Below are 51,912 nucleotides of genomic sequence, written 5' to 3'. Positions count from 1 at the left end.
TGGCATCAGGTCAAACTCAGTGACAGTTTACCCGTCTGTTGACGGGTAACTGAAGTGACTTTAAACATACAAGGGCATCAGGCCGCACAGGCCTCACCCGTTCACAATCGCCAGCGTAAACCCATCCCACCCCTTAACTCCCACCGTTTGCAGCGCGGTGGCGGTTAAGCGCGGGTTATCCCCAGTCATCTCGATAAACCGACGCACGCCCTGCACCCGCGCGTCGTCGCTTTGCCCGTTAATCACTTCGCCCTCGCGCACCACGTTATCGCCGATGATCAACGTACCCGGACGGGAGTAGTGCAGCGCCCATTCCAGATAGCCGGGATTGTTTGGCTTATCGGCATCAATAAAGATCAGGTCGAACGGCGGAATGTCACCGAACTTTTCAAGAGTGTTCAGGGCCGGGCCTTCAATCAATTCAATGCGTTCGTTCAGCCCCGCGAGGTTGATATTCTGGCGCGCAACGTCGGCATGCGTAGGATCGGCCTCAAGCGTAATCAGCCTTCCGTCCGGCGGCAGCGCGCGTGCCATCCAGATGGAGCTGTAAGCCCCCAGTGTACCGATCTCCAGAACACGCCGCGCCTGCGTCATGCGCACGAACAGCGCCAGCAGTTGACCCTGATTGGCCGCTACATCATGTTCGGGGAGTCCGGCGCGTTTGTTATTTTCCAGGACCTGATTAAGGATGTCATCTTCAGGAATAAGCGACGAAATCATGAAATTATCGACTGCAGACCACTGTTGTTGCATACATTGACTCCTTGCGGGTAATCGCCGGGTGGCGGCTGCGCCTTACCCGGCCTACGGGACGAGATCCAGGCCCGGTAAGCGCAGCGCCACCGGGCAGGTCTTCAGGCACTGACCCAGCCGCCGCCCAGCGCTCTGTACAAATCAATCTGCGCCAGCAGCAGGTTATTTTTCACCTGCACAACGCTGGTCTGGACCGAGAACAGCGTGCGCTGCGCATCCAGCACGTCGAGATAGGATGAATAGCCGTTGCGATAGCGGTTCTGCGCAATGCGCAGGGTCTCCCGGGCCACATCCTGCTGGGCAAGCAGCTCCGTCAGCTGTTCCTGATAGCGCGTAATGGCATCAAGGCTGTTGTTCACTTCGGCAAACGCGTTTCGCACGGTTTTTTCATAGGTGTACAACGCCTGGTTACGCTGGGACTGAGAAATATCCACCTGCGCATTCAGCGCCTGGCGGTTCAGGAGCGGGGCGAGAATGCTTCCCCCTGCGCTCCAGAGCTGCAGCGGGTTATCCAGCAGGCCGGAGAGCGTGCGATCCTGTATCGATCCGCTTGCGGTGAGATTGATCGACGGCAGCAGGCTGGCGCGCGACGCGGCAAGCGAGGCATCCGCTGCCACCAGCTGTCGTTCGGCCTGGACGATATCCGGGCGGCGGTTCAGCAGCGCAGAAGGCAGCTGTGACGGCAATTTCAGCGGTGTCAGCGCCGCAAAGCTTTCGCTGCGCGCCACGTCACCCGGGTTACTTCCCAGCAGCAGGCTCAGGGCATTTTCCTGCTGTGCAATCTGATGCTGCAGCACCGGAACCTGCGCCCGGGTTGAACGGAGTTCGGAATCCGATTGCATCAGCTCCAGGCGCGAGCTGTAGCCCGTTTCAAACTGACGCTTCGCGAGGTTAAATGCCTCTTCGCGAGATTTCAGCGTGGACTCGGTCACCCGCAGCTGTTCGTCAAGGGCGAGTAGGGTGACATAACCGGATGCCACGGATGAGGCGACGGTTAAATCTGCGGCGGCAGCGGCGGCTTTTTGCGCCTCCAGCGAGGCTTCGGCAGCACGAGACGTGCTGCGGTTGACGCCCCAGATATCCACGTCATAGCTCGCCGTCAGGCTCCCTCTGTACAGCGTGCCGTAAACCGGCAGCCCGGTCGCGGCGGACTGCGAACGGGCACGCGTCCCGGTTATGCCCGCATCGAGTGAGGGAAACAGGCTGCCGTCGGCAGCATAGACCCGCGCCTGATACTCGTTTATCCGTTCGCGGGCGATCAGAACATCGCTGTTATGCCCAAGCGCCTGGTCCACATAGCGGTTCAGGTGGTTATCATGAAAATTGCGCCACCAGAGCTGCTCCGTCGGGCTGGCAGGGCCGGAGACAGTGCGCCACTGGGTGGGGATGTGCAGCGTCGGCTGAGCCGGTTTGACATCAACGGACTGGCATCCGGCCAGCATGACCGCCACCACCAGTGCGGTTATCGGGCGAAGGATCATTACTGCGCCTCCCGCGTATCAATGGTCACCTGTACCGACATGCCCGGACGCAGCAGCGCGGAATCTTCTGGCTTACCGAGCACCTCAATGCGCACCGGAATACGCTGGGCAATTTTGACAAAGTTCCCGGTGGCGTTATCCGGCGTGATGGCGCTGAATTCCACGCCGGTTGCCGGAGAGATACTCTCCACGCGGCCCTGATAGGCTTTGTTATTGAGGGCATCGACGGTGAATTTCACCGGCTGACCGACGCGCAGCTCCGCGAGCTGGGTCTCTTTAATATTGGCGATGACCCAGTGCTGCGGCGGCACCAGGGTGGTGAGGTGGGTCCCGGCGGTCACATACGCCCCGAGACGCACGGCGATCTGACCGAGCTGGCCGTCGCGCGGGGCCACAATACGCGTGTTTTGCAGATCAATCTGCGCCAGCTCAAGCGCCGCTTTCGCGTTTTCAACATCCGCTTCCAGCGCACCGCGGTTCACAATCACCGTCTGCAGATCCTGACGCGACATCTCAAGTGCGGCTTTCGCCTGGTCGATATCCGCGCTCCCCTGGGCGGCGCTGGCCAGCGCCGCGTCGCGTTCACGAATGGAAAGCGAACCGTCAGCCGTCAGCTCTTTCACCCGCTTTAAATCCGCCTGGGTTTTCAGGCTCTGGGCGCGGGCATTTTTCAGCGCAGCGTCATTTTTGGCGATGACGGCCTCAGCGCTTTTACGCTGCTGCAGATTGTTATTCAGGGCGGCAATTTTCATCGCCAGCTGGGCCTCGGCCTGATGCACCCGCTGACGATAAATACGGTCATCAATCTGCAACAGCAGATCGCCTTTTTTGACCTGCACAAAGTCCTGAACGTGCACCTCAGTGATATAACCGTTCACCTGCGGGCTGATAAACGTCGTCTGGCCGCGCACGTAAGCGTTGTCGGTAAACTGGGCATGGCGGGTGAATGGCGGAAGCTGCCACGCGTAAAGGATCACCAGCACGCCGACGATACCGATGGCGGCGGCAGTGAAAACGGAAACAATGCGCACATTTTTGCGGGTGTTGGCCTGCTCTTTGGCGGCATCCTGCTGACTCATAAACTCTCCAGAAATATTTCAATTATTTGTTGCCGGTGGCGTTCTTAAGCGCCATACGGGCAGTGATGCGCAGGCGCAGCAAGCGCCATAAAATCCAGACCAGCGTGGCGGCAGCGATACTGGCGGTCAGAAGATAAGTATCGTTATAAGCCAGAATATTCGCCTCCAGGCTGGTGACCGTTTGCAGCTGCGTTATCGCCTGGGTGCCCAGCAGCGCGCTGTCGCCAATCAGGCTTTTGTACATCTGGGTATAAAGCTGGATCCGCTCGTTGACCAGCGGGTTGAGCGTGGTGAGCTGGTCCGCCAGCAGGCTGGAGTGGTACTTCTCACGCCAGGTCTGGAAGGTGCCGAGAATAGCGGAGCCCAGCAGGCCGCCGAGGTTCTGGCTCATGCCAAACATGACCGAGAAGCTGACCAGGTTGCGCGGGTCGGCGATCACGCCGCCGATCGCGGCCAGCATCGCCGGAGCCAGGAAGAAAGCGCTGCCAAAGCCCAGCAGGAACTGGCTCAGCATCAGCTGATCCGGTCGGGTCAGATTGTTGGACTGGCTGTCCAGCAGCGAGGCAACAATCATCAGCGCCAGCGAGGTAATGATTGGCCACGCCAGTTTCGTCGGCTTGATGGTGAGACAGCTGGTGACGATCCCGCAGACGATACCGGCGAAAATGGACCACGCCAGATGCGTCATCTGCTCGTTCTGTAAGCCCACGTACTGCAGCCAGCCGATGACGCCGGTATTTTGCTCGGCCAGCACGATACGGATCAGCAGCATGATCAGCCCCAGACGAACGATGCTGCCGCTCGATAGCCAGCGGGTGTTGAGCAGCGGGTTGCTGCGGTTATGTTCAAAGACGATAGCCGCCACAATGAGCACCAGCGATAGAGCCAGCGACCAGCCGATCCACGGCGCCTCGAACCACCAGTCAAGACGGCCTAAAGAGAGTACGGCGCAGAGCAGGGCCATTCCAGGGGCCATTAAAAAGAAGGTGATAAAGTCTTTTTTCTCAAAAACCTTTCGTCGGTCACCCGGAGGCAGCTTTAAGGCTATCACGCAGGCGAGGGAGATCAGCGCCAGCCCCAGCTCGAAGAAATAGAGCCCGCGCCACTCGTCCAGCTGCAGCAGCTCGGTCGAAAACAGGCGGGCGAGAGGGATGGCGAGTGACGAACCGGTGATGCCGATGGTCAGCGCTTTCAGGCGATGTTTCGCCGGCCAGGCCTGGATCTGGTAGTAAATCCCCAGCGAGCTGAGCGCGGCGGCCACCATGCCGTGCGCGGCGCGGACCATCAGCGCCGAGCTGAGATCGTTAACAAAGAGGTGGAAAAAGGTGACCAGTACATACAGCACCAGAAAACCTTCCGTAAAGGCGCGCAAACCGTACTGCTGGCGGAACTTCACCAGCAGCAGGTTAATGGAAATGTTGGTCATCACATAGACCGCCGGTAACCAGGCGATTTCCGTAGACCAGGCGCCGAAGGTCCCCTGCAGATTTTGCAGGTTGGCGGTGACCACCGCATTGCCCAGAGCTCCCGTCAGGCAGACCAGCAGGCCAACGACGCCGTAGGCAATCCGTTTGGGCGTGCTGTGGTTCGGCGTGGAGGGGGACCCCAGCAGCGCCGGTTTCTCGTGTGGCTGCCACTCGCGAGGAGCATAAGGGTCGCGTTCGGGCAGGCGCATAACGTTGTTTACCTTTGAAAAAATTGAAAAATTAACGGGCTCGCGATTCTACGTCTGCCTTAAATCATAATTCAAGTGAATATGATTTACGCATGTTAATCAAATGTTGAAGAGGAAGTTTAAGAAAAAAGAGCGGCCTGACCAGACGAACTTTAATAATGAAAGCCTGTTTTGCGGCGCTAAGTGCGGTACGCTAACCGCAGATGCTGTAAGGAGATGACGATGATTCCGACTTTTTTCCCCTGCGTGCCCGCTGGCACGCTAAGTGCCATTAACACCGTAGGACACTGGCTGGCACAGGATGACCTGCAGCCGGGGCAGCCCGTTGATATGGTTATTCTGGCGGGAAATGCTGTCATTCCTGCTATTGATGCCGCCTGTCGCCAGGCGGCCGAGCAGGGTGTGCCCTTGATGATTAGCGGGGGGATAGGACATTCCACCTCCTTCCTCTATGCCGCAGTTGCCAGACACCCGCACTATCGCATCGTCCCCACGGCAGGCCGTGCGGAGGCGGCCATTCTGGCCGATATCGCCCGTCAGTTCTGGCATGTCCCGGCGGAGCGAATTTATGTTGAGGATCAGTCAACCAATTGCGGTGAGAACGCACGGTTTAGCAGGGCGTTGATGAAACATCTTCATCTTGCTCCTGAAAGCGTGCTGGTGGTGCAGGACCCCACCATGCAGCGGCGCACAATGGCAACGTTTGCCCGCGTATGCCGGGATGAACCTGCCGCACCAGAATGGATAAGCCATCCCGGATTGACGCCCGTGTTACGTAACACCAACGATGGACTGGTCTTAAGCGGGTCAGAGGAAGGGCTGTGGCCGGTTGAACGCTATTTGTCACTGGTACTGGGTGAACTGCCGCGTCTGCGCGACGATGTTAACGGTTACGGACCGGCCGGGCGTGATTTTATCGCCCACGTGACGATACCCGCGCAGGTGGAAACCGCATGGCAAATCTTACGTAACGATGCGATTCTGACAGAGGCGCTGGCGAGCCGCGCCCTGCTGTAAATCACGGCCCGTTTGCATCACCTTTACTGCAAACGGGCAGGTTTCCGGTTACAGCGCAGCAAACTTGTCCAGCGTACGCACCAGCTGCGTGACAAAGCCATACTCGTTGTCATACCAGGCAACCGCTTTCACCAGCTGCAGATCGCCAGCCTCGCTGACTTCCGTCTGCGTGGCGTCAAATACCGAGCCATAATGCGAGCCGATGACATCTGACGACACAATCTCTTCATCGGTATAGCCAAAGGATTTGTTGCCCTGGGTTGCTTTTTTCAGTGCGGCGTTAATCTCCTCAACCGTCACTTTTTTCCCCAGAACAGCGACCAGCTCGGTGACCGAACCGGTTTTCACCGGCACGCGTTGGGCGTGGCCTTTCAGTTTACCGCTCAGGGCCGGGATCACCAGGCCAATGGCTTTTGCGGCCCCGGTGGTGTGTGGAATGATGTTCTCTGCCGCCGCGCGCGAGGCGCGCAGATCTTTCCCGCGCGGACCATCCACCAGCGCCTGCGTACCGGTATAGGCGTGAATGGTGGTCATGGTACCGACTTTAATTTCAAAGGCGTCGTGCAGGGCTTTTGCCAGCGGGGCGAGGCAGTTTGTGGTGCAGGAGGCGACAGAGATGATGGTGTCACTGGCGTCGAGGGTATCGTCGTTCACGTTATAGACGATGGTTTTCATCTCACCCGCAGGGGCGGAGATCAGCACCTTTTGGGCACCCGCATCCAGATGCGCCCGGGATTTCTCTTCAGAGGTATAAAAACCGGTGCATTCCACGACAATATCCACTCCGGCGGCTTTCCACGGAATATGCCTGGCCTCTTTTTCGGCGTACACCGCGATCGTTTTGCCATCCACAATCAGCGCATCTTCGGTGAAATCCACGCTCCACGGGAAACCGCCGTAGTTAGAGTCATGCCTGAGCAGATAGGCCAGCACTTTGGGCGAGGTAAGATCGTTGATGGCGACGACAGTGTTGCTGTCCTGGGTTTCAAGCAGGCGACGCAGGACAAGACGTCCGATGCGCCCGAATCCGTTAATGCCAATTTTACTCATGGTGTTCTCCTGTAAACGTGTCGGTACGACAGTTTGAACTCATCCAGGCTTAGACCATGACGGGCAGGGCGGCAATTGAAGATGCTTCATGCGCGGGGAAGTATTTGAAAAACCATACAGTAAAGTTAATGAATTTTTAAGGAAAGGAGATTATGTTGGCGCGGTGACTGTTTTTTTTCAGGAAATCCCCATGCGTACTAAATATACAAGCCTGCAGATTGCGATTCACTGGCTGGTGTTTCTGTTAATCATCGTCGCCTACTGCGCGATGGAGTTTAAAGGCTTCTTCCCACGAACCGCACGCCCGACGATTAATATGATCCACGTGTCATGCGGTATCAGTATCCTGGTGCTGATGGTGGCACGTCTGCTGGTGCGTCTGAAATTCCGCGCGCCACCGATTCAGCCGAAGCCAAAAGCGATGGTGACGGGCCTGTCCCATCTTGGGCATCTGGTGGTGTATCTGCTGTTTATTGCGCTGCCGCTGATTGGCATTGTGATGATGTACAACCGGGGAAGCGACTGGTTTGCTTTTGGCATGACGATGCCGCATGCGGCGGAGTCCAATTTTGACCTGGTGGATACGCTGAAAGAGTGGCACGAGACGCTGGCAAATCTGGGCTATTTTGTGATTGGCCTGCATGCCGCTGCAGCGCTGATGCATCACTACTTCTGGAAGGACAATACGCTTCTTCGCATGATGCCGAAAAAGCGTCAGTAGTGTTTAACGCTTGCCGGGTAAGCGCAGCGCCACCCGGCTTGTTTTTTAACGCAGCAGAGCCCGCTCTTCAGCCGTTAACGCCAGCGGCTGCGTTGACCCCGTCTCCGACGATTTCACTGCCGCTTCCAGCACCGCCATCACCGCTAATGCCTCAACCGGATGCACCGGGTTGGCGATCTTCCCGAGCAGGGCATCACGCACGTTGATGTAATACTGGCGCTGATCGCCTTTCGGTGTGGTAATGGTCTGCGATGCGCCATCAGCCCCATAGAACACCATACTGTCACTATCTTCCCCCCAGGCTTCGCTGCCTGGAATGACGCCAGACAGCAGTTGCGCCTCCTGCTGGTCGATTCGGGCTTTCACTACGCTGCCTTTATCCCCGTGGACGGTAAAGCGTGCTGTTCCGCCAGCCACCAGCATGCTGGCGTGCAGAATGACCTTGTGCTCCGGGTAGTTCAGGACCACGTGCGCCCAGTCGTTAACTTCTGCGCCGTCGCGCAGCGTCGCAATATTCCCCTGCACCGTCTGCGGCAGGCCAAAGAGCTGCAGCGTCTGGTCGATCAGGTGCGGACCCAGGTCAAACCACAGACCGCTCCCTGGGACATTCTGCTCGCGCCAGCGCACGCGCACTTCCGGGCGGAAGCGGTCGATATGTGACTCCAGATGTTTAACCTTGCCGAGCGTGCCTTGCTCAATAATCTGCTTAATGCCGAGGAAATCGCTGTCCCAGCGGCGGTTGTGGAAGACGGAGAGCAGTAGCTGCTTTTCATCCGCCAGGGCGATCAGATCCCGGGCTTCCTGCATATCAAGCGTGAAGGGCTTATCGACGACCACATGTTTCCCTGAATTCAGGGCCAGGGTTGCCAGCGGGGCATGCGTGGCGTTGGGGGAGGCGATCACCACCAGATCGACGTCCGGGTGCTGAATCGCCTCTTCCGGCGTGGCCACCACCTGCACGTCAGGCAGATCGCGTTTCACCTTCTCTTCATCCCGGGAAGAGACCACGGCCAGCCTGATGCCATCCACAGACTGGATCAGCGGAGCATGGAACGTTTTACCGACGAAACCATACCCGATCAGCGCAATGTTGATTGTTTTAACTGTACTCATGACCTTCTCCACGTTATTACGCGCACACCGTTACCTGCAATGCGCCAGGGTCCCCAAGCTCAGGCCAGGGACGATCTAAAAAGAGTTGTTGAATGCCGGATAGCCCGGAGACCAGATACGGTTCACAGCGGTTAACTTTCAGATGGTCGGCGACAATCCAGTGCGCATGGCTTGCGGCAAGCATCGCGCGTTTAACCTCGGCGTCCGCTTCTTTACCGGCACTCAGGCCGAGTTCGGCATGAATGGCGCACGCGCCGAGAATGGCGATATCTGCCCGATACCGGGACAGCAGCGACAACGTTGCGCTTCCGGCGAACAATCGTTGTTTTGGGTCCCATTTCCCGCCGAGCAGGATCAGTTCAATGTCTTCCCGCTCGCTAAAATGCTGGGCGATATCAAGCGACGTGGTAATGACGGTAAGCGGTCCCTGAAGAAAAGTGGCGACTGCCATCACCGTGCTTCCGGCATCCAGAAACAGGGTGGAACCCGGGGGAACCTGCTGCGCGACCTGTTTACCCAGGCGCTGTTTCGTTTCCGGCAGCAGCGTGTTGCGGCCCTGACGATTCATGGCGGAGAGATTCAGGGCGATGGCCCCGCCGTGGTTTTTCTGCGCCAGTCCCTGGTTTTCCAGGTCGGTCAAATCCCGACGGATGGTGTCTGCTGAAACCTGCAGCTTCTCTGCCAGTTCGGTGATGCTGGCCTGGCCCTGCTCACTGAGGAGATCGAGGACGTAGCGTTGACGAGCGGTTTTGTGCATAGGCTGCAATCCTGCAAAATGTCGCAATAGTTTGCATAATACAGCATTTTGACGCAGAGGGAAGGAGGATGTCGGGGGCAAACAGGAGAAAGGGGGAGCGACAGGCAGAGGGCGAAAAAAAAGCCCCGAAGGGCCTTTGATTATTTGCGACCCAGCAACAGGCCGAGCACAATACCCACCGCTCCCGCGGCGATAAGGCCGGTGAGGGGGTTATTTCTGACAGCTTCAGTGACATCCGAGACGGCATCGCTGGCCTGTGCGGCATATTTTTTAGCGGCACCTTTTACCTGATGCTTTGGTGAATCCACGAATTCACCAAACTGCTGCTGTGCTGAACCTGTCAGTTCATCAAGCTTATTTTTTGCTTTGTCTTCAGCAAACTGGGTGTTTTTATCAGTACCGAAATCAGACATTGTGCCTCCTTTTGTTAACAGGTAAAGGATAGCCTCTCTTAACCGATGTGAAGCCCGCGGGGCTAAATTCGGCCCGCAATGCGGCTGTTTTCGGATATCTCTGTGCCTGAAACGCCACAACACGCGACGCCGCTATTCGGCAAATTTCAGCAGCGCTTCGCCATCCAGACGATAACGCACCCACTCAGACTGCGGCAGTGCACCAATGCTCAGATAAAAGTCGATGGCGGGCTGGTTCCAGTCCAGCACGCTCCATTCAAGGCGACCGCACTGCCGTTGTACGGCGAGTTGCGCGATATGTTTCAGCAGTGCTTTTCCCGCACCCAGGCCGCGATACGTCGGGGAAACATACAGATCTTCCATATAAATCCCGTTGCGGCCAAGCCAGGTTGAATAGCTGGTGAAGAACACGGCATAGCCAGCAATTTGTCCTTCACACTCAGCGATCAACGCTTCGGTTTTACTGCCTTCGCCAAAGAGTGTTTCCCGGATCTCCTCCGGGGTGGTGACGACGGCTTCCGGCGCTTTCTCATACACTGCCAGCTCATAGATCATGGCGTAAATGGCCGCTGCATCGTCGGGACGGGCCTGGCGAAGGGTGATATTCATGGTTTTCCTGCTTTTTTGCCTGTGTGTTGATTGATGGCGTTAAGCATACGGAGTATTGTCCGAAGAATTAAGTGCAATGAAATCAACAAATGATGAATATTATGCATCCGGCCCTGAGACGTCTTGATTTAAACCTGCTGCCTGTTTTTGATGCGATATATCGCCACCGCTCCGTTCGTCTGTCCGCTGACGAGCTGGCGATGAGCTCGTCCGCACTCAGCCATGCGCTGTCTCGTTTACGTACGACCCTGAACGATCCGCTCTTTTTTCGCGAAGGGCACCGCATGTCCCCCAGCGTGTATGCCTCTCAACTCGCACCTTCCATTGCTTCCGCCTTATCGTTCCTCAACCACGAGTTAACGCCGCAGCCGCCGTTTGACCCGGCCAGCAGTACTGAGACCTTACAGATTGCGATTACCGATTTTACCGCGCTGTGCATTTTCCCGGCCCTGATGCACACCCTGCAGCTGTCTGCCCCGGGATTACGTTTTGAATTGCGCTACCTGCCGCACAGCCCGGCGCTGACGGAACTGCTGGCGGGCGAGGTGGATCTGGCCCTGGGATTTAGTACGCCGGAGGATATCCGACATCCGGAACTGGAAGAGATTGGCTGGTTTGAAGATGAGTATGTCGTCATTAGCAACGTGAACCGGACGCAGCTGACGCTGGAGGATTATCTCGCGGCCCGACATCTGGTGGTCACGCCATGGAATGAGAAACAGGGCGTTCTGGATGTGCGGCTCGAGCAGTTAGGCTATACCCGACACATTGCGATCAAAACGCCGTCGATGCTCAGCGCGCCATTTATCGTGGCGGAAAGCGATCTGCTGATGGCCATTCCACGGTATGCAGCCGAGAAGCTGATGGCGGCAGTGGATATTAAAATTTTTGACTTACCGTTCTCAATACGAAGATTTGAGGTGAAAATTTACTCCCATAAACGCAGCGGTCAGCGGGGCGCGACACGCTGGCTTAAGGAAGAACTGCAAACGCTGGCGCAGGCTTGCAGGGGAGAGTAGGTCAGGCAAGCGCAGCGCCAACCGGCAAGCAAGGGTATCGCAATATACCAGCTGTGGAGACTGTTAATTTTTGGGAGGGGAAATGAAATCAAATATCAAGGTTTTACTCAATAAAATCATTGAGTTGCTAATTTCATGTAATGAGAGTGTTTGGTCAAAGAAACTCATGTATTTTCGCGAGCACCTGGACTCTGATTATGATCATGCATTGTCAGGTATCAGGTCTATTTTTGGAGGGGCAGGTTCCTTTAACGACTTAATATTGCAGAACAACGGCAAAATGCTGCGTGAAGAAAACAACGCGCTTAATAAATTACAAGATGAGTTATACAGTTTAGCAAAAGCAGAGAACTCAACTCGTAATATTTAATGTTCAGTAAAAGGTGCGACGCAAGAATTCAATCCCCCAGATACACCACAAGCTAAATGATACCGAATTGGTTTTTTTTTAATTTATCGCTTCCGTGTTCGGTTATGGCGAGCCGTTAACGTTTAGTTAGTGGGGCAGGCCTGTATAATTTTAGCAGGCCTTATATCATTATCTTTTAAAGAGTTTAGGAAGTAAGAGCAAAACTAAAGAAACTACGGTCGAAATACCAAACTTAATAAGTATTGCGGTAAATTCATAGGTGTTCATTGCCTCTTCACCATCACCTGATATCTGGATGTGCTGCATAATAATATTATTAATCCAGGCATCCGGGATTATGACAAAACAGACGATCAGTAACGCAAGGAATATTATTACTTTCATCTTACACCACATTTACTGAAATCAGGGATACCACGTACATCAACACGACCATATGCCATTAACCCTTTGCCACCAGGCACCAATACCTTTTTTCGATTGAGTAAAGCATTACGTAGAACCTGGAAGTCGGCGGCACTGTAAAGAGTGATACAACCCCATGAAACACCAGAGCCATCAGTGTTTAGAGGATGAAGCCTGAAACTCCCACGTCGCGCACCATTGACGTATACGTGATCGCTCATGGTTTGCGCACTGTACAAACCGAACCATTCAGAATGGTGGTTTTTATACATATGTACGAAATCGATAAATTCAGCTCTGATCTGGTTTGCGACACTGCCTGTCGGGCGGTCGACAATCCAGTAGGTTCCAGGTGGAATAGCTGCTTTTTCGATATCAGAACAGTTTGGGTTGTTTATATAACGTTCGACACCTGAGAGAACATCAAACGAGCCAACGCCGTAACAATTCAGCTTGAGGGTTTTACCATCAGACGACAGCCGTCCATAGTCCATCATACAAATCTGCAATCCCTTACTCCCTTATGAATGCTTGTTGACGTAATGATAATAGATAAGGGAAGACTGGTTAAACTATCAATTTTAATTATGTGACAAATCAGCAACGATGCGTTCTGAACGTAGCAATGTGTAGCATAAAAATGTTGATGACGGGAATTTGGGCGTGATTTTTCACGTGGTGAATGACATACGAACAATGGAATTTGACGATATTCACGTGATGTGAAGGGCTGAAAGGGGGCAAATTTGGGGGCAAAATACCGTTTGGGGGCATTTTGCGGGCGTTAAAAAGTCCTTTTTGTCCGATAGTACCTTTTGTGTAAACCGCGTAAATGTCTGATAACCATATAAAACTTAATGTTTACATAGGGTTTCCTTAGAAGATACAATACCCCCCTATAGTATCAGGAGGGCGCATGCCGCATTCACCCGAAGATAAAAAACGTATTCTTACCCGCGTCCGTCGCATTCGGGGCCAGGTTGAGGCCCTTGAACGCGCGCTGGAGTCGGGCGATCCCTGTCTGGCCATTTTGCAGCAAATTGCCGCCGTGCGCGGGGCTGCCAATGGCCTGATGGGCGAAATGGTCGAAATTCACCTCAAAGATGAGCTGGTGACGGGAGAAACCACGCCGGATCAGCGAGCCGTACGCATGGCGGAAGTCGGCCATTTGCTGCGCGCTTATCTAAAATAAACCCACACACCTCACAATAAGGGAAGACAATATGAAATCTCGCGCTGCAGTTGCATTTGGACCCGGCCAGCCGCTCAAAATCGTTGAAATCGACGTCGCGCCGCCAAAAAAAGGCGAAGTGCTGATCAAAATCACCCATACCGGCGTATGCCATACCGATGCGTTTACGCTGTCCGGTGACGATCCGGAAGGTGTATTCCCGGCGGTGCTCGGCCATGAAGGGGGCGGGATTGTGGTGGAAGTGGGCGAGGGCGTGACCAGCCTGAAACCAGGCGATCACGTGATCCCGCTGTACACGGCAGAATGCGGCGAATGTAAGTTCTGTAAATCCGGTAAAACCAACCTCTGCCAGGCAGTTCGCGCCACCCAGGGGAAAGGGCTGATGCCGGACGGTACCACTCGTTTCTCGTACAATGGCGAGCCTGTTTATCACTACATGGGCACCAGCACCTTCAGCGAATACACCGTTTGCGCGGAGATCTCGCTGGCGAAGGTGAATCCGCAGGCGCCGCTGGATAAAGTCTGCCTGCTGGGCTGCGGTGTCACCACCGGCATTGGCGCGGTGCATAACACGGCAAAAGTGAAAGAAGGCGACACCGTGGCGGTGTTCGGGCTTGGCGGCATCGGTCTGGCGGTGATTCAGGGCGCGGTTCAGGCGAAAGCCGGTCGCATCATCGCGGTCGACACCAATCCGGAGAAATTTAAACTGGCGGGTGAAATGGGTGCGACTGATTTTGTGAACCCGAAAGATCACGACAAGCCGATTCAGGACGTCATCGTCGAGATGACCGACGGCGGCGTTGACTTCAGCTTCGAATGTATCGGCAACGTTAACGTCATGCGCTCCGCGCTTGAGTGCTGCCACAAAGGCTGGGGCGAGAGCATCATCATTGGCGTGGCCGGTGCAGGCCAGGAGATCAAAACCCGTCCCTTCCAGCTGGTCACCGGGCGCGTGTGGCGCGGTTCCGCCTTTGGCGGCGTGAAGGGCCGTACCCAGCTTCCGGGGATGGTTGAAAACGCCATGGTCGGCAAGATCCAGCTCGACCCGTTCATTACCCACCGTTTACCGCTGGAGCAGATCAACGAAGCGTTCGATCTGATGCATGAAGGAAAATCTATCCGTACCGTGATTCATTTCGGCGACAAGTAACTCTTCTGCCAGCGGTTTTCCGCCGCTGGCGTTGCTTTAATATTCTTCTCTAAAGTGTGACCAGTGCGGCGTTTTTAGCCGTAATCTAAATCTCTGCCGTGCCGATGACTATCTGACAGGCGTGTTTTTACGCATCTTACCTACAAGAGAGTCGACGGTCATGGACAACACTACTTCGATGCCGGCGCAGCGTAAGCTGAGCTTCTTGCATCACATCAGGCTGGTTCCGCTGTTTTCCTCCATTCTCGGTGGCATTATTCTGCTTTTTGCCTTGAGCTCGGGTCTGGCAGGGTATTTCCTGTTACAGGCCGATAACGATCAGCAGGATGTTACATCCGAAATTCAGGTGCGTATGGGGCTGTCGAACAGCTCAAACCATCTGCGAACGGCGCGCATCAACATGATCCACGCCGGTGCGGCCAGCCGTATCGCAGAGATGGATGCCATGAAGCAGAACATCCGCGAGGCGGAAACGCGGATTAAGCAGTCCCAGGATAGCTTTACCGCCTACATGAACCGTTCCGTGCGTACCTCTGCCGACGAAGCGCTGGATGCTGACCTGAAAGCGCGCTACGACGCCTATATCGCGGGCCTGCAGCCGATGGTCAAATTTGCCAAAAACGGCATGTTCGAGGCGATCATCAACCACGAAAACGAAACGGCGCGTCCGCTGGATGACGCCTACAACGCCGTGTTGCTGAAGGCGATTAAGATCCGTACCGATCGCGCCAATGCGCTAACGGCACAGGCGCACAGCCGCACGCAGCTGGGGCTGATGTTTATGGTCGGCGCGTTTGCGCTGGCGCTGGTTCTGACGGCGATGACCTTTGTTGTGCTGCGCCGTACGGTGATCAACCCGCTGCAGCGCGCCGCAAAACGCATCGAAAATATCGCCAAAGGCGACCTGACGATGCCGGATGACGTGGCCGGACGCAGCGAAATTGGCCGCCTGACGCGCGATCTGCAAACCATGCAGCACTCCCTTGAAAACACCGTCGGCACCGTCCGTCAGGGGGCGGAAGAGATCTACCGCGGCACCAGCGAGATTTCAGCTGGCAATACCGATCTCTCTTCCCGTACCGAGCAGCAGGCGGCGGCCATTGAGCAGACCGCCGCCAGTATGGAACAGCTGACCGCGACGGTGAAACAGAACGCCGATAACGCCCACCATGCCAGCAAGCTGGCGGAAGATGCCTCCGGGAAAGCCAGCCGCGGCGGTCAGATGGTCTCCGGGGTGGTCAAAACCATGGGCAATATCTCCAGCAGTTCGAAGAAGATTTCCGAGATTACCGCGGTCATTAACAGCATTGCGTTCCAGACCAATATCCTGGCGCTGAACGCGGCGGTAGAAGCCGCGCGTGCGGGCGAGCAGGGGCGCGGTTTTGCCGTGGTGGCAAGCGAAGTCCGAACGCTTGCAAGCCGCAGTGCGAATGCCGCAAAAGAGATCGAAAGCCTGATCAACGAATCGGTTTCGCTGATTGACCAGGGCTCCGGTGAAGTGGTTGCCGCCGGTAATACCATGAATGAAATTGTCGAAGCGGTGAAACGCGTTACCGACATCATGCTGGAGATCGCCGCCGCGTCCGATGAGCAGAGCCGCGGTATCGTGCAGGTCAGCCAGGCGATTTCTGAGATGGATAAAGTGACCCAGCAGAACGCCTCGCTGGTGGAAGAAGCCTCTGCTGCGGCGACGTCTCTGGAAGAACAGGGCGCACGTCTGACCGAGGCGGTCGGCGCGTTTCGTCTGAGCGGCGCGAAGCCGGGCCGCGCGGCAACCTCTGCGCCGGTGGCGAAGAGTGCGCCGTTGCGCCCTGCGGCAGCGGTTTCCGGAGATAACTGGGAGACGTTCTGAGTCGCCAGCAGTGTCGGGTGGCGCTTCGCTTACCCGACCTACGTATGGCCTACAAAAAGGGACCTTTCGGTCCCTTTTTTATCTGTTACTGCTTATCGGGTAACGCATACGCGATAACGTAATCACCGCGATCCGGCGACTGGCGTGCGCCACCGGCGTTAATGATAACGTACTGTTTACCCGTTTTCGGCGACACGTAGGTCATCGGGCCGGACTGGCTGCCGACCGGCAGGCGGTCTTTCCAGATCTCTTTCCCGGTGGCGGTATCAAACGCGCGCAGGTAGAAATCTTGCGTGCCGGCAAAGAACAGCAGGCCGGACTGCGTTGACAGCGACGCACCCAGCGTCGGCATCCCGATCGGGATGGGCATGTGCATGCGAATGCCGAGCGGGCCGGTATCTTCCACCGTGCCGACAGGAACCTGCCACACCAGCTTGCCAGATTTCAGGTCAACCGCCGACATGGTGCCAAACGGCGGTTTCTGACACGGAATGCCCAGCGGTGACAGGAAGCGCTCGCGCATCGCACCGAACGGTGTGCCGTCCATCGGGACAATCCCCATCTCAATGCCGCTGGCGTTTTTCGCCACCTTAGCGCGCGGCACCATGTAGTTTGCCAGACCCAGGCGCATGTCGTTGACGAACATCAGGCTGTTGTTCGGGTCAATGGAGACGCTGCCCCAGTTCATCCCACCGAGAGAGCCGGGGAACTGCAGGGAACGGTCGAGGCCTGGCGGGGTGAAGACACCCTGATGACGCATCTCCTTAAACTGAATGCGGCACAGCAGCAGGTCAACAGGCGTCGCCCCCCACATATCAGACTCGGTGAGCGTCTGGTTGCCTATCATTGGCATACCAACGGAGTACGGCTGAGTCGGAGAGTAGCGTTCACCTTCAACGTTGCCCGTCGGAACGGGACGTTCCTCAACCTTCGCCACTGGCTTACCGGTTTCGCGGTTAAGCATGAAAATCATGCCCTGCTTGCTGGTCTGCACCAGCACAGGCGTGGTGCCGCCTTTACCGTCTGGCAGATCGTACAGCAGCGGCTGGGAAGGCAGGTCAAAGTCCCACAGGTCGTGGTGAGTGGTCTGGAAATGCCAGCGGACCTGACCGGTGGCCGCATCGACGGCAACGATAGACGAGCTGTACTTGTCGTCCAGCGCGGTGCGTTCACCTGCCCAGAAGTCTGGCGTGGCGTTGCCGGTTGGCAGGTAGATCAGGTTCAGTTTGGCGTCGTAGGACATCGCTGACCAGACGTTCGGCGTACCGCGGGTGTAGGTCTGGCCTTCCGGCGGCAGGCCGGTCAGGTTCGGATTACCCGGATCCCACGCCCAGGCCAGTTTACCGGTGTGAACGTCATACGCGCGCACCACGCCCGGCGGTTCGCCGGTGGAGTAGTTATCCGCGACGCGACCGCCGACCACGACGACATTCCCGGCAACCAGCGGCGTGGAGGTCTGCTGATAATAGCCCGGCTTGATCTCGCCCATGCCGACGCTCAGGTCAACGGTGCCATGGTCGCCAAAGTCTTCACAGACCTTGCCGGTATCCGCATTGATGGCAATCAGGCGGGCATCGGTGGTCGGCAGGAACAGGCGGCGAGAGCAGGCCACTGGCTGTATCTCTGTCTGTGACGTTGTCACGTTTGAGCGATCTTCAAAATAGCCCAGACCGCGGCAGCGCTGCCAGTTTGGCGCCGTGGCTTTGGGATCGTAGCGCCATTTTTCTTTTCCGGAATCCACGTCCAGGGCCAGCACTTTGCTGTACGGGGTACAGACATAGAGCGTGTCGCCAACCTGCAATGGCGTGTTCTGATCTTCCGCGCCGGAGCCGTTGCTCTGCGGAATATCGCCGGTGTGCGCAACCCAGGCGACCTTCAGGTCGTTGACGTTTTGCTTGTTAATCTGGTCCAGCGCGGCGAAGCGGTCGCCGTGCGTGGTGTTGCCCCAGTGCTCCCAGTTTTTTTGCTGCTCGCCGGGTGCGACGGGTTTAACCGGAACGGGCTCGTTTGCCGCCACGAGGGTCTGCGGCTTGAACATCCAGCCCAGGCTGACCAGCATAGCCACCGCGAGCAGCGCCGCAACGCCAAACGCAGGCGCCTTATTCGCCGTGCGGTGGTTGGCTGTACGCAGGAAAGGCCAGACGACGGCGCAGAGGAACGCCAGCACTGCAAAGGTAAACAAGCGGGAGAAGAGCGGCCAGAAATCCCAGCCTGCATCGCTTACTGCCCAGAACAGCGAGGCGATAAACGCGATGGCGTAAAGCACGATCCCACTGCTGCGGTTGAGGAAAATCAGGACTGCGGCAATCACCATCGCCACACCCATCATCAGGAAGTAACCACTTCCGCCCACGGTGGCGAGCTTAAAGCCCAGACCGCCGACGGCCAGACCGATGAGCATCATCAGTCCGGCAAGAAGCCACTGCAGAATACGCGGTATTCCACGTGGCGCGCTGCCAAATGCCATTTCTCTCTCCTTTAGATCCCCCGCTGTGTCGGGTGTGTACCAGTTGGGTAATAAATGCGGTGGGATTGATGATTGATACAGGTGAATTCGTTTTTATCAAACCGTTTGTGAACCATTTGGTGAATTCGCGGCTATGATAAAACTGTTAAATTGTTTTACGCAATTGTTAATGATTTATTCCGCATTATTTGATTAGCGCAGAGGACTGTTCCCTCTCCCCTTAGGGGAGAGGGTCAGGGTGAGGGGGGTATTAAACCGGCATCGATTTACGAATCGCGCTCAGCAGCGTCTGCGCGCCGGTGGAAAGCGGGGTATCCACCCGGGTTAAAATGCCGATAGGTTCACCGGCGCCGGGAGAGGTTATCGGCAGGGCGGTCAATGTTCCCTGCCGCAAATCATCTTTCACCGCCCCGGAGGGGACGAACCAGACGTAGTCATAGTCCAGCGTGAGCTGGCGCGACAGCGAGGCCGAGAGCGTTTCGATACACCCTGAAGGGAGCGTACACCCCTGCATCTGCAGCAAGGTTTCGGCGGCCTGGCGCGGGACGGTCCCTTTCGGGCAAACCACCACCGGCCACTCCATGACGCGGCTTAAGGTGACGGTGTCCTGCAGCAGGGGATGATCGGGACGTACCACCAGCTTCAGCGATTCCAGGAACAACAATTCGTAGTTAAGACCGACCATCAGTTCGGGGTCGGACATCCGACCGATGCCAAGATCCAGTTCGCCCGATTTCAACCCGGCGAGCAACATGGTGTTATTCATGGTGGCAACCTGAAGCGTGGTATGCCGCTGTTGCTTGTGGAACTGGCCAATAACCGGAGGGAGAATGCCCAGCGCGGCGGTTGGCAGGGCACCCACGCGCACGACCTCGTGGGTTTGCTCTTCTTTTCGGTGCAGGGACTGGCCTGCGGTATTGAGCGCATCCAGGACTTTCACCGCGTGCGTCAGGAACTGTTCGCCCACGAGAGTAAGCTGTGCCCCTAACCGACCGCGGTCAAAAAGACGGGCACCGGTCAGCTGTTCCAGTTCATTAAGGGTTTTGGAGAGCGCGGGCTGGCTCAGGTTAAGGGTTTCAGCCGCACGCCCCAGTGTTCCCTGTTGAGCGACGGCCACAAATGTATGCAAATGGCGCAAGCGTATGCGCTGACTGAACAGACCATTTTTTTCCATAGGCGATGTTAAAAACAGAGCGATGCGGGTGACAAGTTAAGTTGTTTAATTTTGATAACTTGATAGCAAAATATTTTTAACATTTGATCTGTTTGAGTTACAACATGTTTTTCGGCAGGATCAGATAAGCGAACGTCCTTGTTCATTGATTGCTCATTGCTGGGTGGGAAAGGGAAACAGGTTTAGATCACGCCATCACCGCCGTCAGAACACCATACCTGACCGGAGGTAAATGAACATTCGTCCGAGGCCAGCGTGACGTACAGCGGGGCAATCTCGACGGGCTGACCCGGACGCCCCAGCGGCGTATCTCCCCCAAACTCCTTCACTTTTTCCATCGGCTGGCCGCCGCTGGACTGCAGTACCGTCCAGTAAGGGCCGGGGGCGACCGCGTTGACGCGAATGCCTTTCGGGCCGAGCTGTTTGGCTAAGGATTTGGTAAATACCGCCAGACAGGCTTTGGTCTGGGCATAATCCAGCAGCACCGGGCTGGGTTTCACCGCCTGCACGGAGGAGGTATTAATGATGACGGACGACGCTCTCAGATGGCGCAGCGCCGCCTTGGTGATCCAGAAAGGCGCGTAAACGTTGGTTTTGAACGTCGCGTCAAAGTCTTCGGTAGTCAGCTCCTCAAGGGATTCCCGGAACTGCTGACGACCAGCGTTGTTCACCAGAATGTCCAGACCGCCCAGTTTCGCAACGGCTTCCTCAACCAGGTTCTGGCAGAAGGTCTCATCCCGCACGTCACCCGGCAGCGCCACGGCGGTGCGGCCCTCCGCTTTAATCAGGTCGATGACCTCAGCGGCATCTTTTTCTTCTTCAGGCAGGTAGTTGATGGCCACGTCAGCGCCTTCACGGGCATAGGCGATCGCCACTGCGCGACCGATACCGGAATCCCCACCGGTTATCAGCGCTTTTTTACCGGCAAGGCGACCATGCCCTTTGTAGCTTTTCTCCCCGTGGTCGGGTACAGGTTGCATTTCAGATGCCAGTCCCGGCGGCGTTTGCGGCTGTTCCGGGAACGGGGGTTGCGGGTAAGCGTTCGTACGTTGTGTATCACTCATAGCTGACTCCTTAAGCCAAGGGGTGAGATTTGATGGATAGATGCAGCGTTAACGCTTCGCTGAATTATTTCTGCAAACGATCAACACGGACGACGGCAGGGGATGATTTTTTATCAAGCGAACCGTTGATACTGATCATCTGGTCGGGTTTTACCGTTCTGCCGTCGAAGACTGCCTGGGGAATAATAACGTCGATTTTTCCGGTTTTATCCTGAAATACAAACTTATCGCCGCTACCATCAATAAGATTACCGCGCAAGGAAATGGTTGCACCATCGTGGAGCTGTTTTGCCTGATCGATGGTCATAATTCGCGCGTCATCGGTTCCGCGATATCCACTATCGAGTGCGTGCGGCGGCGGTGGTGCTTCACCTTTTTGTAACCCGCCGTTATTATCTGCCCATGCGGCCGGAACCAGAAATATTAAAAAAGCGGAAATAAGCGATAATTTCATCGGATATCCTTCATTTTAGGTGTCTTGACTTATTAAGTATTGTTGCTATTCCTTTAGGTGGCAAATGTGATAAGTCCTAAAAACATTCGCGTTAGAAATCAAAATTATCGGATAATAAGCGAAACGGTGACGATGGCCATGAAGCGTGAAAATGAAAAGTTACCCGGGATAGATGAAAGTTATCGCTTGCTGACGTTTGAATACGCGTTTCGTCAGGTAGGGTTTATTGTTCTTTTAGGTATTATCGTCGCGGCCATTGCCGGTCTGTTTTCAAGCGGAGTGGTCAGCGATACGGCGAAGACGAATGCCGATAAATCCCTGACCATCAATTATGAGCGCTTTGGCCGACGGGAGACGGAGACACGGATGCAGCTCGCGTTTCCGGTGAAAACGGAGGGGACCTATACCCTCAGCATCACCAGCGAGAGCAGCGATGCGTACGAGCCTGGCAGCGTCTGGCCTCAGCCGGACAGCATGTTCAGCCACGGCAACAGCCTCTATTTTGTTTATCACAACCTGAAAAAGACAGACACCTTTTCGGTATTACTCTTCACCACACCGTCCCGGGCCGGCAAATGGAACTCGGTCATCCGCGTAAACAACGGGCCGGAGATTAACATCTGGCAATTTATTTACCCGTAGGAGGCTGATATGGATATGGTCTTTCGTGCGCTGGCGATTTATCTGTTCCTCGTGGTGGTATTTAAAGTGGCCGGGCGACGCGCGCTGTTGCAGATGACCAGCTTTGATCTCATCCTGCTTCTGATAATTAGTGAAGCCACACAGCAGGCGCTTCTTGGCGAGGATTTTTCGGTCACCGGTGCGATGATTACGATTACTACCCTGGTGGTAGTGGATATTATTTTCGGGTTAATGAAGAAATATTTTTCGCCTGTAGAAAATATCCTTGATGGTACCCCCGTGATTCTGGTGGAAAACGGCATCCCCTTAGCGGATAAACTTAAAAAAGTCGATGTCTCCTGCGATGATATTCTGGTATCAGCGCGTCAGAATAATGGCATTACTGAAATGAGCGAAATTAAATATGCCATACTTGAACGCAATGGACATATTTCAATCATTCCTTTCGAGAAATAAGAGGCGGCAAGATGAGCAATCTTTTGCACGATAACCATTACACGGTAGGTGAACTGACAAAAAGGGTGGCGAGCAAATTAACCGATCTCGGGCTTCGCTTAACCACGGCGGAATCCTGCACCGGGGGAAAGCTCTCGGTGGCGCTTTGCGCAGAAGAGAACACCGCCGATTTTTATGATGTCGGTCTGGTGGTGTTCAGCGATGGCGCAAAAGAGCGGATCCTCGGCGTAAGCCCGCAGACGCTTGAGCGGTATACCGCCGTCAGTGAACAGACGGTCACCGAGATGGCTGCCAGTATCCGCGACATCGCCCAGGCGGATATTAGCATTGCCATCAGCGGCTACGCAGGCCCTGAAGGGGGCGACGATGGCACGGCGGCGGGAACGGTCTGTTTCGGCTGGAATATCCGTGGCCAGACGCACACCCGCACCGTGCTGTTCTCCGGCGACTGTCAGGACGTGGTGGAAAAGGCGGTGCAATTTTCACTGGCTGAACTGGTGAGCCTGTTATCCGACGGCAATAAAGGCTGAACGCAGGGGGAGGTTTTATGGCAGTCATCGTGATTACCGGCGGAACCGCGGGCGTGGGAAAAGCCACGGCGCTGCACTTTGCCAGGGCAGGTTACGACGTCGGGCTTATCGCCCGCGATGAAGCCAGCCTGCACTCCACGCAGGAGGAGTTGCGGCGGTTTGGCGTCAATGCCCACGCCGTGCAGGCGGACGTCGCCGACAGTCAGGCGGTGGTGGATGCCGCCAACGAGATTGAGTATCGCCTCGGCGCGATTGATGTCTGGGTGAATAATGCCATGGGCGCGGTGCTGGCACCGTTTCGCACCCTGACACCGGATGAGTTTCGTCGCGTGACGGAGGTGACGTACCTCGGCTTTGTCAACGGCACGCGGGCCGCCCTTGAGCTGATGGTTCCCCGTGACAGGGGCGTGATTATCCAGGTCGGCTCGGCGCTGGCGTACCGATCCATTCCGCTGCAGTCAGCCTACTGCGGGGCCAAAGCGGCGATCCGCGGCTTTACCGACGCGGTGCGTACCGAGCTGATGCATGAGAACAGCCGGGTACAGCTTTCGATGGTGCAGATGCCGGGGCTCAATACGCCGCAGTTCGAATGGGCGCGCAATAAGTTCGCCTGGGCGATGCGCCCGGTGCCGCCGGTGTTTGAGCCTGAAGTGGCCGCCAGCGCCATTTTCCGGGTCGCACAAAAACCGGTTCGGGAGCTGTGGGTCGGCGGCAGTACCATCCAGTCGATTGTCGGGCAGTTCTTCTTCCCCGGTTTTCTTGACCGGCTGATGGTGAAAAAAGCCTGGGAAGGGCAGATGACCGACAACCTGAACGCACCGGATCGCCAGGACTATCTCGATCAACCGGTTAACGATCTGCACAAAATTCATGGTCGTTTTACTGACGAGGCGAAAACCCGCGCGTCGTCCGTGACCTCCGGTATGCCGGGCAAAGTGGCGTTAGGCGCCCTCGCGGTGGCGGGGATTGTGGTCACACGTCTGCTCACCCGCCGGAAGCGGTAATCAGCGCAGCGCGCTGCGGTGCGTCCAGAACCAGCGATAACCGTAGCCGCCAAGCATGAGCTCAACGGTTTTACCGCAAATCAGGGCGTCATCGTAGCGCTTGTCCGCGAGGCAGGCGGTCCAGGTGGCGTTGCGGATCCCCTTCGCAGTAAACTGCACCGGCCGATCGCTAAAGTTAACGAAGGTGAGGATGCTGCGCTCGTCGGTCTCATAATAGAGACCCAGTACCGCGTCATGATCGAGGGTGATAAGCCGAAACGGCGCCACGGCAATTTCAGGAAACTCCGAGCGGGTATTGGCAATATCAATGATCCGGTGCAGCAGCGAATTGCGGTGAAGCAGCGAATCGGCGACGTTCACCTTTTGATAGCGGTACGGACCGTGGTCGATGATTGGGGCAATAAAACGCTGCGGATCCGCCGCAGAAAAACCGCCCCCCTGCGATCCGGCCCACTGCATCGGGGTGCGGACAGCGTAGCGCTCCTCCAGCTCCAGATCGTCACCCATGCCTATCTCATCGCCATAACGCATCACCGGGACGCCCGGCAGGGAAAAGAGCACGGCGTGACAGAACGCCAGCCGCTTCCGATCGCCATTGAGCATCGGTGCCAGGCGGCGGCGGATCCCGCGCTGGTAGACGTTCATCTCTTCGTCAGGGGCGAAGGTGTCGAGAACAAACTGTTTATCTTTCTGACTAATGCCTTCCAGATCCAGCTCGTCATGATTGCGCAGCCAGTTGGCGAAACAGCAGGAATCCGGCGGGACGATCATTTTCTTCACCGCGTTGCGCAGCGGGCGAGCGCTTTTCCGGGCCAGGCTGACGTAGAAATACTTGTTAAGCCAGAAATTGAGGACCAGATTCAGCCGGTCATTGTTGCCGAAATAGTCCCGATAGGCTTCCACCTCGACATCAACTTCCCCCAGCAGGATTGCGTCCGGATTGTGCTGCTCAATCAGACGGCGCATATGCTCGAGGATCCAGAGCCCCTTTTTCTCATCACCGTTTCCTGCCTGAGTGGTGAGATGGGACGCGGCATCCAGGCGGAATCCCGACACCCCCAGCTTGAGCCAGAAGAGAATGATGTTCTCAATCTCTTTTAGTACCGCGGGAGAGGTCAGATTCAGATCCGGCTCGTGGCGATAGAACATGTGCCGATAGTATTGTCCCGCCTCGTCATCCCAGCTCCAGATGCTCTTTTCCACGCCGGGGAACATCGGGGGCGTATCGTCGTCGTCATTATCCGACCAGAGATAGTAATCACGATACGGTGACGCCGGGTTGCGACGGGCCTGCTGGAACCAGGGATGGGCGTCCGAGGTATGCTGGATCAGCAGCTCAATAATGACCTGCATGCCCAGCTCCCGGGCCTGCTCGATAAAGGCGATGATGTCGGCCAGCTTTCCGAAGCGGGGATCCACCTGGAGATGGTCGCTGACGTCGTAACCTTCATCAAGAAAGGGGGTAAGATAAAACGGGGTGATCCAGATAACCGTCGCGCCCATGCGGCGAATATAACGCAGCTTGGCCGTGATCCCGGCGATGTCCCCGCAGCCATCGCCGTTTAAATCATAAAAGAGCGCGGTATCAATCTGGTAAATAATGGCCCGTGTATGCCAGCCTGCCATCCTGCACCTCAGTGGTAACCTTCTGTATCAGAAACCTTGCCCCGAAAGACGTAATAGCTCCAGGCGGTGTACACCAGAATCACCGGAATAATGAGCAACGTCCCGACCAGCATAAACAGCTGGCTGGCGGGCGGCGCCGCGGCTTCCCACAGGGTGATGCGCGGCGGAATAATATTGGGCCACAGGCTGATACCGAGCCCGCTAAACCCGAGGAAGATCAGCCCCAGCGTCAGCAGGAAGGGGCGCGAGTGGCTGTCCGGGTTGCGGGTCAGGCGCCAGATCAGCACGCTGAAGAGCCCCACCAGCAGCGGCACCGGCAGGAACCAGAAGAAGTTGGGCAGGGTAAACCAGCGTTCGGCCACGTACTGCCAGCCGAGCGGCGTCCAGATGCTGACCACCGCGATAACCACCACCAGCGCCAGCAGCACGTGGCGGGTTAACTCGCGCATGCGGGCCTGCAGGGCGCCTTCGCTTTTCATAATCAGCCACGTGGTGCCCAGCAGGGTGTAGGCGACAACCAGCCCGATACCGCAGAAGAGGTTGAACGGTGTAAGCCAGTCCAGCGCCGAGCCAACAAACCGCCGACCCTCCACGTCGAAGCCGTTAATCACCGCGCCCACGACCACCCCCTGACTGAAGGTGGCGAGCAGGGAGCCGCCGGCAAAAGAGTAGTCCCAGAATTTGCGGTGGGAGGGCGTGGCTTTGAAGCGGAACTCAAAGGCGACGCCGCGAAAGATAAGGCCGATCAGCATGGCGGTGAGGGGAATGGTCAGCGCATCAATAATCACCGCATAGGCCAGCGGAAACGCGCCGAAGAGGCCCGCGCCGCCGAGAACCAGCCAGGTTTCGTTGCCGTCCCAGACGGGCGCTACGCTGTTAACCATCACGTCGCGCTCTCTGGCGTCGCCGACGAAGTTAAACAGCAGGCCAATCCCCAAATCAAAGCCATCCATGATGATGTACATCAGTGTGGCGAACACGATGATGGCAAACCAGATCACTGAGATATCGACGCCCATCAGATCCTCTCCTCTTCCGGAACAGACTCCGCGGCAGACAGCGGACGGGCAGGCGTGCCCGACGTGTTTGACGTCAGCGTGGCAACAGGCTGAGGGCCTTTCTTAATCAGCCGGATGAGATAAACATAGCCCACGCCAAACACCGACGAGTAGACGACGATGAACGCCAGAAGGCTGATGCTCATCTGCAGGGTGCTGTGCAGCGATACCGCATCGACCGTGCGCAGATAGCCGTAGACGACCCACGGCTGACGGCCCACTTCGGTGGTTACCCAGCCGGCGAGCAGCGCCAGCAGACCGGCAGGCCCCATACAGAGCGCAAACCAGTGGAACGGGCGGGAGTGAAACAGTCGATGACGATAGCGCAGCCAGAGGCTGATAAGACCCAGCGTGATCATCAACAGGCCCATCCCGACCATGATGCGGAACGACCAGAAGACGATGGTGGAGTTAGGACGATCCTCTTTCGGGAAATCTTTCAGGGCCGGAACCTGTTTATCCAGGCTGTGGGTCAGGATTAGGCTGCCGAGGGCGGGGATCTCCAGACCGTATTTGGTACGCTCCTCTTCCATATCCGGCAGGCCGAACAGCAGCAGCGGGGTGGCTTCGCCAGGTGGGTTTTCCCAGTGCCCCTCAATGGCCGCGATTTTTGCCGGCTGGTGCTCCAGCGTGTTCAGACCGTGCATGTCGCCGACGACGGCCTGGATGGGCGCGACCAGCAGCGCCATCCACATCGCCATGGAAAACATGGTGCGGATGGCGGGGGTATCGTTACCGCGCAGCAGATGCCACGCGCCCGATGCGCCGACAAACAGGGCGCTGCTCAGGAAGGCGGCGATAGCCATATGGATCAGACGGTACGGGAAGGAGGGGTTAAACACGATCGCCAGCCAGTCTTCAGGAATAACCTGGCCGTTCTGAATGGTGAAGCCCTGCGGTGTGTGCATCCAGCTGTTGGAGGCGAGGATCCAGAAGGTCGACATCAGCGTGCCGAGTGCGACCATGCAGGTTGAGAAGAAATGCAGCCCCGGGCCAACCTTATTCCAGCCAAACATCATGACGCCGAGGAAACCGGCTTCCAGGAAGAAGGCGGTTAACACCTCATAGGTCAGCAATGGGCCGGTAATACTGCCCGCGAACTGGGAAAATCCGCTCCAGTTGGTGCCAAACTGGTACGCCATGACCAGCCCGGAGACGACGCCCATACCGAAGTTAACGGCAAAGATCTTGAGCCAGAAATGATAAAGCGATCGCCAGACGTCGTTTCTGGTGCGCAACCACATCCCTTCCAGCACCACCAGATAGCTGGCGAGCCCGATGGTGATGGCGGGGAAAAGGATATGGAACGAGACGGTAAAAGCGAACTGAATTCTGGCCAGATGAAATGCATCGAGTTCGAACATGGTCCGTACCTCTGAAACGATGGGGCACGAGAATTGCCAGGCAGTTCAGGCTGCCTGGCAAAACCGATTACGGTTTTTTCTTACCTGCGCCCAGCTCGGCGCCGGTCAAAGGGTCGGCGTGTGGATCGGACTTCGTGCGGGCAGACATCGCCTTAACCAGGGTTGCCTGTTCGGTCGTGAGCGTCACGCTTGCGCTGCCATCTCCGCCGTCAACCGCAGGCTGGGGGGACTCAACGTAATCGAAATGCTTATCGCTGTTCCAGCTTCCGCGAACCTCTCCACCTTCAGACATATTGTAGTACTTGTTGGTGAATTCCTCGATTGGCGGCAGTTTTCCCGGTGGGAAGTTATTACGGATGGACTGCAGCGCCTTCTCAAAGGAGAGCTGATGCGCCGCCTCACGGGTCATCAGGAATGCCAGCGCATCCTTGACGCCGGGATCGTCAGTCACGTTGATCAGCCGCTCGTAGATAATCTTCGCCCGGGCTTCTGCTGCCACGTTTGAACGCAGGTCCGCCGTTGGCTCGCCAATGGTGTCGACGTAGGCCGCCGTCCAGGGGACGCCCCCGGAGTTGGTCAGCGGGGTGCCGCCGCCATAAAGCAGGGAGGTGATGTGGCTGTCGTTACCGTTTTCGGTCATCGACCGGTACAGCTCAGCCTCGTTTTCCACTCCTTCCGCCAGGGCGCCTTTCGCGCCCTTATTCAGCATTCCCACCAGGGTACCGATGATTTCGAGGTGGCTTAACTCCTCGGTAGCGATATCCATCAGCATATCTTTACGGCCCGGATCGTCATCGCTCAGGCCTTGCGTAAAGTAGCGGCAGGCGGCGGCCAGCTCGCCCTGCGGCCCGCCAAACTGCTCCAGTAAAAGATTGGCCAGGCCTGGGTTAGGTTCAGCAACGCGAACCGTGTATTGCAACTGTTTAACGTGTCGAAACATGCGCACTCTCCTGTGGGTTATTTTTTCGCTTCGACACCCGACGCGTCTGAACGCAGCAGGAACTGTTCCGTCGTTTGCGGGATATGGCGAATCAGCCAGTCGGCCATTTCGCGCTCTTCGGCGAGGATGGTCTCAATCGCGGGGATTGAGGCGGTATCGCCCGCTTTTTTAGCGGCCGCCAGCAGGGAGGTATAACAGGCGATTTCAAACTGCTCGAAGACATAGCCGCTGATGGAGCCTTTCACGATTTCATCAGACGGGAACATGCCGCCAATGGACTGACCCAGCGCCGCCATTTTGCTCATTGAGTCTTTTAAAACCAAACGAGAAATATCATTACGGTCGAGGATTTCTTCCAGCAATGTGATTTGCCGTTTTGTCTCATTAATATGTTGCTCAATTCGGGCGCGAACATCAGGATAATTTTCGATACGGCTGGCCATGGATTCCAGCATAGATTCTGCTTGCTTTTCCATCGCATGGGCATCGCGTAGCCAGTCGTGGTAGTGTTCTACGTGATTCATCATTGTATCCTCATAATGGGTTCGCTTATTTGGTCTCACTTTCAGCAGCCTGATCGGCACGCGCAGCACTGTAGCCAGATAAATGGCCAACAATATTGGCGTAAATGCTGATGATAATGACCCATAGCACGCTGTTCTTCCACCATATTACGGAAGGAATAGCGAGAATGAACCATATTATAGCTGCCGTTAAATGGCACCGTTTAATAGTCCTGGGACTGATGCTCATTTTATTTAACCTGTGTTATCGCGTTATTTCTGCGCTTTTTGGTTAATATTTCCAACGGCCAGGTCGGTGAGTTTAAGGTCGGTCTCTTTTTCTTCTTCCAGTGTTTCGGCAAGAAGCTTAACGGCTTTTTTATAGCCCAGTTGTTCAGCGAGAGTAGCAAGGGTACCGTAACTGGCGATTTCGTAATGCTCCACTTTTTGCGCAGCGGCAATTAATGCGGCATCACGGACTTCATTTTTTTCCGTACTTTCGATAACTTCATTGGCTTCTTCAATTAAGCCTTCCATCGCGACGCATTTCATACGCTTGAGCTTGATACCGTCTTCCTGTTCGACGATCTGGTCGATACGCTCAATCTGACCCTGCGTCTCTTCAAGGTGGGCGGTGAAAGCAGCGCTCAGTTTCTCACTGGACGCGGCACGGGCGAGCTTACTCAGCGCTCGGGTAAGCTGTTTTTCTGCGCTGTAGGTATCGGATAGAAGATGAATAAAGACATCCTCAACACTTTTCATATTCATAATAATTACGCTCCGGTAAAATAATGAAAGGGTACTGCGAGCTTTTCAGCCCGCAGCATGCTCTCTGGTTTTATTAAAAGAGTATTAAATAAGATCAGGAGTTATCAGATTTACGGCCTCCGCCGTGACTGTTCTGTCCCACTTTCTTACCCGCTTCAGATGCGCGTTGCGGATCGTTTTTAAAATTACCACCGCTATGCTGGCCACCTTTACGTCCAGCTTCTGATGCTTTTTCACGGTCTTCAGCGAAATTACCGGAACCACCACGATGCTCTGCCATATTAAACCTCATAGTCATATATTGGTTATGTCAGTACGATACGAAAATATTCCGTATCACTCGTCGTTCGAGTAATAACTTTAGTCGCTGTGGGCGATCCGTCAAATGCGTTTTGCTATTTGCGGTTACGTTATTTTTAAATATTTGTAAATTTGCGCTTCGCTTAAGCAGGAAATATGGATAGGCAGGAAGGACTTGTAAACAACCATTAAGATTATTCCTAACTTCGGGCTAAAAATTTGAAAGGTGAGGATAAAAATAATGGCGCGCGCAAATTGGTTAATTTGCAGTCAGAAGAAAATCAAAAAGTACTCCTTTATAGCTAGTCAGCGAAACCATAAATAATTATAAGGAAAATCCTGGATAAAAGCGCCAGCCGTGAAAGGGCGGTTTCGTTGAGGCGTGTTCAGAGGCCAGTAGCACACGGTTTGACCACTGTCGTCTTAAGATCACAAATCAGAAATTCTTCCCCCCGGAAGGAACGGGTTTCTCTACACTCCAGGTAATATTCACTGGAGGCATGACATCATGGCGAACACCATCACGGCTGATGACATTCGGGAACACTTTTCGCAGGCTATGTCGGCGATGTACCAGCAGGAAGTTCCGCAGTACGGCACCTTGCTTGAACTGGTTGCGGACGTAAACCTGGCGGTTCTGGAAAATAACCCACTACTACATGAACAACTGGCAAACGCCGATGAGCTTGCGCGCCTGAACGTGGAGCGTCACGGGGCCATCCGCGTTGGCACGGCGCAAGAACTTTCTACCCTGCGCCGTATGTTTGCCATCATGGGCATGTACCCGGTCAGCTATTACGATCTCTCTCAGGCGGGGGTGCCCGTTCACTCCACAGCGTTTCGCCCGATTGATGATGCGGCGCTGTGCCGTAATCCGTTCCGTATCTTTACCTCGCTGCTGCGTCTTGAGTTGATTGAAAACGTCGCGCTGCGCGAACGTGCGGCGGAAATCCTGTCTCGCCGGAACATCTTTACCCCGCGCTGTCTGGCGCTTCTCGATCTGTACGAATCAGAAGGGCAGTTTACGCAGGCGCAGGCGCACGAGTTTGTGCAGGAGGCGCTGGAAACCTTCCGCTGGCACCGCCATGCAACGGTCGACCAGGAAACCTATCTGGCGCTGCATAACGAGCACCGGCTGATTGCTGATGTGGTCTGCTTCCCGGGGTGTCACATTAACCACCTGACGCCGCGCACGCTGGATATTGACCGGGTGCAGGAGCTGATGCCGAAGTACGGCATTGAACCCAAAATTCTGATTGAAGGGCCGCCTCGTCGCGAGGTGCCTGTCTTACTGCGTCAAACCAGCTTTAAAGCCCTGGAGGAGCCGGTGCTGTTTGCCGGGGAACATAAAGGCACCCACACCGCACGTTTCGGTGAGATTGAGCAGCGCGGCGTGGCGCTGACCCCGAAAGGCCGTGAACTGTACGACAGCCTGCTTGCCCAGGCCGGTACCGGCAAAGATAACCTGACGCATCAGCTGCATCTGCAGGAGATTTTTAGCGCCTTCCCGGACAGCGAGCTGTTAATGCGCCGTCAGGAGCTGGCTTATTTCCGCTATCGTCTGACGCCAGCCGGGGAGGCGCATCGGCATGCGTTCCGGCCTGGCGACGATCCGCAGCCGCTGATAGAGCGCGGATGGGTTGTCGCCCAGCCGATCACCTACGAAGATTTCCTTCCGGTCAGCGCTGCCGGGATCTTCCAGTCTAATCTCGGCAATGAAACCCAGGCGCGCAGCCACGGTAACGCCAGCCGCGATGCCTTTGAAGCGGCGCTGGGCTGCCCAGTGTATGACGAGTTTGCCCTCTATGAGGAGGCTGAAACGCGCAGCAAACAGCGTTGCGGTTTGCTCTGAAATCGTTACTCTGCTGGGGTGTGTTGGAAAAAATAAGGTCCTTATGCAAACTCCTTCCGCCCCTGTGGTTGAAACGCGCTACGGCGCACTGGCTGGTTTTACTGATAATGACGTGCATGCGTGGTACGGGATCCCTTACGCCGCGCCGCCGGTAGGCAACGGGCGCTGGCGTTCACCGCAGCCGCCTGCACGCTGGGAGGGCCTTCGCGAGGCCACGGCTTTTTCGCCTTCATGCTGGCAAAGCAGCGAGTATTGCCAGACGCTGGGTGGCGGCGATCCGGGCCAGTTTTCTGAAGATTGTCTCTATCTTAACGTCTGGTCTCCGGTTGACCGCGCAACGCCGCTCCCGGTAATGGTCTGGCTGCACGGCGGCGGGTTTACGATTGGCGCCGGTGGCTTGCCACCGTACAACGGCACCGCGCTGGCAGGACGTGGCGTGGTGGTGGTGACCCTCAATTACCGTCTTGGTCATCTCGGCTTTTTCGCCCATCCGGCGCTGGAAGGGGAAGAAGATCGCGTGGTGCATAATTTTGCCCTGCTGGATCAGATCGCCGCCCTCGAATGGGTGCGGGACAATATCGCCGCGTTTGGTGGCGATCCGGCTAACGTAACCCTGTTTGGTGAATCTGCTGGCGCGCGCAGCGTGCTGTCGCTGCTGGCATCGCCCCTGGCAAAGGGGCTGTTCCACAAGGCGATAGTGCAAAGTGGTTACACCTTGCCGGACACGCCGCGTGAACAGGCGCTGCAGAAAGGAGAAGCTCTGGCCGCCCATTTTGGTCTCAAGAACGCAACGGCCGAGGAGCTGCGCGCCATTCCACCCGAGTCGTTCTGGCCGTTAACCGCGCCGCTGAACGTCGCGCCGGCGCCCATCGTCGGGGATTGCGTGCTGCCGGAAGCGATGCTGGACGTCTTTTTTGCAGCGCGTCAGCACCCTGTGCCGGTGATGATTGGCTCTAACAGCGACGAGGCCAGCGTGATGGCGGTGTTTGGCATCGATCTCGCGGGGCAGATCCAGAAGCTTCGCCGGGAGCGGCGGTTTGGGCTGGGGCTGATTAAGCTGCTCTATCCCGGCGTGAAAGGGGATGAAGAGCTGGGCAGGCAGGTATGCCGCGACATGGCGTTTACCACCATGGGGTATGTGGTGATGCAGGCTCAGCAGCGCGTGGGGGGATTATGCTGGCGCTACTGGTTTGACTATGTCGCGGAAGCGGAACATGCCACCTATGTCAACGGTGCCTGGCACGGCAACGAGGTTCCCTATGTCTTCGACACGCTCGGCCAGGTGGAACCCTCACGTCAGTATGTCAATGAACGGGATTTGCAGTTTGCGGCCCAGGTGGCCGACTACTGGGTAAGCTTTGCGCGAGAAGCTGGGCCTCGCGAGATCCTGCCAGGGCCGACGCACTGGCCCGCCTGCCGCAAAGGACGGGACGTTTTGTTACGCATTGGTGTGAATAAACATGCAGGTTTCAGGCTTGAAAACCGCTTTATGCGCGCCCGCATGAGCCTCTTCAAACGGGTGATGAAGCACCACGTCAGTCTCGATTAAGCAGACATGCGCGAAACGCCGCCAGACCATTTTCCGCGTCAGGCGTTTCGCGCAGCACCAGCCGGTAGCTGGCGCCGGTTTTAATGCTTGTCTCATAGGGCCGCATTAGCCTTCCGGCGCGGACATCTTCGGCCACCAGCGTTTCGTCAGCAATGGCAACCCCCAGCCCCTGAATGGCGGCGGTGATCGCCAGATCCATGGTGTCGAAGTGTTGATTTTTGTGCATGACAAAGCCGGGCCCTTCCTGTTTTGTGAGCCATAACGACCAGTCGGTCTTATCCCGCGTCGGGTGCAGGAACGTCAACGCACCCAATGCTGCACCTGCGCGCACCGGGCTTATCACCGGCGTGAGCGCCTCTTCGAACAGCAGATCGCCTGCGCTCATGTGCGTGCCGAACACGATGGCCGCGTCATAGGATTCAGTTTTGAAATTGACGTTATGATCGGTAGTGGTGGTGAGAGCGATTTGCAGATCCGGCTGTTCGCGCTCCACCTCCAGCAGGCGCGGCACCAGCCAGCGCATCGCGCAGGTCGGGGCTTTGAGCCGGATCACGGTTTGCTGGCTCCGGGCCTGGTCCGCCACGGCCAGCAGCTGTTCAAAGGCGGACTGCAGCTCCGGCAGCAGGGCGCTGCCCTGCGGGGAGAGGCGCAGGCCGCGCGCGTGGCGTTCAAACAGCGGAAAACCAAACCACGTCTCAAGGGAGGCAATCTTGCGGCTGACGGCCCCCTGCGTCAGGCAAAGTTCCGCAGCGGCGTGCGTAAGATTCAGATGACGCGCGGTGACTAAAAATGCGTCAACGGCATTGAGCGGGAGCGAACGGCGCGACATGGAAACACCTCAGCTATGCATTTTTCTCATGGCTATTATGACAACAATTCGATTGTCCCGACAATCAACTTGTTGTTTGAATAGTTATGCAAAGACTATGAGAAGGGTAACAGGATGACTTTACGAACGCCGGTACAGACGCGCTCCAAACTGCCAGATGTGGGAACCACCATTTTCACCGTTATCGGCCAGCTCTCGGCGCAGCATAACGCCATTAACCTTTCTCAGGGCGCACCGAATTTCTCCTGCGACCCGAAGCTTGTTGCGGGCGTCACTCGCGCAATGGAGGCAGGGCATAACCAGTACGCGGCGATGACCGGTCTGCAGCCGCTCAAGGAGCGCATTGCCGATAAAATTGCCACCCTCTACGGCACGCAGTATGACCCGGGCCGCGAGGTGCTGGTGACCGCCAGCGCCAGCGAAGGGCTCTACTCGGCGATAAGCGGGCTGGTGCACCCGGGCGATGAGGTGATCTACTTCGAACCTTCATTTGACAGCTATGCGCCAATTGTTCGCCTGCAGGGGGCCACCCCGATCGCTATCAGGCTCACGGTGCCGGATTTTGCCGTCAACTGGGACGAAGTTCGTGCCGCCATTACCCCCCGCACGCGGATGATCATCATCAATACGCCGCATAACCCGAGCGGGCAGGTCTTCTCGGCCAATGACCTGCAGCAGCTGGCAGCGCTGACGCGCAATACCGACATCATTATTTTGTCTGATGAAGTATACGAACACGTCGTGTTTGACGGTGAGCCGCACCACGGGATGGCCACGCATCCGCAACTGGCGGAGCGCAGCGTCATTATCTCATCTTTCGGAAAAACCTATCACGTCACCGGGTGGCGCGTGGGTTACTGTGTTGCTCCGGCGGTGCTGATGGATGAGATTTGTAAAGTGCATCAATTTTTGATGTTTTCTGCCGATACGCCAATGCAGCACGCATTTGCTGAACATATGCTCGATCCGCAAACCTGGCTGTCGCTGTCGGCGTTTTACCAGCGTAAGCGCGACCTGTTGCACAGCCTGCTGGCCGATTCGCCGTTTACGCTGCTGCCAAGCGCCGGTTCGTTCTTCATGCTGGCGGACTACAGCGGGTTCAGCGACGAGCGCGACAGCGAGCTGGTGAAACGGCTGATCGTTGAGTACGGCGTTGCAACCATTCCACTGTCGGCGTTTTATGCAGACGGTACGGATAATAAATTGATTCGTCTCTCTTTTGCGAAAGATGAGGCGACGTTACGGGCAGGTGCCCAAGCCCTGTGTCGGGTCAAACCACGCTGAGCCTATCCCATTAGGCTATTTTATTCGCCATTTTGGCACCGGGCAGTGCTCGAAATCCTCACGTACTACATGTACGTTCCGGTTTCTGTGCGCTGTCCGGTACCAAACTGCCTTCAACAATTACGCCTACTGGGATAGGCTCTGAGGAGTATGAGATGAAATTACGCGCGTTAGTTGTCGGCATGGGATTGCTGTGTACGTTTTCCTCCTTTGCGGCCACCGAGCTGCGTTACGGTCTGGAAGCGGAGTATCCGCCGTTTGAGAGCCGTAATGCGGCGGGCGAACTGGAAGGGTTTGACGTTGAGCTGGGGAATGCGATTTGCAAAGCGGCTGCGCTGAAGTGCAGCTGGGTTGAAACCTCTTTTGATGCGCTGATCCCGGGGCTGGTGGCGAAGAAATTTGACGCCATCAACTCGGCGATGAATATCACCGAACAGCGCCGCAAGAGCATTGATTTCACCCAGCCGATTTACCGTATCCCGTCACAGCTCGTCGGCAAGGCCGGGACGGCAGTTGAGGCGACGCCAGAAGGGCTGAAGGGCAAAACCATCGGCGTGCTGCAGGGATCCATCCAGGAAACCTATGCCAAAGAGCACTGGGAAAAGCAGGGTGTCACCGTGGTGTCTTATAAAGATCAGAATATGGCATGGGGCGATCTGCTGAATGGCCGTATCGACGCCTCGCTGGTGATGTCCGCGGCCGGGCAGGCAGGTTTCCTCAGCAAGCCGCAGGGTAAAGGGTTTGGCTTTATCGGCAAACCGGTGTCTGACGACACCATCCTCGGCAGCGGGATCGGCTTTGGGCTGCGTAAAGGTGACGAGGCCACCAAAAAGCAGCTTGATGCCGCGATTGATAAAGTACGTGCCGACGGCACGATCGCCAAACTCGCTGATAAGTACTTCCCGGGTATCGATGTCAGCGTAAAATAACCACCTCATTCGCCCCGTCAGATGATGTCCTGACGGGGCATTTTTATATACATTTTCCAGGCTTTCTTTACACCACTTTCGGGCCGTTCTGGTCGACAGAAAATATTTCTCACTTTGTTCAGATTATCACCGGCCAACAATTGGATTCTTAACCATTTTTGTTTAGGCTGTGCGTTCTTTCTTGCCGTCATTTCGCCAGGCGCGAAACACATTCACACGACCATAAGGACGTTTTTCCAGGCATGAATCGCAGACGTTTTTTAAAAGGCTCGCTGGCAGTGGCAGCCCTGAGCGGCACATCTGGCCTTGCTTCCCTGTTTTCCAGAGCGGCATACGCTGCTGACTCTGACATTGCTGACGGTCAGAGCCGTCGTTTTGATTTTTCCGTCCTGCAATCCATGGCGCATGACCTGGCGAAAACCCCATGGGGTGGCGCGCCACGTCCGCTGCCAGACACGCTGGCCACCATGACGCCGCAGGCGTACAACGCCATCCGCTACGATGAAAAACAGTCGCTGTGGAACAATATTGAAGGTCGTCAGCTGGACGTACAGTTCTTCCATATGGGGATGGGCTTCCGCCGCCGCGTGCGAATGTTCTCGCTGGATCAGTCCACGTCAATGGCGCGCGAGATCCACTTCCGCCCGGAGTTGTTTAGCTACGGTGAAACGGGCGTGGATACCAAACAGCTGGAAGCGCAAAGCGATCTCGGCTTTGCCGGCTTCCGCGCCTTTAAGGCACCTGAGCTGGCGCGTCGCGATATCGTCTCTTTCCTGGGGGCGAGCTACTTCCGCGCGGTGGATGACACCTACCAGTACGGCCTCTCTGCGCGCGGCCTGGCGGTGGATACCTTTACCGACACCCCGGAAGAGTTCCCTGACTTTACTTCCTTCTGGTTTGAAACCGTGAAGCCGGGCGACACCACTTTTACCGTGTATACGCTGCTCGACAGTCCGAGCATCACCGGGGCCTATAAGTTCGTGATCCACTGCGAGAAGAGCCAGGTGATCATGGAGGTGGAAAACCACCTCTATGCCCGTAAGGACATTAAGCAGCTCGGCATCGCGCCGATGACCAGCATGTTCAGCTGCGGCAATAACGAACGCCGCATGTGTGACACCATTCACCCGCAAATCCATGACTCCGATCGCCTGGCGATGTGGCGCGGCAACGGGGAGTGGATCTGCCGTCCGCTGAACAACCCGCAAAAACTGCAGTTCAATGCCTATATGGATAAAAACCCGAAAGGGTTCGGTCTGCTGCAGCTCGATCGCGATTTCTCGCACTATCAGGACGTGATGGGCTGGTACAACAAACGCCCGAGCCTGTGGGTGGAACCGCGCAACGACTGGGGGAAAGGCGCGGTGGGCCTGATGGAGATCCCGACCACGGGTGAAACGCTGGATAACGTGGTCTGCTTCTGGCAACCGGAAAAAGCCGTCAAAGCGGGCGATGAGCTGGACTTTAAATATCGCCTCTACTGGAGCGCCATGCCGCCGGTGCGTTCCCCGCTGGCCAACGTTTACGCGACCCGTACCGGTATGGGCGGTTTCCCGGAAGGCTGGGCGCCGGGCGAAAACTACCCGAAAGTGTGGGCCCGTCGCTTTGCCATCGACTTCGTCGGCGGTGACCTTAAGGCCGCCGCGCCGAAAGGTATCGAGCCGGTGATTACGCTCTCCAGCGGAGAAGCAAAGCAGGTGGAGATCCTCTACGTTGAGCCGTTTGACGGATACCGTATTCTGTTTGACTGGTACCCGACGTCGGATTCGACAGAGCCGGTGGATATGCGCCTGTTCCTGCGCTGCCAGGGCGACGCCATCAGTGAAACCTGGCTGTATCAGTATTTCCCGCCAGCGCCGGACAAACGTCAGTACGTTGATGATAGGGTGATGCGTTAACCCTTGTGCCGGGTGGCGGCTTCGCCTTACCCGGCCTGTGTTTCGATACTGTAGGCCAGGTAAGCGTGAGCGCCACCTGGCAATTGAGAGGCACCATGTCTGCAGAAATCATCTCCGTTTCGCAACACATCGAACTTCGCGCCGTCGAAGCGCGCTATGCCACTGAGCTGTATAACCTCGTCGTCAAAAACAGAACCTGGCTGCAAAGCGCGTTTGACTGGGCGCATCATGCGGTCAGCGAAGAGGCTACCCGCCGCAACGTGCAAAGTAACCAGATGCTGCACCAGCGCGGCTACGCCAAAATGTTTTTGATCTTCAGCGATGATGCGCTGGTCGGCGTGCTGTCGTTTAACACCATTGAACCGACCAACAAAGCCGGGTACATCGGCTACTGGCTGGATGAAGACCATCAGGGGCAGGGTATTCTCTCTCAGTCACTGCAGGCATTTATGCGCTACTACGCTGAGCGCGGTGAGATCCGTCGTTTTGTGATTAAGTGTCGGGTCGCGAATCAGAACAGCAACAACGTTGCCCTGCGCAACGGCTTTACGCTGGAAGGATGTCTGCGGGAAGCGGAATACCTGAAGGGCGCCTTTGATGACGTGAACATCTACGGCAAGATTTACGCCCTATAGCGCCCCCAGCAGCGGGGTGCGGGTAATGCGCTGCGCGCCGTTAATCACTTTTTCGCCGCGCAGGTGAATGCTCTCACCAGCAAAGGCTTCAACTACCGCATCGTCGGTGATTTCAACCCGATGCTCAATCAGCACGTCACCGCTGATCCGCGCGCGGCCCTGAATGACCACCTTATCGTCCAGCATGATCGGCCCACCGCGCAGCCATGCCTGACCGCCAATCAGCACGTGATGTTTGATGACGCAGTTGCCTTCCACTACCGCATTTTCCGCCACCTGGGAGCTATAGCGCAGCGTCGGGATGGCATCGTCGTCTAAACCGGCAATCACCCGGGCGTTACCATAGACTTTTGCGCAATCGCACACCCAGACGTTATTCAGATCGTTACCGTCGAGGATGGCGTTGTCGAATATTTCGGCGCGGTGCTCAACAAAGGCAAAGCTGACTATCGCCTCACCGTAGATTTGCGCCTGATGGACAATGCGCGACTGGTTCACCGTCGCCTTATCGTAAATTTGCAGGATCTGTTCGTGGTCCGGCGTCAGTCCTTTGGCCGCAATGACCACGCTGTGATGCAGCACGCGAGCCTCGCCGTAAATATGGCATTCACCCCGCACGCAGGATTGCTGAATAGTGACGTTGTCACTTATTCGCGCCCCGTGGCTCACCTCCGCGCCATCCAGCCAGCAGTTGTCCCCGATATGCGCATCATGGCTCACGGTGCACGGCAGGGTGAGGCGTGCGTTGCCGGCCACGGTTGCCCCGGCGAACACTACGCTGTTTTCGTCGTAGATCCAGCAGTGACCGTCCTGTGCGAGGGCGCGCTCATCCTCTATCCAGCCGCCTCGGGTACCGGCTTTTACGTCGTTAAAATCCGCCGTGGCGATAATCTGTCGCAGCGTGGTTGAGTGGGTCGTCTCGCCGTTTTTCCATTGCCAGAGGCGGGTTTCGTCGCTGAGGCGATATTTATTCATGTTCGTGTCTCTGATAAGCGTCATAAGTAAACGTAGCAAAGTTTTCGCTTTTCGAAGGGCTGGCAACCCTGCGGCAAACGCCATAAAATGGCATTCAGAATGCATTTTAAAGAGACGCAGGAAAAACAATGACCGTCGATGAGAATTACTTCACAGAAAAATATGGACTCACCCGCACGCACTCAGAGGTACTGTACAGCGCGAAAATCGTGAAGCCTGGTAAAACCCTCGATCTCGGCTGCGGCAATGGTCGCAACAGCCTGTATCTCGCAGCCAACGGCTACGAGGTGACCGCGTGGGACAAGAACCCAATGAGCATTGATAATATCGAGCGCATCAAAGCGGCGGAAGGCATTGAGGGTCTGCAAACGGCGATCAAGGATCTCAACAGCCTGAGCTTTGATGGCGAGTACAATTTTATTCTCTCCACCGTGGTGCTGATGTTCCTACAGCCAGACACCATCCCGGGTCTTATCGCCAACATGCAGCGCTGCACTACGCCGGGTGGTTACAACCTGATTGTCGCCGCCATGGATACGGCAGATTATCCCTGCACGGTCGGTTTCCCGTTTGCATTCAAAAGCGGTGAGCTGAGCAACTATTACGAAGGCTGGGAGCTGATTAAATACAACGAAGATCCCGGCGAACTGCACCGCACCGATGAAAACGGGAACCGCATTAAACTGCGCTTTGCCACTCTGCTGGCCCGCAAGCCCGTTTAACGGGCGGCCAGCAGACACAGCTGCAGGGCGGTGTGGTAAGAGGCCTCGAACGACGACAGCGGCAGGAATTCAAACTTCGAGTGGAAGTTATGCGCGCCGGTAAAGAAGTTCGGCGTGAGTAAACCTTTTGCCGAGAGCGCCGCCCCGTCCGTACCGCCGCGCATTGGCGTCGGTTTTGGCGTGATGCCGAGCGATTCCATCGCCTCAAACATCAGATCGATAGCGCGCCTGTCTTCGCCAATCGCATTGCTGATATTGCTGTAGGTATCTTCAATGCGATAGTCCACTTTAGCCGTCGGATAGTGGGCGGCAATCCGCGCGGCGACGTCGGCAATCTGCTGTTTGCGGGCAGCAAAGTTCTCTTTATCGAAATCCCGGATATTGGCCTTCAGTACGGCCTCGTTCTGCCCGGCCTGGAGGCCGTTAAACCAGATATAGCCTTCGCGGCCTTCGGTACACTCTGGCGTTTGCTGGCGGTCAAAATGGCTGATGTAGTCAGTCGCCATCAGCAGGGGATTGACCAGCACGCCTTTCGCGGACATCGGGTGCGCCGTCACACCGGTGAAGCGGATCTCGGCGGCGGCCGCATTGAAATTCTCGTAAACAATTTCGCCCAGCTCGCAGCAGTCGATGGTCCAGGCGAAGTCGACATCGAAGCGTTTCAGATCCAGCGCCTTGGCACCGTTCAGACCGATCTCTTCGTCAGGCACGAACGCCACGACGATATCCCCATGCTGATGTTCTGCCGTCAGGTTTTCCAGCACCGTCATCACGACGGTAACCGCCGCTTTATTATCGGCGCCCAGTACGCTGGTTCCGTCGCTAAAAATAATCTCTTCATTCGGGTAGGCGAGAATTTCGGGGTGCTCTTTTACCCGCAGCCAAATCCCTTTCTCTTTATTCAGACAGAGGTCTTCACCGGTAAACGTTAATATTTGTGGATGAATATCCGGTGATAATCCCACGTCGACAGTATCAATATGGGTAATAAAGCCGATGCGCGGCGCACCGGGGACGTTGCCTTTTTTGACCGCTGTCACCGTGGCGAATTCGTCAATCACAATTGCGTCTAAACCCAGCTGTGTCAGCTCCTGCGCCAGTTCCCGCGCCATGTCGTGCTGGCCCGGGGTCGAGGGCAGGGTTTTTACTCTGGGATCGCTCTGGCTGGTGATGGCGAGATAGCGAAAAAAGCGGTGCGTTAATTGTCTGGAAAGTGGCGAGCCCATAGTGATTTGTTCCTTATTTATTTTTCGGGTGTTTGCCACATCACTTTAATGTTATTTATGAAATGGCAAAAGAATTAATTAGCCGTCGAATTAAAAAGACAGGAATATACGATGACAAGCAAACTCACAACTTTCACGCTGGCACTCGCGGCGCTGACGGTCAGCTCCGCTGTCGCCGCGAAAACGCTGGTGTATTGCTCCGAAGGATCGCCGGAAAACTTTAATCCTCAGTTATACACCTCGGGAACCAGCGTCGACGCCAGCGCCGTGCCGGTCTATAACCGGCTGGTCGATTTCAAACCCGGCACCACGGAGCTGGTGCCGAGCCTGGCGGAGCGCTGGGAGGTGAGCGACGACGGCAAGGTTTACACCTTCTATCTGCGTAAAGGCGTTAAGTTTCAGAGCAATAAATCCTTCACGCCGACCCGCGACTTTAACGCCGATGACGTGATTTTCTCGTTTATGCGGCAGAAAGACGTCAACCATCCCTATCACAACGTCTCAAACGGCAGCTACTCCAACTTTGAAAGCCTGGAGTTTGGCAGCCTGATTACCGCCATTGATAAAGTTGATGACCACACCGTACGGTTTACGCTGGCGCACCCGGAAGCGCCGTTTGTTGCCGATCTGGCATGGTATTTTGCCTCTGTTCTGTCGGCGGAATATGCCGACGCGATGCTGAAAGCGGGGACGCCGGAGAAGGTGGACATGGAGCCGATCGGCACCGGTCCGTTTAAGCTGGCGCAGTATCAGAAAGATTCTCGCATTTTGTTTACCGCCTTCCCGGACTACTGGCAGGGGAAATCGAAGCTGGATCGGCTGGTGTTTACCATCACCCCGGATGCCTCCGTGCGTTTTGCCAAAATCGAGAAGAACGAATGCCAGGTGATGCCGTTCCCGAACCCGGCAGACCTGCCGCGTATGAAGGCGAACAAAGATATCAACCTGATGAGCAAGGCGGGGCTGAATACCGGCTTCCTGGCGTTCAATACCCAAAAGCCGCCGCTGGATAACGTGAAAGTCCGCCAGGCGCTGGCGATGGCCATCAACAAACCGGCCATTATTGACGCGGTGTTCCACGGCACCGGCACGGCGGCGAAGAACCTGCTGCCGCCGGGCGTCTGGAGTGCCGACAGCGAGCTGAAGGATTACGACTACGATCCGGAGAAGGCGAAAGCGCTTTTGAAAGAGGCTGGTTTTGCCAACGGCGTCAGCATCGACTTATGGGCGATGCCGGTCCAGCGGCCCTATAACCCGAATGCGAAACGCATGGCGGAGATGATTCAGGCGGACTGGGCGAAGGTTGGTGTGCAGACCAAAATTGTCACCTACGAATGGGGCGAATACCTTAAACGCGTGAAGGGGGGAGAGCATCAGGCCGCGCTGATGGGCTGGACGACGGCCACCGGCGATCCGGACAACTTCTTCGGCCCGCTGTTTACCTGCACCTCGGCGAATGGCGGCTCAAACTCGGCGAAATGGTGCTACAAGCCGTTTGATAAGATCATCGCTGAGGCCAAATCGATAACCGATCATGATAAACGGGTGGCGCTCTATAAAGAGGCGCAGCAGATGATGCATGACCAGATGCCTGCGGTGATGATTGCGCATTCAACGATTTTCGAGCCGGTACGCAAGGAAGTGAAGGGCTATGAAATAGACCCGTTTGGCAAACATCTGTTCTGGCAAGTGGATATAAATCAGTAAATTTTCACTGCCCGGACAGATGCCGGGCAGTCTTTTTGCAATTTGTGCTACCCGCATCATTTTTTGTCACAACAAACCCGCCAGACTTTTGCTATAACTTCAAGTGCATACTTGCATATAACATGGAAAATCATCATGCGTACTCACTCTTTTTTTAAAGTTGCAGTGCTTACTGGTCTGTTGGCGTTGGCGGGTTGTTCTTCTAAAGTCGCCGCACCTGAGCAATATTCTGGCTTTTTAAAAGATTACTCGGGTTTACAGCAAACGACGTCCGCGACAGGTAAGCCTACCCTGCGTTGGGTAGATCCCGCTTATAACGAAGCTAACTACGACAGTATTATCTGGACGCCAATTACCTATTATCCAACGCCAAAACCCACCACTCAAATCGGGCAAAAAACGCTTGATGAGCTGTTGAATTACACCAATAACAAAATGAAAACCGCTATTGGTACGCGTAAGCCGATTGTGACTACGCCGGGTAAACACAGCCTGATTTTCCGCGGTGCCATTACCGGGGTGAGCTCGCAGAAAGAGGGACTGCAGTTCTATGAAGTGGTGCCTGTTGCGCTGGTGGTTGCCGGTACGCAGATGGCAACCGGACATCGCACCATGGATACCCATCTCTACTTTGAAGGTGAGCTGATTGATGCGGCGACCAATAAACCGGTCATGAAGGTGGTACGTAAAGGCGAAGGTAAAGAGCTGAATAACGAAAATACACCAATGACCTTCGCGACGCTGAAGCAGGTTGTTGATGACATGGCAACGGACGCCACCATGTTTGATGTGAAAAAAACCGCGAAATAATCTAAAACGGCCTGCGTGATGCAGGCCGTTTTTATTTACGCCGTCCGCAAGCGTCTGAACCAGGTTTCCGGTTTCGTGAACATCACCATATTTCCTCCCAGAATCAGCACTAATCCAACAATGCCGTTGATATGCCAGACGTAGCCTTCATACACCGTGGAGATGGAGAGCGCCACCAGCGGAAAAAGCAGCGTGCTGTAGGCCGCTTTGCCCGGGCCAATGCGGCCCACCAGCGTGAAGTACGCGCCAAACGCAATCACCGAGCCAAACAGGGCCAGATAGACCAGCGCGCCCATATAGCTCAGCGTCCATTCCGGCACGAAGCTATCACCTCTGAACAGCGCAATGCAGCCCATCACCAGCGTGCCATAGAGCATCGCCCAGGCGTTGGTGGTCATGGTTTCGAGGCCTCTGCGCTGATGGCGCATGCTGATCATATTGCCCAGCGAAAAGCCGTAGGTACCGAGCGCGGAAAGCCCAATGCCCGTCAGGAGTGACGCACTCCAGCCGCTGGCCAGCAGATCGTCCCAGAAGAGGGTGATGATCCCGACCAGGCCCAGTGCCGCAGCCGTCCAGAAGCGCGCCGGTGGGCGCTGACCGAAGAAAATAAAGCTGTTAATGGCGTTATAGAGCACGGCCATGGAGAAGATCACCGACTCCAGCCCGGTGTTGATATGTGCCGCTGCCGTGTAAAAACACCAGAAGTTAAAGCAGAAAACACAGCATCCCTGCAGCAGGCAAAACAGGTGATCCCGTAGCGCCAGCGTGCGCAGACGGCGCAGGGCGAGTAACACCACCATCATCGTGAGGCTGGCGACCGCGAAGCGCCAGAAAATCGACACCGGCGCCGCCACCGGTCCCTGCTGCAGGAAAATCGCAATCCAGGTGGTTCCCCAGATAATCACCACCAGTCCGTATAATAATGCGTTCATATTCTTCTCTTCTTAAACCACCGAAGCCCGCAGTATGGCGCGACATCCCGCATCGGGCTTTCACCGGCTTGCGGGAGACTTGCAAAATCTTGCGCTTTTTTCTTTCCCGGGGACTGGCAACGGGCGACAACTCTTTTTAGACTGAGATCCCTGTCCATCACGCGCTAACGGTTATGTCTCACGCTTACGATACCTTTGAAACGCTCAGCCAACAGAATGCAGTCCTGCGGGGAACCGTCTCGCTGAATTCCGGTATTCAGCTGGCCGCGTGGTACAACAAGCACGATACGATAACGGTGAAAAGTAACCATCACACCCTGAGCCTGTACGTGGCGGACGGTTACGAAAGCTATCAAAAAACGCCGGGCGGCTGGAAAAACGGCGGGGGACCGGACCGTTTCTGTTTGATGCCCAAAGAGAGCGAATCAACGTGGGATATCCGGGATGACCTGTCGTTTGTGCATCTCTACTGTACCGATGAGCACCTGCGCGACGTGGGGGAGAAAATCTGGGACAAGCGGCCGCTGTCGCTGACCCTGGACGAACGCATTTTTGGCAGCGATCCGAAGATCACCGCACTGTATCGCCAGTTCTTACTGGGCTGTGACTGGCAGCAAAACGCCAACCAGCTCACCCTGAGCACGGCCTCCACGCTCCTGCTGACTCATCTGCTGCAAAACTACGCCAACGTGCAGTGGAAACTGCCGGTCGTCACCGGCGGGTTATCGCCGTTTGTTCTGCGCAACGTGCTGGCCTTTATCGAAGAGAACCTGGGGCAGCCCCTGACGCTGGCCGAACTGGCGGCGCAGGCCGCCCTCAGTGAATACCATTTTGCCCGCATGTTCCGCCAGTCAACGGGGCTGGCGCCGCATCAGTACGTGATGCACAGGCGAATGGTCAAAGCGAAAGAGCTGGTGCAGCATACCTCCATGCCGCTGACGGACATTGCGCTAGCCTGCGGGTTTAACTCCGCCAGCCACTTCAGCAACCGCTTTCGCAGCGTGACGGGCATGACGCCCTCACAGCTACGTGCGGCGAACGCGTGAGAACAGGGCATAGCACAGGCCGCCCAACACCAGCCCCCAGAATGCCGAACCAATCCCCATCAGCGTGACGCCGCTTGCGGTCATCAGAAACGTGACGATGGCCGCGTCGCGCTCCGCTTCGTGATGTAATGCCTGATATAAACTCCCGCTGATGGTTCCCAGCAGCGCCAGACCGGCCAGCGTCTGGATCCAGCTAAGCGGCAGGGCGGCCATCAGGCCGGTAATAGAGCCGCCGAAAACCCCCGCCAGCAGATAAAACCCGCCAGCGGCAATGGCTGCCAGCCAGCGCTTATCCGCATCCGGGTGTGCATCCGGGCTTTGACAAATGGCGGCGGTTATCGCCGCTATGCAGATGGAAAAGACGCCAAACGGCGAAAACAGCAGCGCCAGTCCACCCGTCACGATGATGAGCGGGGAGACCGCCAGCGGATATCCCGACGCTTTCATCGTGGCGAACCCCGGCGCATTTTGCGAGGCCATGGTCACGAGGAAGAAGGGCACGCCAATGCTGATCAGGCTGGTGAAGGTGAACGTAGGCGCAACAAATTCGGGCATCACCAGGGAGAGGGTTAGCCTGTCGGTGACAACGTCACCGCTTATCCATGCCACAATACCGCCTGCCAGCAGCGTGACCACGATGGCATAACGCGGGGCCAGCGCTTTTGCCAGCAGCCATGCCGCAATCATGCTGCCGCACAGCAAAAAGTGCCCCTCAAGATGCGCAAACGCATGCAGGCCAAACTGCAAAAGCACACCCGCCAGCATGGCGGCGGCAAGGGAATGGGGGATCAGCTTCATCAGCCGGGCGAATAATCCGGTGATGCCGCAGAGCAGGATAAGCGCGTTGGCAAAGATGAACACGCCGATGGTTTCCGCCAGCGTGACGCCATGCAGGCTGGTGGCGAGCAGCGCGGCACCGGGCGTGGACCAGGCGGTAAGCACCGGCGCTTTATACCACCAGGAAAGCGCCAGCGTGCTGACGCCCATCCCGATTCCCAGGGCGGTCATCCAGCCTGCGATCTGCTGTGCGCTGGCACCCGCTGCGGCAGCGGCCTGCCAGATAATGGCGGCAGAACTGGCGTAACCCACCAGAACGGCGACGAAGCCCGCCAGCGTGACAGGAATGAAATGAGAGGAAGGGCGCATGGGAACTCCATTGTGCGTTATAACGTCCGGAATAAGGTAACACTGTGCGTTATAGCGTACAAGTGGTATGCTGGGCATCACCAGGAGGGAACATGGACATCACACTGCATCTTGCAACAACACTGAAAACGCTGCGTCAGGCGCGCGGCTGGAGTTTGTCGAAGCTCGCGGACGAGACCGGTGTATCAAAAGCCATGCTCGGGCAAATTGAGCGCAATGAGTCCAGCCCGACGGTGTCGACACTGTGGAAAATCGCCACCGGACTGAACGTACCGTTCTCCGCGTTTATCACCCCGGAGGCGGACCGGCAGGCCGTCTTTGACCCGCAGCAGCAGGCGATGGTGGTGAAACCGCTGTTTCCGTGGGACGAAACGCTGAAGTTTGATCATTTCTCCATTACCCTGGCACCCGGCGCGCTGAGCGAGTCCACGCCGCATGAAGCGGGGGTGATTGAACATGTGGTGGTGATCAGCGGTGAGCTGGAAATGAAACTTGAGGGACAGTGGCAGACCCTTTCTGCCGATTCAGGCGTGCGTTTTGCCGGCGATAAACCGCACGCATACCGTAACAGCAGCGACCGGCCGGTGCATTTTCATTCGCTGATCCATTATCCCCGCTAAGGCTACGCAAAACTGTTTCGCTGACGCATACTTCTGACTACAATAGCCGCCATTTTGACCATAACGGATAACGACGAAGTATGCGCCTGCAATCCCATCATCTTGAACTTTTAAGCCCGGCCCGCGACGCCGCCATTGCCCGTGAAGCGATCCTTCATGGCGCAGACGCCGTCTACATTGGCGGCCCTGGCTTCGGTGCCCGCCATAACGCCAGCAACAGCCTGAGCGATATTGCTGAACTGGTGCCGTTCGCCCACCGTTTCGGGGCGAAGGTGTTCGTCACCCTGAACACCATTCTTCATGATGATGAGCTGGAGCCTGCACAGCGTCTGATTACCGATCTCTACCAGACCGGCGTCGATGCCCTGATTGTGCAGGACATGGGCGTGCTGGAGCTGGATATTCCCCCCATTGAACTGCATGCCAGTACCCAGTGTGATATCCGCACGGTAGAGAAGGCGAAGTTTCTTTCCGACGTCGGCTTTTCGCAGATCGTTCTGGCACGCGAACTGAACCTGAATCAGATCCGCGATATCCACCAGGCGACAGACGCAACCATTGAGTTCTTTATCCACGGCGCGCTATGCGTCGCCTATTCCGGTCAGTGCAACATTTCCCACGCGCAAACGGGCCGCAGCGCCAACCGCGGCGACTGTTCTCAGGCCTGCCGTCTGCCGTATACCCTGAAAGACGATCAGGGCCGCGTCGTGGCGTTCGAAAAACACCTGCTCTCCATGAAGGATAACGATCAGACCGCCAACCTGGGCGCGCTGATTGACGCAGGCGTGCGCTCCTTCAAGATTGAAGGGCGTTACAAAGATATGAGCTACGTGAAGAACATCACCGCGCACTATCGCCAGATGCTGGATGCGATTATTGAAGACCGCGGTGACCTGGCGCGCGCGTCGGCCGGTCGTACCGAGCATTTCTTTATTCCGTCGACGGACAAAACCTTCCACCGCGGCAGCACGGACTATTTTGTCAATGCCCGCAAAGGGGATATCGGCGCGTTTGATTCCCCGAAGTTTATCGGTTTACCGGTCGGTGAAGTGCTGAAAGTGGCGAAGGATTACCTGGATGTTGAAGTGACGGAGCCGCTGGCGAACGGTGATGGCCTTAACGTGATGATCAAGCGTGAAGTGGTGGGCTTCCGCGCCAATACGGTGGAGAAAACCGGCGAAAATCGCTACCGCGTCTGGCCGAATGAAATGCCGGCCGATCTCTACAAAGCGCGACCAAACGCAGCGCTTAACCGTAACCTCGATCATAACTGGCAGCAGGCGCTTCTGAAAACCTCCAGCGAACGCCGCATTGCGGTGGATATTGAACTGGGCGGCTGGGAAGAGCAGCTGATTCTGACCATGACCTGTGAAGATGGCATCAGCGTAACCCACACGCTCGACGGTCTGTTCGAGGTGGCCAATAACGCCGAAAAAGCGCTTAACAACCTGAAGGACGGCGTGGCGAAGCTGGGGCAGACGATTTACTACGCCCGCACCATTGAGGTGAACCTGCCGGACGCGCTGTTCGTGCCGAACAGCCTGCTTAATTCGTTCCGCCGTGAAACGGCAGAGATGCTGGATGCGGCACGCCTGGCGCAGTATCCGCGCGGCAGCCGTAAAGCTGAAACCGTCCCTGCGCCCGTTTACCCGGATACGCATTTGTCCTTCCTTGCCAACGTCTATAACCATAAAGCCCGTGAATTCTACCATCGTCACGGCGTGCAGCTGATCGACGCGGCGTATGAAGCGCATGAAGAGAAGGGCGATGTGCCGGTGATGATCACCAAGCACTGCCTGCGCTTTGCCTTCAACCTGTGTCCGAAGCAGGCGAAAGGGAATATCAAAAGCTGGAAGGCCACCCCGATGCAGCTGGTGAACGGAGACGAAGTCCTGACCCTTAAATTTGACTGTCGTCCGTGCGAAATGCATGTGATTGGCAAGATGAAAAACCACATCTTCAAAATGCCACCGCCTGGCAGTATTGTGGCGTCTGTCAGCCCGGACGATCTGATGAAAACCCTGCCGAAACGTAAGGGCAGCTAATTACCGAACGTGCGTGTCCGGTTTGCGCGATTTCTGCCACAGGTGGTGCTCGCGCAAACCCTCTGCCGACTCTTCCGCCGCGCTTCGCAATTCATCGCTGTCGGCTTCATGACGAAGCTGATGCTCCACGTTTTTCACCCAAATATATTCATGTCCTTTGTGCCCCGCCATAAGCTGCCCCGAAAACAGGGCGCAGAGCAACATCACCAGTGCCAGGCCTTTTCTCATTATCTCTTCACCGCAGAATAAGAACGCGGAACGATCATGCCTGTAATTCCCTTGTGTTATTATTCGAATATTCAAATTAACGCAAAGGCATCGTCAGGTTTTGTCGAATTAAAGCTATATTGAGACTTTTCTTAAAATTGAGATACTGACGATAAACCGCCATTTCTGGTACCAAACTGGACAATGGTTTTAGAGATAAATCCTATATAATAAGAATTCTCTGGCTAAGGAACGGGTCTTAATAAATGAAAAAAATAATGGTGTTGGCGCTTGTGGTGGTTGCAGCAGGGGCCGCGGCTGGCGCTCGTTATGTCAGTAATGACGCACCTGAATATATTCACTCTGCAGAAGCTCGCGTAGGATCATATTTAACCAGCGATTATGGACGCGTTGATTGTAATAGCATCAAAATTAACGACGAACGCTGGGAATTAGACTGCACTCACAAGACGCGCGGGAAAACATTCCAGTTT

General features: G+C 56.1%; 52 protein-coding genes (1 of these 52 cut by a window edge). 24 read left to right on the top strand and 28 right to left on the bottom strand.

The window, feature by feature from the left end:
• Nucleotides 1-93: 93 nt before the first annotated feature.
• The 4 genes from GM298_RS02200 to GM298_RS02185 all read right to left on the bottom strand — a co-directional run bounded on the left by GM298_RS02200 (nt 94) and on the right by GM298_RS02185 (nt 4,988).
• On the bottom strand, nt 94-753 hold the full coding sequence (locus GM298_RS02200; RefSeq protein ID WP_266153489.1) for an O-methyltransferase: 660 nt from the start codon (nt 751-753) through the stop codon (nt 94-96).
• 101 nt (nt 754-854) lie between these two features.
• Complete coding sequence (locus GM298_RS02195) at nt 855-2,234, bottom strand: efflux transporter outer membrane subunit (RefSeq protein ID WP_266153488.1); 1,380 nt, start codon at nt 2,232-2,234, stop codon at nt 855-857.
• Nucleotides 2,234-3,313, bottom strand: coding sequence for an HlyD family secretion protein (locus tag GM298_RS02190; RefSeq protein ID WP_266153487.1), 1,080 nt, complete (start codon nt 3,311-3,313; stop codon nt 2,234-2,236). Before GM298_RS02190 ends, GM298_RS02195 begins: the two co-directional genes overlap by 1 nt.
• Before the next feature lie 22 nt (nt 3,314-3,335).
• A complete protein-coding gene (locus GM298_RS02185; protein WP_032672683.1) occupies nt 3,336-4,988 on the bottom strand; it encodes an MFS transporter in 1,653 nt (550 codons plus the stop codon).
• 222 nt (nt 4,989-5,210) lie between these two features.
• Here GM298_RS02185 and GM298_RS02180 point away from each other — a divergent pair, with 222 nt between their 5' ends.
• On the top strand, nt 5,211-6,005 hold the full coding sequence (locus tag GM298_RS02180) for a YdcF family protein (RefSeq protein WP_266153486.1): 795 nt from the start codon (nt 5,211-5,213) through the stop codon (nt 6,003-6,005).
• 48 nt (nt 6,006-6,053) lie between these two features.
• On the opposite strand, the gene gap is transcribed toward GM298_RS02180, so the two are convergent.
• A complete protein-coding gene (gene gap / locus GM298_RS02175) occupies nt 6,054-7,055 on the bottom strand; it encodes a type I glyceraldehyde-3-phosphate dehydrogenase (protein ID WP_025759959.1) in 1,002 nt (333 codons plus the stop codon).
• Between the two features lie 190 nt (nt 7,056-7,245).
• Here gap and cybB point away from each other — a divergent pair, with 190 nt between their 5' ends.
• A complete protein-coding gene (cybB, locus tag GM298_RS02170) occupies nt 7,246-7,776 on the top strand; it encodes a cytochrome b561 (protein WP_025759957.1) in 531 nt (176 codons plus the stop codon).
• Nucleotides 7,777-7,821: 45 nt separating this feature from the next.
• Here cybB and GM298_RS02165 read toward each other — a convergent pair whose 3' ends face one another.
• The 4 genes from GM298_RS02165 to GM298_RS02150 form a co-directional block, all read right to left on the bottom strand.
• Nucleotides 7,822-8,889 (bottom strand): oxidoreductase, encoded by a 1,068-nt coding sequence (locus GM298_RS02165; RefSeq protein ID WP_266153485.1) that lies wholly within the window; start codon nt 8,887-8,889, stop codon nt 7,822-7,824.
• 16 nt (nt 8,890-8,905) lie between these two features.
• On the bottom strand, nt 8,906-9,646 hold the full coding sequence (locus tag GM298_RS02160) for a DeoR/GlpR family DNA-binding transcription regulator (protein WP_025759955.1): 741 nt from the start codon (nt 9,644-9,646) through the stop codon (nt 8,906-8,908).
• Between the two features lie 140 nt (nt 9,647-9,786).
• A complete protein-coding gene (locus tag GM298_RS02155; RefSeq protein WP_025759954.1) occupies nt 9,787-10,059 on the bottom strand; it encodes a DUF883 family protein in 273 nt (90 codons plus the stop codon).
• 132 nt (nt 10,060-10,191) lie between these two features.
• The gene (locus GM298_RS02150) at nt 10,192-10,668 is read right to left on the bottom strand and encodes a GNAT family N-acetyltransferase (RefSeq protein WP_025759953.1); all 477 of its coding nucleotides are present in this window, start codon (nt 10,666-10,668) and stop codon (nt 10,192-10,194) included.
• Between the two features lie 89 nt (nt 10,669-10,757).
• Here GM298_RS02150 and GM298_RS02145 point away from each other — a divergent pair, with 89 nt between their 5' ends.
• Together GM298_RS02145 and GM298_RS02140 are read left to right on the top strand one after the other, a co-directional pair.
• A complete protein-coding gene (locus tag GM298_RS02145; protein WP_266153482.1) occupies nt 10,758-11,687 on the top strand; it encodes a LysR family transcriptional regulator in 930 nt (309 codons plus the stop codon).
• Between the two features lie 82 nt (nt 11,688-11,769).
• Nucleotides 11,770-12,057, top strand: coding sequence for a DUF6966 domain-containing protein (locus tag GM298_RS02140; RefSeq protein ID WP_025759951.1), 288 nt, complete (start codon nt 11,770-11,772; stop codon nt 12,055-12,057).
• A gap of 380 nt (nt 12,058-12,437) precedes the next feature.
• Here the strand turns inward: GM298_RS02140 and GM298_RS02135 are convergent, their stop codons facing one another.
• On the bottom strand, nt 12,438-12,956 hold the full coding sequence (locus GM298_RS02135; RefSeq protein ID WP_080276788.1) for a DUF2778 domain-containing protein: 519 nt from the start codon (nt 12,954-12,956) through the stop codon (nt 12,438-12,440).
• A gap of 422 nt (nt 12,957-13,378) precedes the next feature.
• Between GM298_RS02135 and GM298_RS02130 the strand changes: the two genes are divergently transcribed.
• The 3 genes from GM298_RS02130 (at nt 13,379) to GM298_RS02120 (ending at nt 16,656) form a co-directional block, all read left to right on the top strand.
• A complete protein-coding gene (locus GM298_RS02130; protein ID WP_025759946.1) occupies nt 13,379-13,654 on the top strand; it encodes a metal/formaldehyde-sensitive transcriptional repressor in 276 nt (91 codons plus the stop codon).
• 31 nt (nt 13,655-13,685) lie between these two features.
• Nucleotides 13,686-14,804: an S-(hydroxymethyl)glutathione dehydrogenase/class III alcohol dehydrogenase gene (locus GM298_RS02125; RefSeq protein WP_266153478.1), complete on the top strand. Its 1,119-nt coding sequence runs from the start codon at nt 13,686-13,688 to the stop codon at nt 14,802-14,804.
• A gap of 160 nt (nt 14,805-14,964) precedes the next feature.
• Nucleotides 14,965-16,656 carry a methyl-accepting chemotaxis protein gene (locus GM298_RS02120; RefSeq protein WP_266153477.1) on the top strand — a complete coding sequence of 564 codons (1,692 nt, stop codon included), beginning with the start codon at nt 14,965-14,967 and terminating at the stop codon, nt 16,654-16,656.
• Between the two features lie 85 nt (nt 16,657-16,741).
• Here GM298_RS02120 and GM298_RS02115 read toward each other — a convergent pair whose 3' ends face one another.
• From GM298_RS02115 to GM298_RS02100, 4 genes are all read right to left on the bottom strand, one after another.
• Complete coding sequence (locus GM298_RS02115; RefSeq protein ID WP_266153476.1) at nt 16,742-19,123, bottom strand: glucose/quinate/shikimate family membrane-bound PQQ-dependent dehydrogenase; 2,382 nt, start codon at nt 19,121-19,123, stop codon at nt 16,742-16,744.
• Nucleotides 19,124-19,373: 250 nt separating this feature from the next.
• The gene (locus GM298_RS02110; RefSeq protein WP_025756376.1) at nt 19,374-20,297 is read right to left on the bottom strand and encodes a LysR substrate-binding domain-containing protein; all 924 of its coding nucleotides are present in this window, start codon (nt 20,295-20,297) and stop codon (nt 19,374-19,376) included.
• A 182-nt stretch (nt 20,298-20,479) separates the two neighbouring features.
• Complete coding sequence (locus GM298_RS02105; RefSeq protein ID WP_266153475.1) at nt 20,480-21,361, bottom strand: SDR family oxidoreductase; 882 nt, start codon at nt 21,359-21,361, stop codon at nt 20,480-20,482.
• A 64-nt stretch (nt 21,362-21,425) separates the two neighbouring features.
• On the bottom strand, nt 21,426-21,815 hold the full coding sequence (locus tag GM298_RS02100; RefSeq protein WP_008502282.1) for a YdeI family stress tolerance OB fold protein: 390 nt from the start codon (nt 21,813-21,815) through the stop codon (nt 21,426-21,428).
• Between the two features lie 138 nt (nt 21,816-21,953).
• On the opposite strand from GM298_RS02100, the gene GM298_RS02095 reads away from it, so the two are divergent.
• Genes GM298_RS02095 through GM298_RS02080 form a run of 4 tightly spaced genes read left to right on the top strand, consistent with a single transcriptional unit; the run spans nt 21,954 to nt 24,447 of the window.
• Entirely contained in the window at nt 21,954-22,457 is a 504-nt protein-coding gene (locus GM298_RS02095) for a hypothetical protein (protein ID WP_126800683.1), read from the top strand.
• Nucleotides 22,458-22,466: 9 nt separating this feature from the next.
• Entirely contained in the window at nt 22,467-22,913 is a 447-nt protein-coding gene (locus GM298_RS02090; RefSeq protein WP_025756379.1) for a DUF421 domain-containing protein, read from the top strand.
• Between the two features lie 11 nt (nt 22,914-22,924).
• Entirely contained in the window at nt 22,925-23,443 is a 519-nt protein-coding gene (locus GM298_RS02085) for a 2-oxo-tetronate isomerase (protein ID WP_128339241.1), read from the top strand.
• 17 nt (nt 23,444-23,460) lie between these two features.
• Complete coding sequence (locus GM298_RS02080; RefSeq protein ID WP_045284352.1) at nt 23,461-24,447, top strand: SDR family oxidoreductase; 987 nt, start codon at nt 23,461-23,463, stop codon at nt 24,445-24,447.
• Here the strand turns inward: GM298_RS02080 and GM298_RS02075 are convergent, their stop codons facing one another.
• The 8 genes from GM298_RS02075 to GM298_RS02040 form a co-directional block, all read right to left on the bottom strand.
• Nucleotides 24,448-26,073: an alpha-amylase family protein gene (locus GM298_RS02075; RefSeq protein WP_266153474.1), complete on the bottom strand. Its 1,626-nt coding sequence runs from the start codon at nt 26,071-26,073 to the stop codon at nt 24,448-24,450.
• 8 nt (nt 26,074-26,081) lie between these two features.
• Nucleotides 26,082-27,092 (bottom strand): cytochrome d ubiquinol oxidase subunit II, encoded by a 1,011-nt coding sequence (gene cydB / locus GM298_RS02070; RefSeq protein WP_047958550.1) that lies wholly within the window; start codon nt 27,090-27,092, stop codon nt 26,082-26,084.
• On the bottom strand, nt 27,092-28,495 hold the full coding sequence (locus GM298_RS02065; RefSeq protein WP_088244198.1) for a cytochrome ubiquinol oxidase subunit I: 1,404 nt from the start codon (nt 28,493-28,495) through the stop codon (nt 27,092-27,094). The genes cydB and GM298_RS02065 overlap by 1 nt, the downstream gene beginning before the upstream one ends.
• A 67-nt stretch (nt 28,496-28,562) precedes the next feature.
• On the bottom strand, nt 28,563-29,435 hold the full coding sequence (locus GM298_RS02060) for a manganese catalase family protein (RefSeq protein WP_266153472.1): 873 nt from the start codon (nt 29,433-29,435) through the stop codon (nt 28,563-28,565).
• Nucleotides 29,436-29,452: 17 nt separating this feature from the next.
• Nucleotides 29,453-29,959, bottom strand: coding sequence for a ferritin-like domain-containing protein (locus GM298_RS02055; protein WP_266153496.1), 507 nt, complete (start codon nt 29,957-29,959; stop codon nt 29,453-29,455).
• Nucleotides 29,960-29,984: 25 nt separating this feature from the next.
• Nucleotides 29,985-30,188 carry a hypothetical protein gene (locus GM298_RS02050; RefSeq protein ID WP_013096662.1) on the bottom strand — a complete coding sequence of 68 codons (204 nt, stop codon included), beginning with the start codon at nt 30,186-30,188 and terminating at the stop codon, nt 29,985-29,987.
• Nucleotides 30,189-30,211: 23 nt separating this feature from the next.
• Nucleotides 30,212-30,706 (bottom strand): ferritin-like domain-containing protein, encoded by a 495-nt coding sequence (locus GM298_RS02045; protein WP_008502272.1) that lies wholly within the window; start codon nt 30,704-30,706, stop codon nt 30,212-30,214.
• Nucleotides 30,707-30,800: 94 nt separating this feature from the next.
• A complete protein-coding gene (locus tag GM298_RS02040) occupies nt 30,801-30,986 on the bottom strand; it encodes a general stress protein (protein ID WP_048991117.1) in 186 nt (61 codons plus the stop codon).
• A gap of 528 nt (nt 30,987-31,514) precedes the next feature.
• Between GM298_RS02040 and GM298_RS02035 the strand changes: the two genes are divergently transcribed.
• Nucleotides 31,515-32,858 (top strand): VOC family protein, encoded by a 1,344-nt coding sequence (locus tag GM298_RS02035; protein WP_025756387.1) that lies wholly within the window; start codon nt 31,515-31,517, stop codon nt 32,856-32,858.
• Between the two features lie 43 nt (nt 32,859-32,901).
• Nucleotides 32,902-34,407, top strand: a complete 1,506-nt coding sequence (locus GM298_RS02030; protein ID WP_252087026.1) for a carboxylesterase/lipase family protein — start codon at nt 32,902-32,904, stop codon at nt 34,405-34,407.
• Here the strand turns inward: GM298_RS02030 and GM298_RS02025 are convergent.
• A complete protein-coding gene (locus GM298_RS02025; protein WP_095448901.1) occupies nt 34,394-35,236 on the bottom strand; it encodes a LysR family transcriptional regulator in 843 nt (280 codons plus the stop codon). The two genes, GM298_RS02030 and GM298_RS02025, sit on opposite strands and share 14 nt — an antisense overlap.
• A 114-nt stretch (nt 35,237-35,350) precedes the next feature.
• Between GM298_RS02025 and GM298_RS02020 the strand changes: the two genes are divergently transcribed.
• The 4 genes from GM298_RS02020 (at nt 35,351) to rimL (ending at nt 39,982) form a co-directional block, all read left to right on the top strand.
• Nucleotides 35,351-36,520 (top strand): pyridoxal phosphate-dependent aminotransferase, encoded by a 1,170-nt coding sequence (locus tag GM298_RS02020; RefSeq protein ID WP_095448902.1) that lies wholly within the window; start codon nt 35,351-35,353, stop codon nt 36,518-36,520.
• Between the two features lie 155 nt (nt 36,521-36,675).
• The gene (locus GM298_RS02015) at nt 36,676-37,449 is read left to right on the top strand and encodes a transporter substrate-binding domain-containing protein (RefSeq protein ID WP_025756391.1); all 774 of its coding nucleotides are present in this window, start codon (nt 36,676-36,678) and stop codon (nt 37,447-37,449) included.
• Nucleotides 37,450-37,691: 242 nt separating this feature from the next.
• Nucleotides 37,692-39,347 carry a glucan biosynthesis protein D gene (locus GM298_RS02010; RefSeq protein WP_128339233.1) on the top strand — a complete coding sequence of 552 codons (1,656 nt, stop codon included), beginning with the start codon at nt 37,692-37,694 and terminating at the stop codon, nt 39,345-39,347.
• Nucleotides 39,348-39,442: 95 nt separating this feature from the next.
• Nucleotides 39,443-39,982, top strand: a complete 540-nt coding sequence (rimL, locus tag GM298_RS02005) for a 50S ribosomal protein L7/L12-serine acetyltransferase (RefSeq protein ID WP_266153471.1) — start codon at nt 39,443-39,445, stop codon at nt 39,980-39,982.
• On the opposite strand, the gene ydcK is transcribed toward rimL, so the two are convergent.
• Complete coding sequence (ydcK, locus tag GM298_RS02000; RefSeq protein WP_266153470.1) at nt 39,977-40,957, bottom strand: YdcK family protein; 981 nt, start codon at nt 40,955-40,957, stop codon at nt 39,977-39,979. The two genes, rimL and ydcK, sit on opposite strands and share 6 nt — an antisense overlap.
• 128 nt (nt 40,958-41,085) lie before the next feature.
• Between ydcK and tehB the strand changes: the two genes are divergently transcribed.
• Complete coding sequence (gene tehB / locus GM298_RS01995; RefSeq protein ID WP_262784145.1) at nt 41,086-41,679, top strand: tellurite resistance methyltransferase TehB; 594 nt, start codon at nt 41,086-41,088, stop codon at nt 41,677-41,679.
• Here tehB and pepT read toward each other — a convergent pair.
• Complete coding sequence (gene pepT / locus GM298_RS01990; protein WP_266153468.1) at nt 41,676-42,905, bottom strand: peptidase T; 1,230 nt, start codon at nt 42,903-42,905, stop codon at nt 41,676-41,678. The genes tehB and pepT overlap by 4 nt on opposite strands.
• 111 nt (nt 42,906-43,016) lie before the next feature.
• Between pepT and GM298_RS01985 the strand changes: the two genes are divergently transcribed.
• Both GM298_RS01985 and GM298_RS01980 read left to right on the top strand, forming a co-directional pair.
• Entirely contained in the window at nt 43,017-44,612 is a 1,596-nt protein-coding gene (locus GM298_RS01985; protein ID WP_047958564.1) for an ABC transporter substrate-binding protein, read from the top strand.
• A gap of 135 nt (nt 44,613-44,747) precedes the next feature.
• Complete coding sequence (locus GM298_RS01980; RefSeq protein WP_025756399.1) at nt 44,748-45,422, top strand: DUF3313 domain-containing protein; 675 nt, start codon at nt 44,748-44,750, stop codon at nt 45,420-45,422.
• Nucleotides 45,423-45,457: 35 nt separating this feature from the next.
• Here the strand turns inward: GM298_RS01980 and GM298_RS01975 are convergent, their stop codons facing one another.
• Nucleotides 45,458-46,354: a DMT family transporter gene (locus GM298_RS01975; RefSeq protein WP_045284367.1), complete on the bottom strand. Its 897-nt coding sequence runs from the start codon at nt 46,352-46,354 to the stop codon at nt 45,458-45,460.
• A 173-nt stretch (nt 46,355-46,527) separates the two neighbouring features.
• Here GM298_RS01975 and GM298_RS01970 point away from each other — a divergent pair, with 173 nt between their 5' ends.
• Nucleotides 46,528-47,400 carry a helix-turn-helix transcriptional regulator gene (locus GM298_RS01970; RefSeq protein ID WP_095448909.1) on the top strand — a complete coding sequence of 291 codons (873 nt, stop codon included), beginning with the start codon at nt 46,528-46,530 and terminating at the stop codon, nt 47,398-47,400.
• On the opposite strand, the gene GM298_RS01965 is transcribed toward GM298_RS01970, so the two are convergent.
• Nucleotides 47,380-48,546: a benzoate/H(+) symporter BenE family transporter gene (locus tag GM298_RS01965; RefSeq protein WP_266153467.1), complete on the bottom strand. Its 1,167-nt coding sequence runs from the start codon at nt 48,544-48,546 to the stop codon at nt 47,380-47,382. The genes GM298_RS01970 and GM298_RS01965 overlap by 21 nt on opposite strands.
• Nucleotides 48,547-48,638: 92 nt before the next feature.
• On the opposite strand from GM298_RS01965, the gene GM298_RS01960 reads away from it, so the two are divergent.
• Together GM298_RS01960 and GM298_RS01955 are read left to right on the top strand one after the other, a co-directional pair.
• Entirely contained in the window at nt 48,639-49,166 is a 528-nt protein-coding gene (locus GM298_RS01960) for a helix-turn-helix domain-containing protein (RefSeq protein WP_025756402.1), read from the top strand.
• 80 nt (nt 49,167-49,246) lie between these two features.
• On the top strand, nt 49,247-51,211 hold the full coding sequence (locus GM298_RS01955) for a peptidase U32 family protein (RefSeq protein WP_045284369.1): 1,965 nt from the start codon (nt 49,247-49,249) through the stop codon (nt 51,209-51,211).
• Here the strand turns inward: GM298_RS01955 and GM298_RS01950 are convergent, their stop codons facing one another.
• Nucleotides 51,212-51,439 carry a DUF2554 family protein gene (locus GM298_RS01950; RefSeq protein ID WP_224752908.1) on the bottom strand — a complete coding sequence of 76 codons (228 nt, stop codon included), beginning with the start codon at nt 51,437-51,439 and terminating at the stop codon, nt 51,212-51,214.
• Between the two features lie 245 nt (nt 51,440-51,684).
• Between GM298_RS01950 and GM298_RS01945 the strand changes: the two genes are divergently transcribed.
• Nucleotides 51,685-51,912: the 5' portion of a hypothetical protein gene (locus GM298_RS01945; RefSeq protein ID WP_025756405.1), read on the top strand. It continues 135 nt past the right edge of the window; 228 of the gene's 363 nt are visible here — the first part of the coding sequence; its start codon is at nt 51,685-51,687; the stop codon falls past the right edge of the window.

The sequence above is a fragment of the Enterobacter sp. HSTU-ASh6 genome (assembly GCF_026319105.1).
In the GTDB taxonomy this organism is placed as follows: Bacteria; Pseudomonadota; Gammaproteobacteria; order Enterobacterales; family Enterobacteriaceae; genus Enterobacter; species Enterobacter sichuanensis.
Note: the sequence above shows the minus strand (reverse complement) of the source record. Positions and strands in the feature narration are given on the sequence as shown.

What these genes read in the sequence shown, in the direction of transcription:
- GM298_RS02110 (WP_025756376.1), bottom strand. Translation starts at nt 20,297, where the DNA reads ATGGAAAAAAATGGTCTGTTCAGTCAGCGCATACGCTTGCGCCATTTG.
- GM298_RS02165 (WP_266153485.1), bottom strand. Translation starts at nt 8,889, where the DNA reads ATGAGTACAGTTAAAACAATCAACATTGCGCTGATCGGGTATGGTTTC.
- GM298_RS01950 (WP_224752908.1), bottom strand. Translation starts at nt 51,439, where the DNA reads ATGAGAAAAGGCCTGGCACTGGTGATGTTGCTCTGCGCCCTGTTTTCG.
- GM298_RS02200 (WP_266153489.1), bottom strand. Translation starts at nt 753, where the DNA reads ATGCAACAACAGTGGTCTGCAGTCGATAATTTCATGATTTCGTCGCTT.
- GM298_RS02120 (WP_266153477.1), top strand. Translation starts at nt 14,965, where the DNA reads ATGGACAACACTACTTCGATGCCGGCGCAGCGTAAGCTGAGCTTCTTG.
- GM298_RS02195 (WP_266153488.1), bottom strand. Translation starts at nt 2,234, where the DNA reads ATGATCCTTCGCCCGATAACCGCACTGGTGGTGGCGGTCATGCTGGCC.
- GM298_RS02065 (WP_088244198.1), bottom strand. Translation starts at nt 28,495, where the DNA reads ATGTTCGAACTCGATGCATTTCATCTGGCCAGAATTCAGTTCGCTTTT.
- GM298_RS01960 (WP_025756402.1), top strand. Translation starts at nt 48,639, where the DNA reads ATGGACATCACACTGCATCTTGCAACAACACTGAAAACGCTGCGTCAG.
- GM298_RS02155 (WP_025759954.1), bottom strand. Translation starts at nt 10,059, where the DNA reads ATGTCTGATTTCGGTACTGATAAAAACACCCAGTTTGCTGAAGACAAA.
- GM298_RS02075 (WP_266153474.1), bottom strand. Translation starts at nt 26,073, where the DNA reads ATGGCAGGCTGGCATACACGGGCCATTATTTACCAGATTGATACCGCG.
- pepT (WP_266153468.1), bottom strand. Translation starts at nt 42,905, where the DNA reads ATGGGCTCGCCACTTTCCAGACAATTAACGCACCGCTTTTTTCGCTAT.
- GM298_RS01975 (WP_045284367.1), bottom strand. Translation starts at nt 46,354, where the DNA reads ATGAACGCATTATTATACGGACTGGTGGTGATTATCTGGGGAACCACC.
- GM298_RS02060 (WP_266153472.1), bottom strand. Translation starts at nt 29,435, where the DNA reads ATGTTTCGACACGTTAAACAGTTGCAATACACGGTTCGCGTTGCTGAA.
- GM298_RS01980 (WP_025756399.1), top strand. Translation starts at nt 44,748, where the DNA reads ATGCGTACTCACTCTTTTTTTAAAGTTGCAGTGCTTACTGGTCTGTTG.
- GM298_RS01955 (WP_045284369.1), top strand. Translation starts at nt 49,247, where the DNA reads ATGCGCCTGCAATCCCATCATCTTGAACTTTTAAGCCCGGCCCGCGAC.
- GM298_RS02030 (WP_252087026.1), top strand. Translation starts at nt 32,902, where the DNA reads ATGCAAACTCCTTCCGCCCCTGTGGTTGAAACGCGCTACGGCGCACTG.
- GM298_RS02020 (WP_095448902.1), top strand. Translation starts at nt 35,351, where the DNA reads ATGACTTTACGAACGCCGGTACAGACGCGCTCCAAACTGCCAGATGTG.
- gap (WP_025759959.1), bottom strand. Translation starts at nt 7,055, where the DNA reads ATGAGTAAAATTGGCATTAACGGATTCGGGCGCATCGGACGTCTTGTC.
- GM298_RS02190 (WP_266153487.1), bottom strand. Translation starts at nt 3,313, where the DNA reads ATGAGTCAGCAGGATGCCGCCAAAGAGCAGGCCAACACCCGCAAAAAT.
- GM298_RS02140 (WP_025759951.1), top strand. Translation starts at nt 11,770, where the DNA reads ATGAAATCAAATATCAAGGTTTTACTCAATAAAATCATTGAGTTGCTA.
- GM298_RS02045 (WP_008502272.1), bottom strand. Translation starts at nt 30,706, where the DNA reads ATGAATATGAAAAGTGTTGAGGATGTCTTTATTCATCTTCTATCCGAT.
- GM298_RS02015 (WP_025756391.1), top strand. Translation starts at nt 36,676, where the DNA reads ATGAAATTACGCGCGTTAGTTGTCGGCATGGGATTGCTGTGTACGTTT.
- GM298_RS02055 (WP_266153496.1), bottom strand. Translation starts at nt 29,959, where the DNA reads ATGAATCACGTAGAACACTACCACGACTGGCTACGCGATGCCCATGCG.
- GM298_RS02095 (WP_126800683.1), top strand. Translation starts at nt 21,954, where the DNA reads ATGAAGCGTGAAAATGAAAAGTTACCCGGGATAGATGAAAGTTATCGC.
- GM298_RS02090 (WP_025756379.1), top strand. Translation starts at nt 22,467, where the DNA reads ATGGATATGGTCTTTCGTGCGCTGGCGATTTATCTGTTCCTCGTGGTG.
- GM298_RS01965 (WP_266153467.1), bottom strand. Translation starts at nt 48,546, where the DNA reads ATGCGCCCTTCCTCTCATTTCATTCCTGTCACGCTGGCGGGCTTCGTC.
- GM298_RS02160 (WP_025759955.1), bottom strand. Translation starts at nt 9,646, where the DNA reads ATGCACAAAACCGCTCGTCAACGCTACGTCCTCGATCTCCTCAGTGAG.
- GM298_RS02115 (WP_266153476.1), bottom strand. Translation starts at nt 19,123, where the DNA reads ATGGCATTTGGCAGCGCGCCACGTGGAATACCGCGTATTCTGCAGTGG.
- cydB (WP_047958550.1), bottom strand. Translation starts at nt 27,092, where the DNA reads ATGGGCGTCGATATCTCAGTGATCTGGTTTGCCATCATCGTGTTCGCC.
- GM298_RS02025 (WP_095448901.1), bottom strand. Translation starts at nt 35,236, where the DNA reads ATGTCGCGCCGTTCGCTCCCGCTCAATGCCGTTGACGCATTTTTAGTC.
- GM298_RS02080 (WP_045284352.1), top strand. Translation starts at nt 23,461, where the DNA reads ATGGCAGTCATCGTGATTACCGGCGGAACCGCGGGCGTGGGAAAAGCC.
- cybB (WP_025759957.1), top strand. Translation starts at nt 7,246, where the DNA reads ATGCGTACTAAATATACAAGCCTGCAGATTGCGATTCACTGGCTGGTG.
- GM298_RS02180 (WP_266153486.1), top strand. Translation starts at nt 5,211, where the DNA reads ATGATTCCGACTTTTTTCCCCTGCGTGCCCGCTGGCACGCTAAGTGCC.
- rimL (WP_266153471.1), top strand. Translation starts at nt 39,443, where the DNA reads ATGTCTGCAGAAATCATCTCCGTTTCGCAACACATCGAACTTCGCGCC.
- GM298_RS02185 (WP_032672683.1), bottom strand. Translation starts at nt 4,988, where the DNA reads ATGCGCCTGCCCGAACGCGACCCTTATGCTCCTCGCGAGTGGCAGCCA.
- GM298_RS02125 (WP_266153478.1), top strand. Translation starts at nt 13,686, where the DNA reads ATGAAATCTCGCGCTGCAGTTGCATTTGGACCCGGCCAGCCGCTCAAA.
- GM298_RS02145 (WP_266153482.1), top strand. Translation starts at nt 10,758, where the DNA reads ATGATGAATATTATGCATCCGGCCCTGAGACGTCTTGATTTAAACCTG.
- GM298_RS01970 (WP_095448909.1), top strand. Translation starts at nt 46,528, where the DNA reads ATGTCTCACGCTTACGATACCTTTGAAACGCTCAGCCAACAGAATGCA.
- GM298_RS02150 (WP_025759953.1), bottom strand. Translation starts at nt 10,668, where the DNA reads ATGAATATCACCCTTCGCCAGGCCCGTCCCGACGATGCAGCGGCCATT.
- GM298_RS01985 (WP_047958564.1), top strand. Translation starts at nt 43,017, where the DNA reads ATGACAAGCAAACTCACAACTTTCACGCTGGCACTCGCGGCGCTGACG.
- GM298_RS02010 (WP_128339233.1), top strand. Translation starts at nt 37,692, where the DNA reads ATGAATCGCAGACGTTTTTTAAAAGGCTCGCTGGCAGTGGCAGCCCTG.
- tehB (WP_262784145.1), top strand. Translation starts at nt 41,086, where the DNA reads ATGACCGTCGATGAGAATTACTTCACAGAAAAATATGGACTCACCCGC.
- GM298_RS02035 (WP_025756387.1), top strand. Translation starts at nt 31,515, where the DNA reads ATGGCGAACACCATCACGGCTGATGACATTCGGGAACACTTTTCGCAG.
- GM298_RS02040 (WP_048991117.1), bottom strand. Translation starts at nt 30,986, where the DNA reads ATGGCAGAGCATCGTGGTGGTTCCGGTAATTTCGCTGAAGACCGTGAA.
- GM298_RS02085 (WP_128339241.1), top strand. Translation starts at nt 22,925, where the DNA reads ATGAGCAATCTTTTGCACGATAACCATTACACGGTAGGTGAACTGACA.
- GM298_RS02105 (WP_266153475.1), bottom strand. Translation starts at nt 21,361, where the DNA reads ATGAGTGATACACAACGTACGAACGCTTACCCGCAACCCCCGTTCCCG.
- GM298_RS02135 (WP_080276788.1), bottom strand. Translation starts at nt 12,956, where the DNA reads ATGGACTATGGACGGCTGTCGTCTGATGGTAAAACCCTCAAGCTGAAT.
- GM298_RS02050 (WP_013096662.1), bottom strand. Translation starts at nt 30,188, where the DNA reads ATGAGCATCAGTCCCAGGACTATTAAACGGTGCCATTTAACGGCAGCT.
- ydcK (WP_266153470.1), bottom strand. Translation starts at nt 40,957, where the DNA reads ATGAATAAATATCGCCTCAGCGACGAAACCCGCCTCTGGCAATGGAAA.
- GM298_RS02130 (WP_025759946.1), top strand. Translation starts at nt 13,379, where the DNA reads ATGCCGCATTCACCCGAAGATAAAAAACGTATTCTTACCCGCGTCCGT.
- GM298_RS02100 (WP_008502282.1), bottom strand. Translation starts at nt 21,815, where the DNA reads ATGAAATTATCGCTTATTTCCGCTTTTTTAATATTTCTGGTTCCGGCC.